Origin of the sequence: Novosphingobium lentum NBRC 107847 (genome assembly GCF_001590965.1) — a bacterium.
GTDB lineage: Bacteria > Pseudomonadota > Alphaproteobacteria > Sphingomonadales > Sphingomonadaceae > Novosphingobium > Novosphingobium lentum.
In genome coordinates this window covers 113,782-169,946 of record NZ_BCTW01000003.1, presented here as the reverse complement: position 1 = coordinate 169,946, position 56,165 = coordinate 113,782, and the positions used below count along the sequence as shown (strand labels likewise).

The 56,165-nt window shown below is 65.6% G+C and carries 58 protein-coding genes (2 of these 58 only partly in view); 39 read left to right on the top strand and 19 right to left on the bottom strand.

Annotation, left to right across the window (positions count from 1 at the left end; all coding sequences use genetic code 11):
- The 5 genes in view from NL2_RS03620 to NL2_RS03600 are tightly spaced (at most 39 nt apart) and all read right to left on the bottom strand, a layout consistent with a single transcriptional unit that may run on beyond the window.
- Window positions 1-689 carry the 5' portion of a hypothetical protein gene (locus NL2_RS03620; RefSeq protein WP_068071780.1) on the bottom strand. 541 nt of this gene lie to the left of the window's left edge, so the window shows 689 of its 1,230 coding nt (coding positions 1-689); its start codon is at window positions 687-689; the stop codon falls past the left edge of the window.
- Window positions 686-1,951, bottom strand: a complete 1,266-nt coding sequence (locus NL2_RS03615) for a sulfotransferase family protein (protein WP_068071779.1) — start codon at window positions 1,949-1,951, stop codon at window positions 686-688. The genes NL2_RS03620 and NL2_RS03615 overlap by 4 nt, the downstream gene beginning before the upstream one ends.
- Before the next feature lie 10 nt (window positions 1,952-1,961).
- On the bottom strand, window positions 1,962-2,744 hold the full coding sequence (locus NL2_RS03610; protein ID WP_068071778.1) for an SDR family NAD(P)-dependent oxidoreductase: 783 nt from the start codon (window positions 2,742-2,744) through the stop codon (window positions 1,962-1,964).
- Window positions 2,745-2,783: 39 nt separating this feature from the next.
- Window positions 2,784-3,545 (bottom strand): SDR family NAD(P)-dependent oxidoreductase, encoded by a 762-nt coding sequence (locus tag NL2_RS03605; RefSeq protein ID WP_245647555.1) that lies wholly within the window; start codon window positions 3,543-3,545, stop codon window positions 2,784-2,786.
- A complete protein-coding gene (locus NL2_RS03600) occupies window positions 3,542-4,117 on the bottom strand; it encodes a VOC family protein (RefSeq protein WP_068071775.1) in 576 nt (191 codons plus the stop codon). The genes NL2_RS03605 and NL2_RS03600 overlap by 4 nt, the downstream gene beginning before the upstream one ends.
- A gap of 173 nt (window positions 4,118-4,290) precedes the next feature.
- Between NL2_RS03600 and NL2_RS03595 the strand changes: the two genes are divergently transcribed.
- From NL2_RS03595 to NL2_RS03570, 6 genes are all read left to right on the top strand, one after another.
- Window positions 4,291-4,992, top strand: coding sequence for a hypothetical protein (locus tag NL2_RS03595; protein ID WP_068071773.1), 702 nt, complete (start codon window positions 4,291-4,293; stop codon window positions 4,990-4,992).
- Complete coding sequence (locus NL2_RS03590; RefSeq protein WP_068071771.1) at window positions 4,979-5,554, top strand: cytochrome c oxidase subunit 3; 576 nt, start codon at window positions 4,979-4,981, stop codon at window positions 5,552-5,554. Before NL2_RS03595 ends, NL2_RS03590 begins: the two co-directional genes overlap by 14 nt.
- Before the next feature lie 5 nt (window positions 5,555-5,559).
- Window positions 5,560-5,820: a cytochrome C oxidase subunit IV family protein gene (locus NL2_RS03585; protein ID WP_068071769.1), complete on the top strand. Its 261-nt coding sequence runs from the start codon at window positions 5,560-5,562 to the stop codon at window positions 5,818-5,820.
- Between the two features lie 124 nt (window positions 5,821-5,944).
- Window positions 5,945-7,342 (top strand): aromatic ring-hydroxylating oxygenase subunit alpha, encoded by a 1,398-nt coding sequence (locus NL2_RS03580; protein WP_068071768.1) that lies wholly within the window; start codon window positions 5,945-5,947, stop codon window positions 7,340-7,342.
- Window positions 7,343-7,348: 6 nt separating this feature from the next.
- Complete coding sequence (locus NL2_RS03575; protein WP_068071766.1) at window positions 7,349-8,932, top strand: AMP-binding protein; 1,584 nt, start codon at window positions 7,349-7,351, stop codon at window positions 8,930-8,932.
- Window positions 8,926-10,323, top strand: a complete 1,398-nt coding sequence (locus tag NL2_RS03570) for an aromatic ring-hydroxylating oxygenase subunit alpha (protein ID WP_068071765.1) — start codon at window positions 8,926-8,928, stop codon at window positions 10,321-10,323. The genes NL2_RS03575 and NL2_RS03570 overlap by 7 nt, the downstream gene beginning before the upstream one ends.
- Here the strand turns inward: NL2_RS03570 and NL2_RS03565 are convergent, their stop codons facing one another.
- From NL2_RS03565 to NL2_RS03545, 5 genes are all read right to left on the bottom strand, one after another.
- The gene (locus NL2_RS03565; protein ID WP_068071763.1) at window positions 10,324-10,674 is read right to left on the bottom strand and encodes a Rieske (2Fe-2S) protein; all 351 of its coding nucleotides are present in this window, start codon (window positions 10,672-10,674) and stop codon (window positions 10,324-10,326) included.
- Window positions 10,675-10,706: 32 nt separating this feature from the next.
- Window positions 10,707-11,309 carry a TetR/AcrR family transcriptional regulator gene (locus NL2_RS03560; protein ID WP_068071761.1) on the bottom strand — a complete coding sequence of 201 codons (603 nt, stop codon included), beginning with the start codon at window positions 11,307-11,309 and terminating at the stop codon, window positions 10,707-10,709.
- Entirely contained in the window at window positions 11,306-11,473 is a 168-nt protein-coding gene (locus NL2_RS21585) for a rubredoxin (protein WP_068071759.1), read from the bottom strand. The genes NL2_RS03560 and NL2_RS21585 overlap by 4 nt, the downstream gene beginning before the upstream one ends.
- Window positions 11,470-12,684: a cytochrome P450 gene (locus NL2_RS03550; RefSeq protein WP_068071757.1), complete on the bottom strand. Its 1,215-nt coding sequence runs from the start codon at window positions 12,682-12,684 to the stop codon at window positions 11,470-11,472. Before NL2_RS03550 ends, NL2_RS21585 begins: the two co-directional genes overlap by 4 nt.
- Window positions 12,685-12,757: 73 nt before the next feature.
- The gene (locus tag NL2_RS03545) at window positions 12,758-13,600 is read right to left on the bottom strand and encodes an enoyl-CoA hydratase-related protein (protein WP_218006090.1); all 843 of its coding nucleotides are present in this window, start codon (window positions 13,598-13,600) and stop codon (window positions 12,758-12,760) included.
- Window positions 13,601-13,722: 122 nt separating this feature from the next.
- On the opposite strand from NL2_RS03545, the gene NL2_RS03540 reads away from it, so the two are divergent.
- The gene (locus NL2_RS03540; protein WP_157083012.1) at window positions 13,723-15,042 is read left to right on the top strand and encodes a hypothetical protein; all 1,320 of its coding nucleotides are present in this window, start codon (window positions 13,723-13,725) and stop codon (window positions 15,040-15,042) included.
- A gap of 9 nt (window positions 15,043-15,051) precedes the next feature.
- Window positions 15,052-16,086 carry an NADP-dependent oxidoreductase gene (locus NL2_RS03535; protein WP_068071753.1) on the top strand — a complete coding sequence of 345 codons (1,035 nt, stop codon included), beginning with the start codon at window positions 15,052-15,054 and terminating at the stop codon, window positions 16,084-16,086.
- Between the two features lie 7 nt (window positions 16,087-16,093).
- Here NL2_RS03535 and NL2_RS03530 read toward each other — a convergent pair whose 3' ends face one another.
- Entirely contained in the window at window positions 16,094-16,684 is a 591-nt protein-coding gene (locus tag NL2_RS03530; protein ID WP_068071751.1) for a nuclear transport factor 2 family protein, read from the bottom strand.
- A gap of 110 nt (window positions 16,685-16,794) precedes the next feature.
- On the opposite strand from NL2_RS03530, the gene NL2_RS03525 reads away from it, so the two are divergent.
- The 5 genes from NL2_RS03525 to NL2_RS03505 are packed head-to-tail and all read left to right on the top strand — an operon-like array spanning window position 16,795 to window position 22,136.
- Window positions 16,795-18,024 (top strand): DUF1214 domain-containing protein, encoded by a 1,230-nt coding sequence (locus tag NL2_RS03525; protein WP_068071749.1) that lies wholly within the window; start codon window positions 16,795-16,797, stop codon window positions 18,022-18,024.
- A 2-nt stretch (window positions 18,025-18,026) separates the two neighbouring features.
- Window positions 18,027-19,304 carry a sulfotransferase family protein gene (locus tag NL2_RS03520; protein WP_169799458.1) on the top strand — a complete coding sequence of 426 codons (1,278 nt, stop codon included), beginning with the start codon at window positions 18,027-18,029 and terminating at the stop codon, window positions 19,302-19,304.
- A complete protein-coding gene (locus NL2_RS21530; RefSeq protein WP_068071746.1) occupies window positions 19,301-20,428 on the top strand; it encodes a DUF7064 domain-containing protein in 1,128 nt (375 codons plus the stop codon). Before NL2_RS03520 ends, NL2_RS21530 begins: the two co-directional genes overlap by 4 nt.
- Window positions 20,425-21,201, top strand: a complete 777-nt coding sequence (locus NL2_RS03510; RefSeq protein WP_068071744.1) for an SDR family oxidoreductase — start codon at window positions 20,425-20,427, stop codon at window positions 21,199-21,201. The genes NL2_RS21530 and NL2_RS03510 overlap by 4 nt, the downstream gene beginning before the upstream one ends.
- 11 nt (window positions 21,202-21,212) lie before the next feature.
- Entirely contained in the window at window positions 21,213-22,136 is a 924-nt protein-coding gene (locus NL2_RS03505; RefSeq protein ID WP_084355832.1) for an NAD-dependent epimerase/dehydratase family protein, read from the top strand.
- On the opposite strand, the gene NL2_RS03500 is transcribed toward NL2_RS03505, so the two are convergent.
- Window positions 22,106-22,963, bottom strand: a complete 858-nt coding sequence (locus tag NL2_RS03500; RefSeq protein ID WP_068071742.1) for a metal-dependent hydrolase — start codon at window positions 22,961-22,963, stop codon at window positions 22,106-22,108. The genes NL2_RS03505 and NL2_RS03500 overlap by 31 nt on opposite strands.
- A 17-nt stretch (window positions 22,964-22,980) precedes the next feature.
- Window positions 22,981-23,766: an SDR family oxidoreductase gene (locus tag NL2_RS03495; RefSeq protein WP_068071740.1), complete on the bottom strand. Its 786-nt coding sequence runs from the start codon at window positions 23,764-23,766 to the stop codon at window positions 22,981-22,983.
- Between the two features lie 191 nt (window positions 23,767-23,957).
- Here NL2_RS03495 and NL2_RS03490 point away from each other — a divergent pair, with 191 nt between their 5' ends.
- Together NL2_RS03490 and NL2_RS03485 are read left to right on the top strand one after the other, a co-directional pair.
- Window positions 23,958-25,385, top strand: a complete 1,428-nt coding sequence (locus NL2_RS03490) for an FAD-dependent oxidoreductase (protein WP_068071738.1) — start codon at window positions 23,958-23,960, stop codon at window positions 25,383-25,385.
- The gene (locus NL2_RS03485) at window positions 25,382-26,536 is read left to right on the top strand and encodes a phosphotransferase (RefSeq protein WP_068071736.1); all 1,155 of its coding nucleotides are present in this window, start codon (window positions 25,382-25,384) and stop codon (window positions 26,534-26,536) included. Before NL2_RS03490 ends, NL2_RS03485 begins: the two co-directional genes overlap by 4 nt.
- Window positions 26,537-26,678: 142 nt before the next feature.
- On the opposite strand, the gene NL2_RS03480 is transcribed toward NL2_RS03485, so the two are convergent.
- Window positions 26,679-27,473: a hypothetical protein gene (locus tag NL2_RS03480; protein ID WP_068071734.1), complete on the bottom strand. Its 795-nt coding sequence runs from the start codon at window positions 27,471-27,473 to the stop codon at window positions 26,679-26,681.
- Complete coding sequence (locus tag NL2_RS03475) at window positions 27,473-28,267, bottom strand: enoyl-CoA hydratase/isomerase family protein (protein ID WP_218006089.1); 795 nt, start codon at window positions 28,265-28,267, stop codon at window positions 27,473-27,475. The genes NL2_RS03480 and NL2_RS03475 overlap by 1 nt, the downstream gene beginning before the upstream one ends.
- Window positions 28,268-28,442: 175 nt before the next feature.
- Between NL2_RS03475 and NL2_RS03470 the strand changes: the two genes are divergently transcribed.
- The 9 genes from NL2_RS03470 to NL2_RS20630 all read left to right on the top strand — a co-directional run bounded on the left by NL2_RS03470 (window position 28,443) and on the right by NL2_RS20630 (window position 39,510).
- Entirely contained in the window at window positions 28,443-29,189 is a 747-nt protein-coding gene (locus NL2_RS03470) for a hypothetical protein (RefSeq protein ID WP_068071732.1), read from the top strand.
- Between the two features lie 38 nt (window positions 29,190-29,227).
- Window positions 29,228-31,699 carry a TonB-dependent receptor gene (locus NL2_RS03465; protein WP_068071730.1) on the top strand — a complete coding sequence of 824 codons (2,472 nt, stop codon included), beginning with the start codon at window positions 29,228-29,230 and terminating at the stop codon, window positions 31,697-31,699.
- A 73-nt stretch (window positions 31,700-31,772) separates the two neighbouring features.
- Window positions 31,773-32,537, top strand: a complete 765-nt coding sequence (locus NL2_RS03460; protein ID WP_068071728.1) for an SDR family NAD(P)-dependent oxidoreductase — start codon at window positions 31,773-31,775, stop codon at window positions 32,535-32,537.
- The gene (locus NL2_RS03455; RefSeq protein WP_068071726.1) at window positions 32,534-33,775 is read left to right on the top strand and encodes a cytochrome P450; all 1,242 of its coding nucleotides are present in this window, start codon (window positions 32,534-32,536) and stop codon (window positions 33,773-33,775) included. The genes NL2_RS03460 and NL2_RS03455 overlap by 4 nt, the downstream gene beginning before the upstream one ends.
- A gap of 214 nt (window positions 33,776-33,989) precedes the next feature.
- Window positions 33,990-34,904, top strand: a complete 915-nt coding sequence (locus NL2_RS03450; protein ID WP_218006088.1) for an SDR family NAD(P)-dependent oxidoreductase — start codon at window positions 33,990-33,992, stop codon at window positions 34,902-34,904.
- Between the two features lie 158 nt (window positions 34,905-35,062).
- Window positions 35,063-36,046 (top strand): thiamine pyrophosphate-dependent dehydrogenase E1 component subunit alpha, encoded by a 984-nt coding sequence (locus NL2_RS03445; RefSeq protein ID WP_068071724.1) that lies wholly within the window; start codon window positions 35,063-35,065, stop codon window positions 36,044-36,046.
- Window positions 36,047-36,072: 26 nt separating this feature from the next.
- Entirely contained in the window at window positions 36,073-37,053 is a 981-nt protein-coding gene (locus NL2_RS03440) for an alpha-ketoacid dehydrogenase subunit beta (RefSeq protein ID WP_068071957.1), read from the top strand.
- Between the two features lie 3 nt (window positions 37,054-37,056).
- The gene (locus NL2_RS03435) at window positions 37,057-37,287 is read left to right on the top strand and encodes a biotin/lipoyl-containing protein (RefSeq protein WP_068071723.1); all 231 of its coding nucleotides are present in this window, start codon (window positions 37,057-37,059) and stop codon (window positions 37,285-37,287) included.
- 12 nt (window positions 37,288-37,299) lie between these two features.
- Entirely contained in the window at window positions 37,300-39,510 is a 2,211-nt protein-coding gene (locus NL2_RS20630; RefSeq protein WP_084355829.1) for an acyl-CoA dehydrogenase family protein, read from the top strand.
- Here NL2_RS20630 and NL2_RS03425 read toward each other — a convergent pair.
- A complete protein-coding gene (locus NL2_RS03425; RefSeq protein WP_068071721.1) occupies window positions 39,507-40,982 on the bottom strand; it encodes a phosphotransferase family protein in 1,476 nt (491 codons plus the stop codon). The genes NL2_RS20630 and NL2_RS03425 overlap by 4 nt on opposite strands.
- A gap of 127 nt (window positions 40,983-41,109) precedes the next feature.
- Between NL2_RS03425 and NL2_RS03420 the strand changes: the two genes are divergently transcribed.
- From NL2_RS03420 to NL2_RS03405, 4 genes are read left to right on the top strand one after another with little or no spacing between them, the layout of a single operon-like run.
- Entirely contained in the window at window positions 41,110-42,111 is a 1,002-nt protein-coding gene (locus NL2_RS03420; protein WP_157083010.1) for a DUF7064 domain-containing protein, read from the top strand.
- 2 nt (window positions 42,112-42,113) lie between these two features.
- On the top strand, window positions 42,114-43,214 hold the full coding sequence (locus tag NL2_RS03415; RefSeq protein ID WP_084355826.1) for a Gfo/Idh/MocA family protein: 1,101 nt from the start codon (window positions 42,114-42,116) through the stop codon (window positions 43,212-43,214).
- Window positions 43,211-44,059 carry an SDR family NAD(P)-dependent oxidoreductase gene (locus tag NL2_RS03410; protein ID WP_068071717.1) on the top strand — a complete coding sequence of 283 codons (849 nt, stop codon included), beginning with the start codon at window positions 43,211-43,213 and terminating at the stop codon, window positions 44,057-44,059. Before NL2_RS03415 ends, NL2_RS03410 begins: the two co-directional genes overlap by 4 nt.
- 23 nt (window positions 44,060-44,082) lie before the next feature.
- Complete coding sequence (locus tag NL2_RS03405; protein WP_157083009.1) at window positions 44,083-44,772, top strand: hypothetical protein; 690 nt, start codon at window positions 44,083-44,085, stop codon at window positions 44,770-44,772.
- A 3-nt stretch (window positions 44,773-44,775) separates the two neighbouring features.
- On the opposite strand, the gene NL2_RS03400 is transcribed toward NL2_RS03405, so the two are convergent.
- Window positions 44,776-45,168: a putative quinol monooxygenase gene (locus tag NL2_RS03400; RefSeq protein ID WP_068071713.1), complete on the bottom strand. Its 393-nt coding sequence runs from the start codon at window positions 45,166-45,168 to the stop codon at window positions 44,776-44,778.
- Between the two features lie 14 nt (window positions 45,169-45,182).
- Window positions 45,183-46,454 (bottom strand): cytochrome P450, encoded by a 1,272-nt coding sequence (locus NL2_RS03395; RefSeq protein WP_068071711.1) that lies wholly within the window; start codon window positions 46,452-46,454, stop codon window positions 45,183-45,185.
- A 92-nt stretch (window positions 46,455-46,546) separates the two neighbouring features.
- On the opposite strand from NL2_RS03395, the gene NL2_RS03390 reads away from it, so the two are divergent.
- From NL2_RS03390 to NL2_RS03350, 9 genes are all read left to right on the top strand, one after another.
- The gene (locus NL2_RS03390) at window positions 46,547-47,755 is read left to right on the top strand and encodes an Rv3169 family protein (RefSeq protein ID WP_068071709.1); all 1,209 of its coding nucleotides are present in this window, start codon (window positions 46,547-46,549) and stop codon (window positions 47,753-47,755) included.
- Window positions 47,755-48,810 (top strand): phosphotransferase family protein, encoded by a 1,056-nt coding sequence (locus tag NL2_RS03385; RefSeq protein ID WP_068071707.1) that lies wholly within the window; start codon window positions 47,755-47,757, stop codon window positions 48,808-48,810. Before NL2_RS03390 ends, NL2_RS03385 begins: the two co-directional genes overlap by 1 nt.
- A 4-nt stretch (window positions 48,811-48,814) precedes the next feature.
- Entirely contained in the window at window positions 48,815-49,312 is a 498-nt protein-coding gene (locus NL2_RS03380; RefSeq protein ID WP_068071706.1) for a hypothetical protein, read from the top strand.
- 3 nt (window positions 49,313-49,315) lie between these two features.
- Entirely contained in the window at window positions 49,316-50,158 is an 843-nt protein-coding gene (locus tag NL2_RS03375) for an SDR family NAD(P)-dependent oxidoreductase (RefSeq protein ID WP_084355825.1), read from the top strand.
- Entirely contained in the window at window positions 50,155-50,898 is a 744-nt protein-coding gene (locus NL2_RS03370) for an SDR family NAD(P)-dependent oxidoreductase (RefSeq protein WP_068071704.1), read from the top strand. The genes NL2_RS03375 and NL2_RS03370 overlap by 4 nt, the downstream gene beginning before the upstream one ends.
- Window positions 50,895-51,188: a DUF1330 domain-containing protein gene (locus tag NL2_RS03365; RefSeq protein WP_157083008.1), complete on the top strand. Its 294-nt coding sequence runs from the start codon at window positions 50,895-50,897 to the stop codon at window positions 51,186-51,188. The genes NL2_RS03370 and NL2_RS03365 overlap by 4 nt, the downstream gene beginning before the upstream one ends.
- A gap of 120 nt (window positions 51,189-51,308) precedes the next feature.
- Complete coding sequence (locus NL2_RS03360) at window positions 51,309-51,812, top strand: MarR family winged helix-turn-helix transcriptional regulator (RefSeq protein WP_084355824.1); 504 nt, start codon at window positions 51,309-51,311, stop codon at window positions 51,810-51,812.
- Window positions 51,813-51,952: 140 nt separating this feature from the next.
- Window positions 51,953-53,518 (top strand): phytoene desaturase family protein, encoded by a 1,566-nt coding sequence (locus NL2_RS03355; protein ID WP_068071700.1) that lies wholly within the window; start codon window positions 51,953-51,955, stop codon window positions 53,516-53,518.
- Window positions 53,519-53,530: 12 nt separating this feature from the next.
- The gene (locus NL2_RS03350; protein WP_068071698.1) at window positions 53,531-53,743 is read left to right on the top strand and encodes a hypothetical protein; all 213 of its coding nucleotides are present in this window, start codon (window positions 53,531-53,533) and stop codon (window positions 53,741-53,743) included.
- A 21-nt stretch (window positions 53,744-53,764) separates the two neighbouring features.
- Here NL2_RS03350 and NL2_RS03345 read toward each other — a convergent pair whose 3' ends face one another.
- A complete protein-coding gene (locus NL2_RS03345) occupies window positions 53,765-54,454 on the bottom strand; it encodes a GntR family transcriptional regulator (RefSeq protein WP_245647554.1) in 690 nt (229 codons plus the stop codon).
- A 56-nt stretch (window positions 54,455-54,510) separates the two neighbouring features.
- Here NL2_RS03345 and NL2_RS03340 point away from each other — a divergent pair, with 56 nt between their 5' ends.
- Together NL2_RS03340 and NL2_RS03335 are read left to right on the top strand one after the other, a co-directional pair.
- The gene (locus NL2_RS03340) at window positions 54,511-55,677 is read left to right on the top strand and encodes an acyl-CoA dehydrogenase family protein (protein ID WP_068071696.1); all 1,167 of its coding nucleotides are present in this window, start codon (window positions 54,511-54,513) and stop codon (window positions 55,675-55,677) included.
- On the top strand, window positions 55,677-56,165 hold the 5' portion of the coding sequence (locus tag NL2_RS03335) for a phosphotransferase (RefSeq protein WP_068071694.1). It continues 582 nt past the right edge of the window; the window shows 489 of its 1,071 coding nt (coding positions 1-489); its start codon is at window positions 55,677-55,679; the stop codon falls past the right edge of the window. The genes NL2_RS03340 and NL2_RS03335 overlap by 1 nt, the downstream gene beginning before the upstream one ends.

Genomic DNA, 56,165 nt, shown 5'->3' with positions numbered 1-56,165 from the left:
GCCAGCGCGCCCGAGAGGAACGCGGCATCGATCGGCATGTGCGGCGCGTTGTCGGCCCGCGCGATGGTCATCGTCGCGGGCGTCACGCCCTCGCGGTGTTCATAGACCGCGCGGCACAGCAGCATCGTCGTGTCGGGCGTGGTGCGCAGCCAGTCCGATCCGTCGGCGGGTTTTGCGTTGCTGACCACCACGCGGAAATTGCCCTCGGCATCGAAGCTGATCGACCCGCTCTCGATCGCGCCCTGCGTCTTGAGCAGCGCGGTGTTGAACAGCTTCAGCCCTTCCACGCCCTGCGGCGCCCAGTCCTGTTCGGCAAAGTCGGCGGGGCCATCGAAGGCGAGGCTGGCGATCACGAAATAGGGCATCGTGCCTTTGTTGCCCGTGATCACGTAGTCCGCGCCGCCATGCTCGAAATCGGCAAAGAAATGGTCCTGCAGCGGCGAGGTGAAGTTGATCGACTGCCGCCAGGTCATTGCGTGGAAGCGCGGCCGCGTCGGCTCGCTGCATTCGACATAGTGCTCGAACCCCATGCGCACGTAGCGGCTGAGGAAGCGATACCATTCGGTGCGATCGAGATCGGTGACGCCGTCGCCGAACTGTTCGATCATGTGCCCGGTCTGGCGCAGGGTCTCGCACCAATCGTCCCAGGCGCGGCCCGAGAGCAGGCGTTGTGCGGCCTTTTCGGTCATGCGGCTTCTCCGGAGACGCGTTCCTGCTGCACGGGAAAGCGATCATAATAGAACTGGAAGCGCCGGCGCAGCGCGGCGATATCGACGCCGAACTGGCCCGCCAGATCATAGGCGACGCGGCCGTGCCTGTGCCTGCGGTTATCATCAAGAAAACCGCCGATCGCTGCGCTGGCAGCCGCATCCACCGGCAGGTCTGCGCGCGCGCAGATCGCATCCACGGTGCCGCGCTGGTCGGCGAGAAACTCGTGGAACATCACGTCGATCACCTTGTCCTGCGGGATCCTGGCGCGATCAGCGATGCACTTGCGCAGCAGCCGTTCGATGCGGTTGATCCAGTATTGCGCCAGCCCCGGCAGATCGGCGTCCTTGCGCCGCAGCCGGTCGAGATACGCCATCATCGTGATCGCCGATTGCAGCACCGCCACCGGATCGCGGTGGGTGATCGCCACGGTCGCATCGGGATAGGCGGCGAACACCGCGGGCAGATTTTCCATGTTGGGCGGGCTCTTCATCACCCAGCGGTTGGGCCCTTTGTACCAGGTCATGATCTGCACGACCTTCCTGGCGTAAAGGTAGTGCGGCGTCTGGTCGTGATCGCAATAATACTGCTGCCAGCGCGGCACGCGCGCGAACCAGTCGAGCATGTACGAGGAAAAATCGAAGCTCTGCAATTCGCACTCCTCATGCACATGGCCCGGCGCCCATTCGTGCATCGCCGACCAGTGCTGCAGCACGTTGTTCATCACGTGCCACACGTCGTTGGAACGGACAAAGCGCGGGTTGCTGTCGTCCGACGCCCAGTTGCGCTCATCATCGCGCGGGACCGGCTCGTTGGTTTCCCACAGCTCCATCGAGCGCAGGCCGGGGTGGCGCGCGATGGTGTTGACCAGATGCGTCGTGCCCGATCGCGGCAAGCCCGCGATGATGATCGGGCGGTCGATCGGCGTGTCGAGGATCTGCGGCTCGCGCGCCAGCACATCCTCGATCTTCAGGCGGTTGGCGGCGAAGCGGATCAGCGACTGCACCGAACTGGCGCGACCGAAGTCGTTCTGCCCGCGATCCTCATCGAGCGCCTGCAGCCACACCCCCAGCCGTTCGCGGAAATCGTCCGCGCCGAAGTTTGACAGGCCGGTCTCGGCCATCGCCGCGCCCAGCACCAGATCGGGCGTCAGATCCATTGGCGGGGCGGAAGCGACCGTTGCGCGTTCGATCTCGCTGAGGACCGGGGCGGCAAGATCGTCGATGCGGATATCGTCGCTCATCTGGCGGCCCTCAGGTGCGCGTCATGCCGCCATCGACCACCATCACCGCACCAGTCATGTGCGACGAGGCGCGGCTGGCAAGGAACAGCGCGGCGTTGGCTACATCCTCGGGCTCGCCCGGATGGCCGACCGGCGTGCGCGAGGCGATCAGCTGCGCGATGTCCGGCGCGGCGAGGATCGGCGCGATGTTGGGTGTGTTGATCGGCCCCGGCGCGATCGCGTTGACCAGAATGCCGAGCGGCGCAAACTCGTTCGACAGCGATTGCGTCAGCGAGATCACCGCCGCTTTCGACGCGTTGTAGCCCGCCAGCATCGGATCGGGCCGCAACCCGGCGATCGACGCGATGTTGATGATCCGTCCGCCCTTGCCGGCCGCGACCATCTGCTTCGCCGCGCGTTTCGACAGCGCGAAATTGCTGCGCAGATTGCGCGCCATGGTGGCGTCGAACACCTCCTCCGACAGTTCGAGCGCCGGGGTGAACGGATGCATCCCGCCGACCGCATTGACGAGGATGTCGACCCCGCCGAACGCGGATACCGCCTCGGCCACGATCGCATCGAGATCGGTATCGATGCACACGTCGGCGCCGATCGTAACACACCGTCCCCCGGCAGAGGCGATTTGCCCGGCGGTCCCGCCCAGACCCGATGCGTTGTGCCCGGCAATCACCACCGCCGCGCCCGCTTCGGCAAGCCGCAGCGCGATGGCCTGGCCAATGCCCTGCGCCGCGCCGGTGACGATGGCGACTTTGCCCGACAGATCGAACAGCTGGGGAATCGTAAATTGCGGCATGGTGATGCGTGTCCTGTGTTGGGTGGCGTTCGGGTGCGGTCAGCCCGCGATGGAAAACCCGCCGTCGACGGCCAGCACCTGGCCCGTGATCCAGGATGCTGCAGAACTGGACAGGAATAGCGCGGCACCGGCCACGTCCTCCCCTTCGCCATGCCGCCCCATCGGCACGCGGGCGAGCATCGCATCGTTGACATCGGGCATATCGAAGACCGGCCCGGTCATCTTGCTGCGGGCCAGGCCGACCGCGAGCGCATTGACCCGGATCGCCGCCTTGCCCCAGTGGACCGCCAGCACGCGGGTCATCCCGACAAGGCCCGACTTGCCTGCGCCGTAGCCGGGCACGATGTCGATGCCGAAGAAGCTGCTCATCGACGCCATGCTGACCACCGACGCGCCGCCCGGGCGTTTGCTCGCCAGCAGCAGCGGTTCGCAGCGCATGGTCAGGCGGTACACGCCGGTCAGGTGCATCGCCACCGCGCGCTCGAACACGTCGGGATCGTACTCGTCCAGGCCCAGCGCATACAGCGCGATGCCGGCCGAATTGACCAGCACATCGAGCCGGTCGAGCGTGCCCGCGAACCGGTCGATCGCGGCGCGGTCCTCGACGTCCAGCTGCTTGTAGTCAAAACCGGACAGGTCTTCGTCGTAATCGTCCGGCCCGCCGCGCGTGCCGGTGATCGTGACCTGCGCCCCGGCGTCGCGGAATGCGGCGGCGACCGCTCCGCCCAGGCCGCCGGTGCCCCCGGTGACCACCACCGCCGCGCTGTTGAAGTCATAGGCGACGTCGGGCCAGCCCATCATGCCGGCTCCGTCGGCGGGACCATCCCGGGCGGGATCATCTTCAGCGCATCGCGCTCGGGCTCGCTGCCGTCCCACGACGCGGCAATGCGCTCCATCTCCTTGAAGAACGGCTCCATCGGCCCTGCGATCATCAGCTGCGCGAGCAGCGGATCGGCCGAACCGGTCGGCTCGACATAGATTTCATAGGCGGTGCCGGTCGGGTCGATGAATTCCTGCACGATGGTGAATTCGGTGCCCTGCGCCTTGGCATCGGCCAGCGCGGCGTCGAACCCCTGCGGCGCGAAATAGGCGGTGTGGTGCATCCCGCCCTCGGGCTTGCGCTCAAGGAATTCCTTGTAGCCGGATGGCGTATCATCATGCTGCGCGATGAATTCGTACTGCATCGCACCGGTGTAGACGAACGCGGCCGAGAACAGCGGATCGTGGCGTTCGCCCCGGAAACGCGCGGGAACACGGATGCGGCGCATGGTGAACACCGGGCCGATTCCCGCCTCGATCAGCCGGTTTACCGTGGCATCGAAATCCGGCACGACGAACGCGGCGTGCTCGGCAGCTCCGAAAAAGCGGCTCATCGTGTCTCTCCCGCAAAGCCGGTGTCACGCAGTCGACCGCTGGCGGGCCGGAACTTTGGCGTGACAACGCCGATGGCACGATGGTAGTAAGCTAGCGACCGATACGCAAGGGGCCGATCAGCCCGATCGCGACGGCGCGAAACGCGGCCAGACCGCATGGGGGAGACGGCGCGATGACGATCCGGGCACAACGCATCATGATCTGGTGGACGCTGGCGTTCATGCTGATCTTCGGCTTGAGCTATTACTTCCTGATCGGCCTGCTGCCCTTGCCGCCCGCCACCTGGACGCCCGAGCAAGTCGCTGCGTTCTATACCGAAAACGCCACCCGCGTGCGGCTGGGCGCGATGATCCTGTCGTGGGCCAGCGCGTTTCCGGTGCCGATCGCGGTGGTCATCGCGGTGCAGATGGCACGGCTGGAAAAGGGCGTGCCGATCCTGGCGATCCTACAGTTGTGCGGCGGGTTGATGATGTCGATCTTTCTGGTGCTGCCGCCGATATTCTGGGGCATCGCCGCGTTCAATCCAAGCCGCCCGCCCGAGATCACCACCGCAATCCATGAAATCGCCAACCTGATCCTGGTGACGACCGACCAGTATTTCATCTTCCAGAACGTTGCGATCGCATGGCTGTGCCTGGGCCGGGTGCAGGACGCCAAATCGCCCTTCCCCCGCTGGATCGGCTACCTCACGATCTGGGCGGCGCTGATGTTCGAACTCGGCGCGATCGCGTTTCTGCCCAAGACCGGGCCGTTCGCGTGGAATGGCCTGTTCGTGTTCTGGTTTCCGTTCGTGATCTTCGGGACGTGGATCTCGGTCATGTCATGGTCGCTGCTCGCCGCCCTCACCCGTCAGGAAGCCGATGCCGCAAGCTGAGGGGCTGCCAACCAAGGGGCACGTTCCGGGTGAGCCGGGCGTCTGGGTGCTGATCCTGGGCGACCTGATGGTGTTCTCCACGTTCTTCGTGATGTTCGCGTACTATCGCGGTCTGGACCCGGCGACGTTTGCGGCGGGCCGCCAGCTTCTCGACGTGCGGCTGGGGCTGGTCAACACTCTGGTGCTGCTGACGAGCAGCCTGCTGGTGGCGATGGCGGTTCACCGCGTGCGCGCAGAGCGGCCGGGCGCACCGGCGCTGCTGCTCGGCGCGATGGGCTGCGGGCTGCTGTTCGGCGCGATCAAGGCGCTGGAATACAGTGCAAAAATCCAAGCGGGCATCGGCTTCGGCTCGAGCACGTTCTTCATGCTCTACTTCGCATTCACCGCGATCCACTTGCTCCACGTGCTGCTGGGCGTAGGGGTGCTCGCGTTCATGCGCGGGGTCGCGGCCCGTCCCGGCGCGGCGCAGCGGATGGTCGCAATCGAAAGCGGCGCCACGTTCTGGCACTTGGTCGATCTGCTGTGGATCGTGCTGTTCGCGCTGATCTACCTGGTGGGATAGGCGCGTTGGACACCCACGAAAGACGCCTTGCCAGTTGGTGGCTGCTGCTGGTCGCGCTGACGCTGCTGTCGTTCCGGGGCGCCGCCGCGCTGGCCTCGCCCACGGTGGTCGCCGCCGCCGTGCTGGCGATCGCGTTCATCAAGGTGCGCATCGTTGTGCGCCAGTTCATGGACGTGGCCCGCGCGCCGCTGCCATTGCGCCTGTTGCTCGACGGCTGGATCGTGGTGATTCTCGGCACGTTGATCACGATGATCGCTATCGCCTGACCGACCGGCCAATCCGCCGTTGCCAGAGATCGTTCGGTATATTACGATCTCCCCAAGCCGTCACAAGCAGGTCCGCCCGAGTCCCGCTCGGCCCGGACACATGGCCGGACACGTGGAGAGACACATGAAAATCGACATCGGCACCATCCAGCAGGGTACAAGCACCCCGGTCAGCCCCACCTACCAGGAGTTGCTCAAGGCCGATGCGCGCGCCGTGCCAGCGTGGGCGACCGCGCGTGGCGAGGATTTCGTCGATGTCGGCCCGGTGCCGCGCAGCCGCTACTACGATCCCGCGTTCGCCCAACTCGAAATGGACAACGTGTGGAAGAAGTGCTGGCAGATCGCCGCGCGCGCAGAGGAAATCCCCGAAGTGGGTGACCGGGTGGAATACGCCGTCGGCACCATGTCGTTCATCATCGTGCGCAGCGGGCCGGACAGCTTCAAGGCGCTGTGGAATTCGTGCCTTCATCGCGGCACCAAGCTGTGCACCGATTATGGCGCGGGCGAACAGATCCGCTGCCCGTTCCACGCCTGGACCTGGAACGTCGACGGCAGCCCCAAGCACCTGCCCGGCCTGTGGGACTTCCCCGGCATCAAGCAGGAGAAGATGGCACTGCCGGAAGTGCCGTGCGACACTTGGGGCGGCAATATCTTCATCAATCCCGATGCCGGTTGCGGCCCGCTGAAGGATGCGCTGGGGGTGCTGCCCGAACACTTCAAGGATTACGATTACGCCAACCGCTGGACGGCGGTGCATGTGCGCAAGAAAGTGCGTGCCAACTGGAAGACCACCGCCGAGGCGTTCCTCGAAGGCTGGCACTTGTCCGAAACGCATCCGCAGGCGCAGGCGTGGAACGGTGACAGTTCCACCCAGTACGATGTGTGGGAGGACGAACATGCGCAAGTCAGCCGCTCGACCACGCCCAGCGCGGTGCCCAGCCCCGAGCTTGGCCATCAGGCCGACGCGCGCCGCGCGGTGATCGAGACGATAACGTCGGTGACCCCGCCGGGCATGGAGTTGCCCGACTTCGACACCATCGAAAACCTTGACCGCGCGTTCGCCGCAGAGTGGCGGCGCAAGGTACTCACCGCGATGACCGGGGTCGATTGTGCGGACAAGTCCGACACCGAAATGCTCGACGCGGCGCAGTATTTCATGTTCCCCAACTTCTTCCCGTGGCACGGCGAAGGGGCGCCGCTGTGGTATCAGTTCATGCCGCTGGGCGATGATCCCAACGCCTGCATCATGGACGTGCGGTTCCTGCTGCCGATGCCCGCCGGTGGCCAGCGCCCGCCGGCTGCGCGCCGCATCGATCTCGATTTCGACGAGACCTACCAGGCGCACAACGTCGGCTTCGGGCTGTTCGACGAAGTGTTCGATCAGGACCAGAGCAACGTTCCCCGCGTGCAGCAGGGCTGCCAGTCCGGATCGCCCGAAACCAAGTTCGTCAACTTCGGATTGTATCAGGAAAGCCGCCTCCACGCGTTCCACGCGCGGCTGGCCCGGCTGTGCGGGGTCTGATCGCGCATGGCGCTTGCCCACATCGAAGGGCCACCGCTTTCGCGCCATGATGTCCCGCGCGAAACGGCGCTGATCGCCGGGTTCGGAGATAGCCGCGCAGACCACCCGGCGCTGGTGCTGGGTCATCGCCGCGTCTCGTTTGCCGAACTCGACCGGCGGACACGCGCCGCGATCCGGCTGTTCGCGGCGCGCGGACTGGCACCCGGTGATCGCATTGCATGGATCGGGATCAACAACCCCGATTTCATCGCGGTGATGCTCGCGGCGATGCGGTCGGGCCTTGTGCTCGTGCCGCTCAACTGGCGGCTCAAACCGCGCGAGCTGGCGTTCCTGCTGGCCGACAGCGGGGCGCGGGCGGTGTTTGCCGACACGGCGTTCACGCCCGCGATCGCAGAGGCCAACACCGGGCACATTCCGGTTATCGTTACGGACGGGCCCGCACCCGACGATCTTCCAGCACTGTTGGTCACAACCGATGCCGACCCTGCCGATCCTCTCATGGGCGGCACCTTCGGCGGCGTTGCGCTGATGCTTTATACCAGCGGCACCACCGGCCAGCCCAAGGGTGTCCAGATCGCAGAACAGGCGCTGGCGCTGGCGCGGCAGATGGAGGCCGACCAGGGCGGGTTCGACGACTGGGGCGATGACGAAGTGCTGCTGTCGCCGCTGCCGCTGTTCCACATCGGCGGGATCAGCTGGGCTCTGTGCGGGCTGCATCGCGGCTGCACCGTGGTGCTGACCAACGACCTGACGCCCGCCGCGCTGCTCGACTTGTGCCTGGCGGAAGATGTCACCCGCACGTTCATGGTGCCGCAACTGGTGCGCGGGCTGATCGGAGAGATGCTGGCGCGCAACGTCCGCGCGACGCACCTCAAGGGCATCCATTATGGCGCCGCGCCGATGGACCCGCCGCTGCTCGCGCGCGGGATTGCGGAAATCGGCTGCCGGTTCCTCCAGTATTTCGGGATGACCGAGATGTCGGGCACGATCTCAATCCTGCCGCCCGGGGACCACGATCCGGCCCGCCCGCACCTGCTGCGCTCGGTCGGGCGCGTGCTGCCGGGTTCGGCGATCCAGATCCGTGATGCCGACGGCCATGTGGTCGAGCGCGGGGTGGCGGGTGAAATCTGGACGCGCGGGCCAACGATGATGCTCGGCTACGCCAACCGCCCCGAACAGACCGCCGCCGCGATCGTCGATGGCTGGTATCGCACCGGCGATGGCGGCAAGATCGACGCCGAGGGCTTCCTGACGCTGACCGACCGGATCAAGGACATGATCGTGACCGGCGGTGAAAACGTATACCCCGCCGAAGTCGAGGCGGTGCTGCGCGAACATCCTGCCGTGGCGGATTGCGCGGTGTTCGGCCTGCCCGATGCGGTGTGGGGCGAGCGCGTGTGCGCCGCGATCGAATCGCGCGCAGGCGCCAGCGTTGATGCCGAGGCGATCGCCGCGTTCCTCAAGCCGCTGATCGCCGGGTTCAAGTTGCCGCGTCAGCTCTTCGCGAGCGACGGCTTGCCGCGCACCGCATCGGGCAAAGTCCAGCGCGGCAAGCTGCGCGAACAAATGCTGGAGCAGGTTTCGTGCTGACCGCCGATGCGCCGTCTTCTGCCCGCGTCGCGCCGCACCGTGCGGCTCAGGCGCCGACCTATCAGCAGGTAATCGCGCGCGATGCCGTGCCGCCACTGCCGATTTTCACCGAAGTCGCACCCAGCGAAGTCGCGGTCGACGCGGTCGATCGCACGCGCTACCTCGATCCGGCATTCGCACAAGCCGAGCGCGAGGCGATGTGGTCGCGCGTGTGGTATCTTGCCGCACGCGTCGAACAGGTGCCCGAAGCGGGCGATTTCATCACGTACGAAGGCCCGCTTGGCTCGCTGATCGTGGTGCGCGACGACGCGGGCACGATCCGCGCGTTTCGCAATTCCTGCCCGCATCGCGGCATGAAGCTGTGTGTGGGCGATGGCGCCGTGGCCAGGATCACCTGCCCGTTCCACAGCTTTTCGTGGCACCTCGACGGCTCGCTGGCGCATATTCCCTCGCGCTGGGATTTTGCCGAGGCCGAAAGCCGCGACTTGTCCTTGCCGGCGGTGCGCGCCGAGGAATGGCAGGGGTTCGTGTTCGTCAACCACGATCCCGCCGCGCCGCCGCTCGATCAGTATCTCGGCCGGATGCTGACCGACTTTGCCGCATGGGACCACGGCAAGCGTTATGCCGCCAAAATCCTGCGCAAGACGATGCATGCCAACTGGAAGGCCTGCATCGAGACGTTCATCGAGGCATTCCACCTTGTCGGCATCCACCCGCAGGCACTGCCGTTCGGCGGCGATACCAGCGCGCAATACGATGTCTGGCCCGATCAGCCGCACATGTCGCGGATGCTCCAGCCGCTGGGGATCAAGAGCGACCAGTACCCGCGCGACATTTCCGAACAGGACATCCTCGCCGCCGCGATGCAGACGATCATGGGGCCGGAGGCGGACGTGCCGGTGTTGTCCGAAGACGCAACCGCGCGCGCGTTTCTGGCGCAAATGCTGCGCAGCAATCCTGCCACCCCGGCGATTTCGGATACCGAGCTGCTCGACGCGATGCAGTATTCGATCTTTCCCAACGTGGTGCTGTTCCGCTCCACGTTCTACCCCTACCTCTACCGTTTCACCCCCGATGCTGCCGATCCGAACAGGACGACCTACGACTTCTACCTGTTCGAACCGCTGCCCGAGGGCGAGGAAGTCCCCCCGCCGGTCGAAATCATCGAACTGGCGGACGACACCGCCTATTCCCAGTCCGGCGTGTTTCCGCCGTGGCTGGGGCAGATCTACGATCAGGACACCGAAGGTCTCGCGCGGCTGCAGGCGGGCCTGCGCGCGGGCGGGCATGATCAGATCGTGTACGCACGCTATCAGGAAGTGCGTCTGCGCCAGCTGCATCAGGTGCTCGACAGCTATCTGGCGCGGGGGCCGGTGGTGCAGGCCACATGATCAACCCCCGATCGGCAGGTCCGCCATGCTCGGCTTTTCCTCGGGCACGGCCACTTCGATCTGCCCGTCCACGACGCGGACCGGGAACATGCGCAAATCGCGATAGGCGCCGCCGATGCACTTGCCGCTGGCCAGCTCGAACCGCGCGCCATGCAGCGGGCACATCACCGTGCCCCGCCGCATCCGCCCGGTCGACAGCAGCGAGGCCGCGTGCGTGCAGCGATCGTTGAGCGCGTTGTAGCCCTTGTCGTCCTTGGTCGCGAGCACGTACCAGCCCCCGACCACGGCGGCGTACGATTCGCTCTCGGGAAAATCGGCCTCGGCGATCAGCGACAGGTATCGTTCGGACAAGGCAGGACTCCGCGAGCAAGGGTAACGTGCGGTTAGCCAAACACCGGACTGTCCAGTCCTGTAAAGACCAGACTTGTCACCAGCCGCGCAATTTCCTGCGGCGAGCGCAGCCGGGTGTGCAAACCCGGCAACAGCCGCCGCAGCCCCTGCATGTTGGCAAAGCCGAACGTCAGCGAGATGATCGCGGCTTCGACCAGCTCGACATCGGCCAGCGGCGCCAGTTCGGCCATCAGCGCGCGGAACCGCTGCAGCGGGGCAACGAACAGCTCGAAATCGGACAAGGGCCGATCGAGATGCGGTTCGAGCAGCTCGCGCCTGAGCAGCGCGGCGGCAGGCGAATCGCCAGCGATCAGCGCGCTGAACCACGCGACTAGCTCCGTCAGCTGCGTGTCGGGCTGCCCACTCGGCGCGAGCAGGTCCGCAGGCACCACCGGCAACCGCGACAGGGCATGGCGCAACGTCTCCTGGTACAACACCAGCTTGGAGGCGAAGTGATGATACAGCGCGCCGATGGTCAGGCCCGCGGTTTGCGCCAGCAGCTTGGTCGAGACCGCTTCATAGCCCTGTTCAGCGAACAGGCGCCCGGCGGTGTCCAGCAGCCGCTCGCGCCCGGCAGCGGCAGACGGGGCCTTCATGCTTCGTCCTCCGCCACGAACTGGTCCTTCGCCGCGCCGCAGAACGGGCATTCCCAGTCTGGCGGGAGCGCGGCAAACGGCGTGCCGGGTGCGATACCGCTGGCGGGATCGCCCTCCGCCTCGTCATAGACATGGCCGCACGACAGGCAGATCCAGCGCCTCACCGGGCGATATCCCACACCAGCGGCAGCGAATGGACCGCGTTCGCGCGTCCCGGCACGGTGACCGGCCGCTGTCCCGGCGCGATCCGGAATTCGGGAATGCGCCCGAGCCATTCGGCAAGGAACACGCGCAACTCGGTGCGCGCGAGGAACGCGCCGATGCACTGGTGCGCGCCCTTGCCGAACACCAGGCTGCGCTTGTCGGCGCGTGCGAAATCGACCGTCATCGAATCGGGATAACGTTCGGGATCGATCCCGGCCATCGAAGTGGGGGTCAGCACCATGTCGCCCGCCTTCATGGCGACGCCGCCCAGTTCGGTGTCGCGCACCACCAGCCGCGCGACATTGGCGATCTGGAAACGGCGCATCAGCTCCTCCACCGCCATCGGGATCAGTTCCTGCTGCGCGGCCAGCTGGCGGCGCTGGTCGTCGTGTTCGGCCAGATGGATCATGATGAAACCCATCATCCCCGCCACTGTATCGAGCCCGCCCGCCAGCAGCAGCGCGCCCATCCCGAGCAGCTCCATTTCGGTCAGCGGGCGTCCATCCTCGACCGTGCCCTGCATGATCGAACTGAGGATGTCGTCGCCGGGGTTCTCGCGCCGGGCAGCAAACACCCGGCCCAAATACGCATAAGCCTGCATGAAGCCCTCGGTCTGCTCCTCGGGCGTGTGGCCGCGCACCATCTTTTCGGCGCAACCCAGCAGTTCGAGCCGGTCCGTGTCGGGCAAGTCGACCAGGCTGAGGAAAATGCCGATCGGCATGGCGAGCGCGAATTGCGAGACGAACTCGCATTCCCCGGTGGCGGCAAACCCCTCGATCAGCGCGACCGACAGCGCGCGCGCTTTCAGTTCAAGGTTGCCGATCGACTTGGGCGTGAAGAACGGCGCGAGCAGTTTGCGGAAATCGGTGTGCAGCGGCGGGTCGTACATGATCGGCGGCGAGGGAAAGCTGTGCGTGCCGCGCGGTACGGTCATCTGCTGCGACGAGAACGTGTCGTAGGTTTCGAGCACATGCGCGATATCGGCGTGGCGGGTGGTGACCCAGTGCCCGCCGTGGCGCTGCGTCCAGAAGATCGGCGGCGCTTCGTGCACCCGGTCCCACCACTGGTACAGATCGCCGGGCACGCTGGGCGCCAGAAAATCGAAGTCATGCACCAGTCCGGGCGGCACATGCGCCGGGACCGGAGCCAGGGTTTCTGCCGTGGTCGCCATCGTTCAATCTCCATTTGGACGTGACATACCGATCGCTCGGTTTGTTGGCAAGAGCGGGCGTGACGCGAACGGTTCAGGCGTTGCGCCATTGCGGCGGGCGGCGCGCAACGAACGCGTCCACGCCCTCGCGGAAATCCGCACTGCCCATCAGCGGCTGAAGAAGTTCGAGGCTGTTGGCCATCGATTCCTCCAGCGATCCGGTGCGATCATATTCGTTGAGCGCCGCCTTCGACGCCGCGATCGACTTGGGCGAATTGGCCGCGAGCGTGTCCGCCAGTTCGCGCGCCGCGCCCAGCGTCTCGCCGTCCGCGACCACGCGGTTGACCAGCCCCAGCGCCAGCGCCTCGTCCGCCGTGATCGTCCGCCCGGTCAGCACGATCTCGAGCGCGCGCTTGCGCCCCAGATGCTGCACCAGCCGCTCGACCCCGCCAGCGGCGGCAAACAGGCCAACCTTGACCTCGGGCAGCCCGAACACCGCACTGTCTTGGGCAATGGCGAGGTCGCAGGCGAGCATTGTCTCGAACCCGCCGCCCATCGCCGCGCCGTTGACCGCCGCGATCACCGGCTTGGTCCGCGCAAAACGGTTGGTGAACCCGGCAAACCCCGAAGCCGGAGCGGACGGCAGGATGCCCGATGCCGCCGCCTTCAGATCGCTGCCCACGCAGAACGCGCGCGTCCCCGCCCCGGTCAGGATCGCCACCCACAGATCGTCGTCCGCTTCGAACCCGGACCACACCGCGTCGAGCGCGTGATGATGTTCGGTGCGCAGCGAATTCATCGCGTCGGGCCGGTCGATGGTTACTTCAAGGCAGCGCCCGCGCCGTTCGACGCGGATGTCGGCCATGCCCTTCACGACCAGGTCGGGGGCATTGCCGGTTTGGATCGGGGCGTCAGGTTGCATTGCGGCGTCGGTCATCTATTCCCTCTCTCACCCAAGAAAATCGCTGGCGACACTTTCTCAGCCGTGCTTATCGTACCAAAGCATACCACTTGCCCAACCCCACCGCGAGCGCAAGGATCGAAATGGAAACGGATAACATGGCGCCAGAAGTGGCTGCAGGCCCCAACCATGTCACGGGCCGCCATACCGGCGTGGATTTCCCCACCACGATCGAACCGCTGCTGGTCGATGGTCCGGCCTTCCTGACCCGCGCCTTGCGCGCCACCGGCGTGCTGTCTAGCGACAACGCGGTCACGGCCATCGTCTCCTCGCGCGAATTCTTCGGCGGCGGCATGGGCCGCAAGCTGTTGATCGAGATCGACTATGCCCGCCCCGATCAGGGCCTGCACCGCCACTTGTTCGCCAAATTCCCGCGCATGTTCGGCGATCCGTTGCGCGATCTGTTCGGCCCGCTGATGGAGCCCGAAGTGCGCTTCGCGCTGCTCTCGCTGCGTCCCGGCTTTCCGATCGCCGTGCCGCGCTGCTATTTTGCCGATTACGATCCCGCCACCGTCACCGGCCTGCTGATTACCGAACGCATCGCCTACGGCGCCGGATCGATCGAACCCTGTCCCGAAAAATGCATGGACTACCTGCTCGACGATCCGCTGCCGCACTACCGCGCGCTGACCACGGCGATGGCCAGGCTGGCCGGGGCGCAGAAGGCGGGCAAGCTGGGCAACGACCTGGCCGCGCAATTCCCGTTCGATCCAGACGCGATCGATCCCGGCAGCCGCATTCCCTATGACCGCGCAACGCTCGCCGCACAGCTGGAAAAGCTGCGCACTTTTGCCACCCGCGCGCCGCAACTGTTTCCCGATGACATCGCCGACTATATCGACACGTTCATTGCCGAAGTGCCGCTGGTGCTCGACCTCGAACTGGCGATCCGCCGCGCGCTGAACCAGCGCGGCGACATGGTCGCGCTGTGCCACTGGAACATGAATCTCGACAACGCGTGGTTCTGGCGGGGCGACGACGGCGTGCTGCAGGCGGGCTTGCTCGACTGGGGCAGCGTGGGGCAGATGAACGTCGCGCAGGGCTTCTTCGGCATGACCTGCGCGGCCGAACCGGCGTTCCTGCGGGCGCACAAGGCCGACCTGATTGCGCAGTTCGTGCGCGAATACGCCGAGCAGGGCGGACCCGCGCTCACCGCCGCCGACATGGACCTTCTGGTCAAGCTGTCGATCGCCGTGCTGGGCACCGCGTGGATGCTCGATGCGCCGAGCCTGGTAGAGCAACAGGTGCCGGACTTTGCCGAGGTTACCGACCGCACCGATCCGCAGCTCGCCGGCAACTTCCTCGCCCGCGCGCAGGCGCACCTGCTGCTGGTGTTCATCAGCGAATGGCGCGATGGCCGCATCGGCGATGCGCTGCGGCGGTTCGCAGCCGATCACGCCATCCCCCTTCCCGCCTGAGGTTTTTGCATGTCCGGCTTCCTTCCCGAATACTCGACCCCCGCCACCAACCGCCGCGTGCTGCTGACCAGCCGGCCAGAGGGCATTCCGCAGGCGTCGCACTTCGCGCTCGACGAAGCGCCGCTCGATCCGGTGGGCGACGGCCAGTTCCGCGTGCGCAACGTCTACCTCTCGGTCGATCCGGCGCAGCGCGGCTGGGTCAACGCCATCGCCAACTATTCGGACCCGGTGGCGATCGGATCGGTGATGCGCGCGCTGGCGGTGGGCGTGGTGGTCGAAAGCCGCAACGCCGATGTGCCTGTGGGGCTGCACCTTTACGGCTGGTTCGGCTGGCAGGATTATGCCGTGGTCGGGCCAGAGGCGATCATGACCCGGATCGATACCGTCGCGGCACCGCTGTCCGCCTATGCCGGGATGCTGGGCATGAACGGGCTGACCGCGTGGCTGGCGTTCACGCGCATTGGCCGCGCCGAGCCGGGCGAGACCGTACTGGTCACCACCGCCGCAGGAGCAGTGGGCAGCACGGTGGGCCAGTTGGCGCGAGAGGCTGGCTGCCGCGTGGTGGGCCTGACCGGCGACGATGGCAAAGTCGCCCGGTGCACGCAGCGGTTCGGCTATGACGCTGCGGCAAACTACAAGGCGGGCGATGTCGCGGACCTGATCAAAGGCATGGCGCCCGACGGGATCGATGTGTTCTTCGACAATGTCGGCGGCCCGATGATGGACACCGCGATCCGCCAGATGCGCGTCAACGGGCGGATCGTGCAGTGCGGCACCGCCTCGATCGCCAACTGGTCGCCCCCGCCGCACGGCCCGCGCAACGAACGCGAAGTGCTGATGCGCCGACTGCAATGGGGCGGGTTCGTGATCTTCGACCACACCGCGCGCTACGCACAGGCGATGGCGGCGCTCGAAGCCTTGCTGGCATCGGGAAAGCTGGTCCACGACGAAGACATCGCCACCGGCTTCGACGCCGCACCCGGCGCCATCGCGCGGCTTTATGCGGGCGAGAACGAAGGCAAGGCGCTGATCTTCGTGGGGTGAGCCCTGCTCACCCCTTGCCCGGCACCCTGTTTGCATAAACCCAGTCATCCGGCCCGCGCATTCCCGGCAGGTTGTAGTGCGCAATTGCGCCCTGGTCGGTGATGCGATCGGTCGGGCGCACGGTGTTCCATTCGTTGGTGATCTTGCGGCGCAAGACCTTCCATTCGCCGTCGCGCTGTTCGAACAGGTCGATGTAGCGGCCGCCGCAAAAGAAATCGTGGGGGCCGTCGATGCGGTCGGCATGCTGCGCAGCATAGCGTGCCCCGAAAAACTCGGTGACCGCCTCCACGCCGCCGGGGCACAGTTGATAGGCCCAGTAATAGCTTTCTGCCGTGGCGAATTGCCCTTGCACGTCGATCACCGAATGCATGATCGCGTGCATCCCGTCGATCACCCGCTTGCGCAAATCGACCATGATGAAATCGGCGAACTCGTGCGCGTTGCCCACGAACGATCCGTGGTCGTCGGTACCCTCGGGCCAGTAGATCGAGCGCAGCAATTCGACATCGAGGCGGTCGATCGCCCGGCAGTACAGCTTGAGCTTGTCCTCGATCTGCTGCCGATCGAGCAGGCCCTGCACCGCACTGTCATGTTCCATCGTCACTCTCCCGATTATCGCCTTGCCGCCAATTTTCGCCGGCGCCGCCGAAAGGCCTTGCAAAGACCGTATGCTAGCATACCGTGTGCTGCAAAACCGAGAGGATGTCGATGACCGATTCCACCAACGCCGATGGCGAAACCGTGCTGGCAAAGGCCTGGCAGCGTTTCCATGCCGCGCAGACCGAAGTGCTCGGCTGGATGACCACTTCGCCGCGCTATGCCGAATGGCCGCAGCACCGCGCCAAGGCCTATCACACGATGATGGAAGCGCTGGCGATGGCCTATAACTTCGCCGTCGCGCCGCGCATGGCCAACCCGCGCGTGCAGGTGAACACCGGCTGGTTCTCCGATTTCTACACACTGGGCCAGAACGGGCCGGACCTGTTCTATGCGGTGATGTTCCTTGATGGTGCGCAAGAATACCGGCTGACCGGCAACATGGGCGAAAGCCCGCTGGTGCTGTTCCAACTGCTCAACCACTTGTCCGGCCACCCCGATTCACGCGCCATTTCCAACCACGACTTTGCCGATTTCAAGATCGGCGCGGACGGATCGTACGACATCGCGCTGTCGGCGCGCGAGCAGCCGGGGAACTGGATTGCGCTCGATCCCGCCTGTGACCGCCATTTCGTGCTGGTTCGCCGGTTCATGGGCCACCCGGGGGACCGCCCTGCGACGATGCACCTCGCCCGAACCAGCGAAATCGCGCCCGATCATTACGCCGCCGACGAATTCGATCCGGTCGCCGTCGCCCGCCGGATCGACACTGCGACCGACTTCCTCAAGTACCTGATCAAGGACTTCAACATGGGGTTGTTCGACTTTTATTCGGGCGTCGGCGGCGGGTACAACAACATGGCGTTCCTGCCCGGCACGATCACCAGCCAGGTCGGCAGCCCGACCTCGAACTATGCCATGGCGGTGTTCAATCTGGCCGAGGACGAGGCGCTGGTGATCACGCTCGATCCACTGCCCGACGGGGTCTACTGGTCGTTCCAGCTTGGCGACGTGTGGTCGCGCTCGCTCGATTTCGGCGCGCGGCAGACCTCGCTGGCGATGTCGCAGATCAAGGTCGATGCCGATGGCGCATGCCGCGTGGTGGTGGCCCACCGTGATCCGGGGATCGCCAACTGGCTCGACACTTGCCGGCGGCATCAGGGCACGGTGGTGTTCCGCAATTACAAGGCGACCGGACAGCCGGTGCCCGATACCCGGCTGGTCAAGCTGGCCGATCTTGCCGCCGCGCTGCCCGCCGATACCGCGCTCGTCACGACGGAAGAGCGCGCCGCCACGCTCGACAAACGCCGGCGGGCCTACATCCAGCTTCACGGAGAATGATCATGGCGACAACGCTCGATCCCGCCACCGAACCCACTGCTCCGCTCAGCCGGCGCCAAGCGTGGAAAGCCCCAGCCCGCCCCGAATGGGTGCAGCGCCTGAACGACGAGGGCGCGGGGCTGGACTTGTATGGGGTGGTGCCGCTTGATCCGGCGTCGCTGATCGCCAGCGCCACGCGCAACACCGGCCTCAGCAACTTCGGCTCGCCCGACTGGCGCGAACCGTTCGAACGGCTGGTCGCCTCGCTCGACGGCGAAGCGCAGCTGAACCTTGTCGGGCGGCTGATGACTCGGTCGGACCTGCTGATGATGCTGGAAGCGCGGCTGCGCGTGGAAGAGCTCTATCGCCAGCATCCCGAGATCGAGAGCGAAAAGATCGAGGCGCCGATCTGGGTGCTGGGCCAGGGCCGCACCGGCACCACGCTGCTCCAGACACTGCTGTCGCTCGACCCGGAAAACCGCACGCTGAGCATCTGCGAGGCGATGTTCCCGGTGGACAGCGCGGCCCACTTCGCCGCCGCCGACCACCGCATCCGCATGTGGAACCGCGTCACCCCGCAAGTCGAAAGCGTCCACGAATTCGCCGGGCATGAGGCGATCGAGACGATCATGATCGAATCCTGCGCGTTCCAGCAGCCCGCATGGCTCAACCTGCTGGGTCTTTCGCCCAGCTACACCGCAGCGATGGGGCCGGAAAACCTGTCGAACGCGCTCGAATACGGCAAGCGCATCCTCAAGGCGATCCAGTGGCAGAATCCCGGCAAAAGATGGGTGCTGAAGTCGCCCGACTCGGTGCGCTATGTGCCGCTGGTGCTGCAATGCTATCCGGACGCGCGGCTGGTGTGGGCGCACCGCGATCCGGTCAAGGCGATGGCTTCTGCGGTCAACATGATCGGCACGCTGACCTACGTGCGCAGCGATCAGAAGGTCAGCGAGGGCATGTTCGACGCGATCACCGATCCGGCAATGACTGCCGCCTCGCTCGAGCAGCCGATCGGCTGGATCGAGCAGGGCGTGATCCCGAAAGCGCACCTGTTCAACCTGCAGTACGACACGCTGATGCGCGATCCGGTGGCGGCGATTGCCGAGGCTTATGCGTATTTCGGGCTGAAGCTGGGCGAACCCGCACGCGCCGCGATCACCGCGCATCTGGCGGCCAACCCGCGCGAGAGCCGGCCCGAGCATCGCTACGATCAGGGCGAGGCGGGCCGCATCGCGCAGGAGCGCACGCTGTTCGACCGCTATGAGCGCTATTTTGGCGTGCCTCGGGAAATCGCGTGAGCGCAGTTCCTATCCGCGCGGGCCGTCCGATCGAACACATCGTGGACGGCCAGTGGCGCGATTGCGTGGTGGCCGGCAGTGCGGTGCCGTTCGCCCCGGTGCTGCGCGAGGACGATCACCTGCACCCGGCGGCGTCCGACGCGCATTACAGCGCGATCGAGACCAACCTGTACGGCTTCAACATCCCCGCCGCCGACATCAACTGCAACATCTATGCGCTGTGGCACCCGGTGCTGCGCACGCTGTCGGTGCAGATGTGGGTGCTCAAAGGCGCGCGCGTGCTGCCGCACCAGCTGGCGGCGGACTATTTCATCGAATACCTGTTCCTGCCTGCGGTGGATGACATTGCCGACTGGTCGGTCGAGGTCGGTGGGTTTGCGCTGCGCATCGCGGTGGACGAACCGCTGGAGCGGATCACGATCCAGGCGAGCGAACCGGCGCGCGGGTTTGCGCTGGACCTGACCTGCACCGCCGCACTGCCCCCGGTGGGGCGGCCTGGCGGGCACCACTTCACGCAGTTGCTCAAGACTGCTGGCACGCTGACGCTGGACGGCGAGGTGCACGCGATCGACGGGCACTACATGCGCGACCGCTCGTGGGGCTACAACCGGCCCGAGGCGCCCGAACGCACCCCGCCCTACCGCTGGATGACCGGGTGGATCGGCGATGACTGCGCATTCGTGGTCGCCTGGCTCGACACCGCGCTGCTCGAAGGCGCGGCGTTCGGCACGGGCTGGGACGCGCATGTCGGCGGGCCGGACGCCAGCGGCGCGAACAAATGGGAATCGGGCGGCCCCACGCCCAGCCTCAACTTGCGCAGCGGCTGGATCGCGAAAGCGGGCCGCGTCCTGCCGGTAACGCGGCTGCGTTTCCGCACGCTGACCGGCGGGGACAGCCGCCTGCTGGTCAAGGCGGTCGAACTCGAACTGACCGACAGCGAGGGCGGCCTGCACCACATCACCGGAAAGACGCGATCGATGATCCCGAAAATGTACTGGGGCAACCTGCTGACGTACATGCACGCGATGGCGCTGGAGATGGACGCCGATGGCGCCACGCTGACCGGTGCGGGCGACCTGATGGACACGTATTCCACCTGGCACATCGCCGAGGTCGGACTGTGAGCGGGGCCTCGCTCAAGGGCCGCGTCGCCATCGTATCGGGCGGTGCGCGCGGGATCGGTGCCGGGTGCGCCGCAGCGCTGGCGGCGGCGGGCGCGCATGTGATCGTTGGCGATCTGCTGGAGGCAGAGGGCCGCGCCACCGCCGCGCGGATCGGCGGCACGTTCGCGCGGCTCGACGTGACCGACGCGGCATCGTGGGCGGCGATCGTGGCGCTGGCGGTCAACGCGCACGGGCGGCTCGACGTGCTGGTCAACAACGCCGGCATCGACATCGGCGCGACAATCGAGGACGCAGCGATCGAGGACTTTCGCCGGATCATCGAAATCAACCTGTTCGGCCAGTTCCACGGGATGCAGGCCGCGATCCCGGCGATGAAGCTGACGGGCGGCGGCAAGGCGAAGTCCGGCGGCTCCATCGTCAACATCGCCTCGCTCGCCACGGCCAAAGTCGCGCCGAGCACCACGATCTACGGCGCGTCGAAAGCGGCGGTCGCCAACCTGACCAGGTCGTCGGCGCTGCACTGTGCGCGGACCGGAACGGGCATCCGCATCAATTCGGTCCACCCCGGCCCGATCGCGACCGAGATGGTGCTGGGCGCGGGCAACGCGCGCGCGGGCGATCCCGACATGAAGCCGCTGTTCGATGCGATCCCGCTCGGCCATCTGGGCGAGCCGGGCGATGTCGGCGCGATGGTCGCCTACCTCGCCAGCGACGCCGCCGCGTTCATCACCGGGGCCGAATTCACCATCGATGGCGGGCTGGCGCTGGCGTGACGAAAACTGGCATGAACACGTTCGTTATCGGCGCCAATGGCTACCTCGGCTCGCACGTGGCGGCGGAACTGAAGGCGCACGGCCACGCCGTATCCGGCCTTGCCCGAAGCGGTGAACTGGCCGCGCAACTGGCGACACGCGGGGTCACGCCCTTCCCCGGCCTGCTGACCGAACCTGCCACGCTGGAGCGCATCGCCCGCGAATTCGATGGCATCGTGTTCGCGCCGGTGGTTCCGTTCGAGGAGGAAGGCCCGGCGCTGGCCACGCTGCTGGGAACGCTGAAGGGCAGCGGCAAGCCGTTCCTGTTCACCTCGGGCACCGGCGTGCTGTCGATCCCCGCGCAGGACGGCGCGTGGCATCAGGAAAGCTTTGCCGAGGACGATCCCTACGTTGCGCGCCACTGGCTGTCGTTGCGGGTCGAGACCGAGAACCTCGTGCGTGCCGCCCACACCGATGGCGTGCGCGCCATCGTGATGCGCCCGCCGCAGATCTGGGGCAACGGCGGCAGCAAGCAGGTGCCCGCGATCTTCGAGAGCGTCGAGAAGACCGGTGCCGCCTGCTACATCGGTGCGGGTCTGAACCTCTACACCCACGTCCATGTCGAGGATCTGGCGCGGCAATATCGCCTCGCCATCGAGACGGGCACCGCTGGCGCGTTGTACCACGCGGTCGCGGGCGAGGTGAACTGGCGCACGCTGGCCGAAGCCGTCGCGCAGGTCATGGACTGTGCAACCCGCAGCGTGACGTATGCCGAGGCCTGCGATATCTGGGGCGAGATGTACGCCGACTTGTTCTTCGCCGTCAGCAGCCGCTCACGCTGCGTGCGCGGGCGGGCGGACCTGGGCTGGGCGCCGACGAAGTTCGATCTGGTCGAGGATATCCGCACCGGATCGTACCGCGCGGCTTATGCCCCCAAAAGCGACCGGCTTGCATAGGCGTCGGTAAAGCTCTCTTGCGGTACCTCTGCCCGCGCGAAGAACGCTAGAGCGGCCTCGATCTTGGGCGTCGGGCGGATGCTGGCCGGATCGAACCACGGATTGAGCAACGACAGCACGCGCGGGAACGTGTGCCACGCCTGCCGCCGCTTGATCGCCGCCACGACCTTTCGCGATGCCTTGCGCTCGGCTTCGGTCATGCCCGCGCGGCGCACGTCGAGGATGGTCTTCGCCGCGCGATCGAAGCTGTGGTTGATGTGCCAGAACGCATAGGCGACCCCGGCGATGCGCGTGAAATAGCGGCCCGACACCGCGTTGAACGCCTCGTGACAGACCGATCGGTGCTCGAATTCCTCGGCCACGTGCCACAGGAACAGGTTCGATCCCGCCGGGTCGGCGCCCGCGAAATCGGCGTCGCATTGCTCGATCAGGTAACGCGAGGTGAACGTCGCGGCGTTCTCGAAGCCCGCGCAATAGGCGACGTTGAACGCCAGCGAGCGCTTGTCGCGCAGCACTTTCAATTCAGCCGTGATCGTCTCGATCAGCCCCTTCAGCGCGCCGAAGCCGGCGTCATACAGCCGCTTGTTGTAGGCGACGTGGTAATGCGCGTGGTTGCGTTCCTGCGCGATGAAGATGGCCAGTTCGGCGTCCAGCGCGGGATCGCCAGCGCCCTTGGCCTTGCGCACTTCGCTCATCACGTTGTTGAGGTAAAATTCGACGTAGGGGATCACCGCCGAGGCGCCGTTCCAGTACAACGCGAACTCGGGCACGCGCGACCAGACCACCGTAGCTTGCGCAAGATCGAAATCGGGCTTGCGGATGATCATGGCACGCGCACCGTTCTTCAGGCTTTAGTGCTGACCGGCGGACGCACCACCATCTCCTGGATGTTGATGCCGATCGGCTGCGACAGGATGTAGCGGACCGCATCGGCGATGTGCCGCGGATCGCCGACGATCCGGGCCATGTCGTCGCCGTTTTCGGGGTTCAGGTTCAGCCGCGTAAGATTGCCGCTCAGGTTGGCGAGAGATTCGGGGGTGAACCCGCGCGCCAGCTGCGTGGCGAAACCGCCGGGGATCACCGTTGCCACGCGGATCGGATCGCCTTCGACTTCGGCGCGCAAGGTGTTGCCGATCATCTCGGCGGCTTTCTTGCTGATGCCATAGACGCCCGGTTCCTCGAAACGCGCCTGCACCGAACCGAGGTTGATCACGTGGCCCTCCTGCCCGTGCTTGCGCATGGTCAGCACCGCCGCCTTGCTGCCTTCGAGCATCGCCATCACGTTGATGTCGAGCATCTCCTGCCAGCGCTCGATCGTGCCCGACAGGATCGGTTCGGGGTACATCACGCCGGCGTTGTTGATCACCGCGAACAAGTGCGGATGCGTCGCGCCGACCACCTCGATCAGCTTCGCCAGCGGGCCGCGAATGCGCAAGTCCATCGGCTCGCTCTGTGCCACCGGACCACCCGCAGCGGAGATCAGCCCGGCGGTTTCGGCCAGCGCCTCGCCCGATCGGCCGACCAGCCACAAATCCGCACCTTGCCGCGCCAGATCGACCGCGATGGCCCGGCCCAGCCCGCTCGACGCGCCCGTGACGATGATCGCCTTGCCGGCAAATGGCCCTGTCACGCATCGTCTCCCGGATTGTTTCGTCGTTGGGTCGGCATAACATGGTATGCAAGAGTACCAATAGCGAAAACGCCTGCGGGAAATCGCCCGGAAATCGTTCGCAAGCGCTACGGAACGTGTCACGGGGGCTTGCCAACCCCCCTTTGCCCCGCAATAAGGTATGCAAGCAAACTATAATCTGGAGAGGCATTTTGGCGACGGATTTCGACGTGATCATCGTCGGCGGCGGCGGTGCGGGGCTCGCGGCAGCGATCGAGGCGACCAAGCTGGGCGCATCGTGCATCGTGCTGGAAGCCGACACCAAGCTGGGCGGCGCCACTGCGCTCTCCGCCGGGGTGTTCTATGCTGCGGACACCAGCGTGCAGCGTGAGGCCGGGGTCGAGGGCGACACCGCTGACGCGATGTTCACATATGTCATGGCGGTCAACCAGTGGGCGCTGAAGCCCGACGTGATCCGCCTGATCTGCGACGAAAGCGGCCCCACGGTCGAATGGCTGCGCAGCCTGGGCACGCGCTTCATCAAGGAATTCCTCGTCGTGTCGGGCGTCGATGACATGCCGCGCGGCCATTCGAGCGAGGGCGCGGGCGGCGGCATCGCCGATGCGCTGATCAATGCGGCGGGCGCGCTGGGCGTGCAGACCGCGCTGGGCACGCGCGTTGAACGGCTGCTGTTCGAGGACGGGCGCGTTACCGGTGTCCACGCGGGCGGCATGGACTTGCACGGCGCGGTCACGATCATCACCACCGGCGGCTTCGGCAACAGCCCCGAGATGATCGCGAAACATTTCCCCACCGCCGCGCAGCATGGTTCGTGGACTTGGGCGGTGCACGACCCTGCCCCGTTCATCCTCGGCGACGGGATCACACTGGGCGAACAGGTCGGCGCCGGGATCGCCGGGCACGACACCGGCTTGCTGCTGCCAACATCGGGCGTGGGCAAGTTCGTCGAGGCATTCCTGCCGCCGTGGATCATGATGGTGAACGAGGACGGGCGCCGCTTCGCGCCCGAAACATCGTCGTACACCGTGTGCGGCTACCTCATCAACGAGCAGACCAACGCGCACGCGTTTGCGATCTTCGACGATCCGACGATGCTGGAGGCGAGCAACGATTCGTCGTACCTCGATCCCTACAATTCGGGCCTTGCGACGCCGACCTGGGAAGAAGCCACGCTGCGCAAGCGCATCGCTTCGGGTGACGTCAAGGTGGCCGACACGCTGGTCGAACTCGCCGCCAAATGCGGGATCGACGGGGCGGCGCTGGTGGAAACGGCAAGGCGTTATAACGCCGACATCGCCGATGGCGTCGATCGCCAGTTCTTCAAGAAAGCCAAGAAGCTGTTCACGGTGGAAACCGGCCCGTTCTACGCGGTCGAGGTCAAGGCCGCGATCATCGGCGTGACCGGCGCGGGCCTCGATGCCGATCGCCAGTGTCGCGTGCTCGATACGCACGGCGTGGCGATCCCCGGGCTTTACGGCGCGGGCGAAGTGCTCGGCGTGCTGCAGGGCAAGCGATACGCGGGCGGCGGTTTCAGCATCGGCCCCGCAGTGATCCTGGGCCGCGAGGCTGGACGGCAAGCTGCGGTCGAAGCGCTTTCGCACAGGGAAGCAGTAGCATGAACACCCGTGTCACGCAGATCCAGGCCGCTTATGCCGCTGAGGAAGGCCACCGCACCGATCCCGTGCACAAGGCGCGCGACCTGCCGCTGTCGTACGATGCGATCACCGCCGAATGGCTCGCCGATGCGCTGGGCGGCGGGGTGCCGGGCGCCAAAGTGGTCCAGTTCGCGCTCGGCCCGGTCGACACCGGCAGTTCCAACCGCCGCAAGATCGCGCTGACGTGGAACGCGACCGGACAAGCCGCGGGGCTGCCCACACGGCTGTTCTGCAAGGCCACGCACGATCTGGCCAACCGCGTAGTGCTGGGCATCAGCGGCGGCGCGATGGGCGAGGTCGATTTCTTCAACCACGTGCGTCCGCTGCTCGATTTCGAGGCGCCGCAATCGTACTTTGCCGGATACAACCCTGCCAACATCAACTCGATCGTGGTGCTGCGCGACATTTCGGACGAGGTCACCAGTTTCTGCGATCACAACACCGAAATGACGCTGGACCGCGCCAAAAGCCAGATGCGCCTGCTCGCCCGCGCGCACGGCCAAGGCTATAGCAATCCGGCGGTGCAGCAGGCGCTGAAGGCCATCGTCACCTGGCCCGAATTCTTCATGAAGACGCTCGATTTCGGGATGGAAGCCGGTTCGACCAAGGGATTCATGGACGGCAAGGACGTGATCCCGGCGCGCACCTGGAACCGCCACGCTGAGGTGTGGGAAAAGTCGCTGGCCTCGGTCAATCGGCACAAGCACCTGCCGCTCACGCTGATGCACGGCGATGTCCACCTCAAGAACTGGTACATCGCGGGCAACGGCGAGATGGGCCTGGGCGACTGGCAGTGCGTCAGCCGCGGGCACTGGTCGCGCGACGTTTGCTACGCGATTTCCTCGGCGCTGACGGTGGAGCATCGCCGCGCATGGGAGCGCGAGCTGCTCGCCTTTTACCTCGATGAACTCGCCGCTTCGGGCGGGCCGAAGGTGGCGCTGGACGATGCGCTGCTCGACTATCGCCAGCAGCTGATGACCGCGCTCACCTGGTGGACGATCACGCTCGCGCCAACCGACGACATTCCCGACATGCAGCCGCGCGACATCACGCTGGAAATGGTCCGCCGCATCGGAACGGCCTGCGACGACTGGGATTCGCTGGATTCGTTTTAAGGCAAAACTTCGCCAGGTCCGCTCATCCTGAGCTTGTCGAAGGATGCTCGCACTCGTTAGCGGGTTGGGAGCGTGTGGATCGGCTATCGTGCGGCATCCTTCGACAGGCTCAGGATGAGCGGGGTTGGCGTTAGGGCAGGCGTTACCTACCCCCGACTGCGAACCGGTAGCGCAAGCCCACCGTCGGCCCGCCCGCATGGAGATCGAGCGCCAGCCCCGTCACGCTGGCGTAGCGGCCCTTGGCCCAGCGATAGCCCGCGTCGATCGCGACGCGGCGGGCGACATCCCATTCGAGCGCGATTTGCGCGTTGCGATAGTCGGTATCGAACGCGCCGAACCCCGCCGCGCTGGCCTCGGTATCGAGGCGCAGGTTGTGGCGCAGCGGCACGCTGGCCGAAACGCCGGCGAGCGGACTGGTCCAGTCGCCATCGCCGGTCGCGGTGATGAGGTTGCCGGTGACGAGCGACCCGATGCGCAAATGCTGGACGCCGACGTAGGGACTGATCTCGACCGCCCGGCCGCCGACCGACACAGACTTGTGCACGCCCACGCCAAATTGCCCGAAGCGCACTTTCGAGGTCAGCGCCTGGCCGAAGAACGGACGAAAGTTCCCGTTGCGATAATCGACCACCACCGCATCGGCGAACGCGAACCTGCTTCCGTCATCGACCGCGAGGCATCCCATGCCGCCGATGCGGAAGCCGGCCGCGAAATCGCCCGGCGTGACTCGCACCGGCACGGTCAACGGTCCCAACGCGGTCGTGCCGCTGACCACGGGCACCCACAGGTAAGGGTTGAGCGTGATGTGCACGCTGTGGTCTTCGCGAGCGGCTAGGTGGCGCTCGGGTATGTTTAGGTGTCGTTCGGGTATATCCTGCGCATACGTCGGAACGGGTGCGGCCAGCAGCAACGGAACCGCAGTGATGCTGCGCAGCATCACTTGGGGTCCTTGCGAAACCGTGCGACATATTCCTCATAGACCGCGTGATATTCGGCCCCCGTCGCCAGCCCGCTGACCGCGAGCCGCTCAATGCTGCGCGCATCGCCGCGCCCCACTTCGGCCATCAGCTCCAGCGCCAGCTTGCCTGCAGCATAAGCCTCGCGCGGGATGGCGGCGAGATGGTCACAAAAGCGGTCGACTTCGGCGGAAAACTGCGCCGCCGGGGTCACCGAATGAACCAGCCCGATCGCCAGCGCGCGCTCGGCGTCGAAGTCCAGCCCGGCCAGCACCAGCCAGCGCGCCCAGTGCGATCCTACCGTGCGTACCAGCCGGCTCATGCCGCCAGAGCCGGGCAATCCGCCCATTGCGATCTCGGGCAGGCGGTAACGCGCGGTGTCGCTCGCCAGCCGGAAATCCGCGCACAGCGACAGTTCCAGCGCACCGCCGATGCAGGGTCCGTGGTGCGCCACCACGATCGGTTTTTCGGTCGCTTCCCACAAGTCGCCCAGCGGGTGCAGGCAGCCCTTACCCGCGCGATACCAGCGGCGGAACGCGGTGGGGCTGGCGATCGCCGGATCGGGCGCGAGTTCGCTGTTGAGGTCGATCCCGGCGGAAAACACCTCGCCTTCGGACCGCACCAGCAGCACTTGCAGATGATCGCCCCCAGCCAGTCTCGCGGTGGCTTCGAACAGTCCCTCGAGCATTTCGAGGTTGAGCGCATTGCGCTTTTCCGGGCGCGTCAGCGTCGCCTCGATCATGCTGCCCCGTTCGACGATCCTGATCCCGCTCACGGCTGTGTTCTCCCTGCCTGCGTTCCGCCATGTGCCCCGCAGTGTGCCCCACACGACACGGCTGACGGAATATTAGTCTCTAGCGAATGATAGGCTTGCAAACTATTTTTCCCTAGGTAAAGTTTTGGTCCAACGGATGGCAAAAAATCCATAGCATCGAGGAGAGGCGATCGTCATGGGGTACGAGCCCACGCAAGCGCTGCAAGCAATCGACGGCCATGTTCCGCTGGTGTTGCTGTGCCTGGCCGTGGCGCTGGGCTTCAGCTTCGTCTATTTCGTGATCGCGCTGCGCATGGCACGCCGGCAGGGCGTGTACGTGGAACCGTTTATCGGCGCAGCGGTGTTCTTCTGGCACGACCTTTCCTTCGTCCTTCACTGGCCGACGTGGCAGGCCGTCTATGGCGGGCACTGGTGGCTGAAGTTCTGGTCGATCGGGCTGTGCGGTACCGTGGCGCTCGAGGCGTACCTCATCTGGCAGTTCATCCACTACGGCCATCGCGAGATCCTGCCGCAGGTCTCCCGGCCCGCGTTCACGGTGATGACGCTGGCGGCGGTGCTGGGTACAGGCGCGATGTGGTGGCTGGTGAAGGCCTCGCTCAACGATCCGCTCTATTTCGTCACGTTTGCGATCACCGCGATCTGGTCCACCCCGTTCCACACCGGGATCATGCTGCGGCGGGGCAACACCGCCGGGCAATCGGTGGCGATGAACGTGTGCGTGATGCTGCTGTTCAGCGGCGTGTCCGGCGCCATCGCGATCGCCGCGCCGGCGTTCCGCAGCCCGGTTTATGCCGCGTTCTATGCCACGTTCATGATCTGGCCGCTGGTCAACATCTGGCTGATCCGACGCTTGCCGCAACCGGCCTCGGGTAGAGCCGCGTCCAGCTTCACCCGCAGCGGACACGCACTTTCAACCACTTGAATCAATAGCAATAACTTAATGAATTTGGGAGGGACCATATGAAAAAACGTAACCTGATCGCCAGCCTGCTGGCCGGTGCCAGCGCCTTTGCCGGCATCCAGCCCGCCTTTGCCCAGCAGGTCCCGCAGGCCGATGCCGCCTCCAATCCGTCCGACGCCGACGCGATCGTCGTCACCGCTCGCCGCCGCGAGGAAACGCTGATCTCGGTTCCGGTGGTCGTCACCGCCGTTTCGGGCGCGAACCTGCAGCAGCGCGGGGTCACCAACCTCGATGGCCTGGCGCGCATCGTGCCCCAGCTGCTGATCGCGCCACAGGGCGGTTCGGTCCAGGGCGGCAACATCTCGATCCGTGGCATCGCCGGCCCCGACTCCAACCCGTTCGGCGATCAGGCCGTGTCGTTCACGATCGACGGCGTGCAGATCGCCAAGGCCACCGTGCGCCGCATGAGCGACTTCGACGTCGCGCAGATCGAAGTGCTGAAAGGCCCGCAGGCGCTGTACTTCGGCAAGAATTCCATGGCCGGCATCATCAACATCACCACCGCCGATCCGGGCGATCATTTCGAGATGGGCGCCAAGCTCGGCTATGAATTCAACGCCCGCGAAATGCGCGGCGAAGGCTATGTCTCCACCCCGCTCGGCGGTGGACTGGGCGTGCGCATCGCCGGCCAGTATTCCACCATGCAGGGCTACCTGACCGACCAGACGCCGCTCAATTCGGGGTACTTCAACTCATCCCATGCCCCGAAAAACACCAACTTCGGCATTCGCGGCACGTTGAAGTATGACGATGGCGGTCCGTTCGACGCCAAGCTGAAAGTCAGCTACGGCCGCGTCGACCAAAACGGTCCTGCCGCCGCGACCGAATTCGTCAACTGCCCGTTCGGCGCCCGCCAGTTCTCGTTCATAGGCCCCGCTCCGATCGGCGACAACAGCCAGTGCACCGCCGGCGACAAGGTGGTCAACGCCGGATACGGCAAGGTCGTGTCGACGATCCCCGGCACGCTCAACTTCTTCCGTCCCGACGGGCGCAACTTCTCGCCGCAGAAGCAGGTTCTTGGCGGGCTGGTGATGCACTTCCATCCGTCGGACAAACTGACGTTCACCTCGGCGACCGGCTACTACAAGGTCGATCTCGACCAGTGCCAGAACTACGAGAACAGCTTTGCGGTGCTGCTGCCCAGCTGCAACACCTACCACAACCGCGAGTTCAGCCAGGAGCTGAACTTCAACACCGATCTGGGCGGCCCGGTCGATTTCACCGGCGGCCTCTATTTCGCCGATACCAAGGCCGTGACCGGATCGCTGACGTATCTGTTCGGCGGCCAGTTCGATCTACTGGCACCCGGCTTTGGTGGTCCGACCTCGCCGGCGATCGTCAACAACTACCTGTTCACCCAAAAGGGTCAGGCCTATTCGGCGTTCATCTCGGGCTCGTTCAAGCCGATCCCGACGCTCGAAATCGCGGGCGGCGTGCGCTATTCCTACGAGAAGAAGCGCCTGACCGACGTGCGTGACGGTGGCGGCATCACCGAACCGGGTGGCCCCTACACCACCATCCTCGATGCCAGCACCGTGCTGACCACCACGCCCAACGCGATGGGCAACTTCCTGCTCAAGACCAAGGACCACTGGGACGATTTCTCGCCGGAAGCGACGATCACCTACCGGCCCACCGGCGATTTCACCGCGTTCGCATCCTACAAGCACGGTTTTCTCTCGGGCGGGTTCAACGGCAGCTCGGTCAACCTGGCGCTGAAGAACCTCGATCTCAGCTACAAGCCACAGACGATCCAGGGCTTCGAAGCGGGCATCAAGACCCGTCTGATGGACGGCGCGGTGCTGTTCAACGCTGCAGCGTACAGCTACAAGATCAAGGACTTGCAGGTCGTCAACTTCGTCAACGCGACATCGACCATCCGCAACGCGGCATCGAGCAAGATCTACGGCGCGGAAGCCGACATCAGCTGGCACACGCCATTGCGCGGGCTGACGCTGAACGCGGCGACCGCCTACAACCACGCGCAGTACGAAAGCTTCCCGGCGGCCCCGTGCTACAACGGCCAGTCCCCGGCGATGGGTTGCACCATCGTGGGAGGCAACCCGATCCAGAACCTGGCAAGTCGCGCGGTTCCGCGTTCGCCGCGCTGGAACACCTCGGGCGGCTTCAACTACGAATCCGCACTGGGTAACGACCTCAAGATCGGTCTGACCGGCGATGCGCAATATTCGGGCAGCTACCTCACCGACGCGCAAGATGCACCCACCGGTCGCCAGCCCAGCTACACGCTGCTCAACGCTTCGGCGCGGATCGGCGCGGAGAACGATCGCTGGACGGTTTCGGTAATCGGCCGCAACCTGAGCAACAAGTACTACTATGTCGCCTCCACCGACGTGCCGTTCACCGGCGGCGGACAGGGCGTGGCCGGGCAGCTGCCGGGCGATCGCTTTGCCTCGGTGGCACGCGGTCGCGAAGTGCTGGTGCAAGTGGGCTTCAAGTTCGGCAACTGATCGCCGCGCTGGGACACCAACCGGGGGGCGGCGCGACATTCGCGCTGCCCCCTTTTTCTTGGGAGAATGAACAATGGCGCGTCTGGATGGAAAAGTCGCCCTAATCAGTGGCGGCGCGCGCGGGCTTGGCGCTGCGATCACCGCCGCGCTGGTGCGCGACGGCGCGCGGGTGGTGATCGGCGACGTACTCGATGATGCGGGCAAGGCGCTCGCGGCGAGCCACGACGGCAAAGTCGCATTCTGCCATCTCGACGTGCGCGAGGAAGCGCAATGGGCCGACGCGGTGGCACTGGCCAAGGCCAGGTTCGGCGGGCTCGACATTCTCGTCAACAACGCCGGGGTTACGCTCGCCGTGCCGCTGGAAGAGGCGACGATGGCGCAGTACCGCTGGGTGATGGACATCAATTACTGGGGCACCGTGCTGGGCACCCGCGCCGCGCTGCCGGCAATGCGTGCGCGCGGCGGCGGGGCGATCGTGAACCTGTCGTCCAATTCGACCCGCAAGATTTTCCCGCTGGCGGTGACCTACAGCCCGACCAAGGCAGCGGTCGCCAATTTCACCAAGATCACCGCCGCGCAATATGCGCATGAAAACATCCGCGCCAACTCGATCCACCCGGGCCCCACCGAAACCCCGATGCTGCTGGGCGATGGGCTGCCCCAGGGCCTGCAGGCGGCCGACATCCCCGCCATCCGCGAAGTGATCGACCGTATCCCGATGGGGCGCATGGCGCAGCCGTCCGAACAGGCCGATGTCGTCGCGTTCCTGGTGTCGGACGAGGCGCGCTATGTTACCGGGGCCGAACTGTTCGTTGATGGCGCGGGAACCGACGCATGACCGAAGTTGAAGCCGCGCCGATCAGTTTCGCCGACCCGAGCGTGCAGCGCTGTCCGTTTCCCGCATACGATGCCTTGCGCGCCGATCAGCCGGTCTATCGCGATCCGCTGACGGGCAATTTCGTGCTGACCCGCTATGCCGACGTGCGCCGCTCGCTGCTCAACCCCAAGGTCTTCAGCAACCGCACCGGGCTGATCGTGGAACGCGCGAGCAGCGTGCAGGACGAGGTCGACCGGATTTATCGCGACGGCGGCTGGATGCCGCTCGACACGCTGGTCAGCAACGATCCGCCCGAGCACCGGCTGTACCGCGTGCTGGTCGACAAAGTGTTCACCACCCCGCGCGTCACCGGCCTCGAACCGCGGATCGAAGCGATCATCGACGCGCTGCTCGATGACCTGCCCGCCGGCACCGAGTTCGATTTTCTCGATGCGTTCGCGGTGCGCCTGCCGATGTATGTGATCGCCGAGCAACTCGGCGTGGCGCGCGCCGACATGGACCGGTTCAAGCTGTGGTCCGATGTGTCGGTCGAGGCGGTCAGCCCGATGATCCCGCCCGCGCGCGAGATCGAGATCGCGCAGACCATCGTCGATCTGCAGAACTACCTCGCCCGCGTGATCGAGCGCGTGCGCGCCGCGCCCGAGGACACGCTGATCAGCCACCTCGCCTCGACCGAGACCGAAGGGCGGCTGCTGACGATGCGCGAGCTGCTCGGCGTGATCCAGCAGCTGCTGGTGGCGGGCAACGAGACGACGACCACCACGCTGGCCTCGGGCATGAAGCTGCTGATCGACCACCCCGACCTGGCCGAGCGGATGGCCGTCGATCCCGCGCTGGTACCGCGCTTCGTCGAGGAAGCACTGCGCACCTGCGCGCCGATCCAGACGCTGTTCCGCAAGGCGCTGGAGGATGTCGAGGTTGACGGCGTCACGATCCCCGCCGGGGCAATGGTGGAAGTCCGCTATGGCGCGGCCAACCGCGATCCGGCGCAGTTCGCCTGCCCCGCCGATGTCGACCTGTCGCGCGCCAACGCCGCCGGGCACCTCGCGTTCGGCGCGGGCATCCACATGTGTATCGGCAACCAGCTCGCACGCGGAGAGCTGCGGCTGGCATTTGCGGCACTGACCCGTCGGTTCAAGAATTTCCGCGCGACTCGGGGCGATGGCGGTGTGGAGTGGGCGACCAGCTACATCGCCTATGGCCCGACGCGGCTGTGGATGGCCTGCGAGACGCGGTAGGACCTTTGCGGAAGGACTGCAGCATTCCTGCGTCCCCGCGAAGGCGGGGACCTCAGGCCGTCATGCGTGCGATATCGCGCGCCCCCCCCTGAGGCCCCCGCCTTCGCGGGGGATCAGCTCCAATATCAGGCCAATCCCTTCCCCGCTTGACGCACTGCGCCACGAATGTAGTACTTATGCAAACCATATTGAAGATTACGAGAGGCGGCAGGGAATGAGCGGCGCAGTGCTGGACGGCAAAGTGGTGATCGTAACGGGCGCGGGCGGCGGCGTCGGCGCCGAAATCGCCAAGCTGGCGGCGCGCGAGGGCGCGAGCGTGCTCGTCAACGACCTGGGCGGATCGTCATGGGGAGAAGGCGCCGATGCCAGCCCCGCCGATTCGACCGTCGAAGCGATCCGTGCGGCGGGCGGCAAGGCGGCACCCAGCTATCGCTCGATCGCCGAATGGGACAGCGCGCACGCCGTCGTGCAGGATGCGCTCGACGCGTTCGGACGGGTCGATGCCGTGGTCAACAACGCGGGCATCCTGCGCGACGTGATCTTCCACAAGATGACGCGCGAGGACTGGGACACCGTTCTCAAAGTCAACCTCGACGGCTATTTCTACGTCTCGCGCGCGGCGGCGGATCACTTCAAGGCGCAAGGATCGGGCGCGTTCGTGCACATGACCTCGACCAGCGGGCTGATCGGCAACCTCGCGCAGGCGAACTATTCGGCGGCCAAGCTGGGCGTTGCGGGCCTGTCGAAATCGATCGCGCTCGACATGAAGCGGTTCGGCGTGCGGTCCAACTGCATCGCGCCGTTCGCGTTCACCCGCATGGTCGCGACGATCCCCGACACCGAGGCGAACAAGGACCGGCTCGAGGTGGCGCGCCGCCTGACGCCGGACAAGGTCGCGCCGCTCGCGGTGGCGCTGCTCAGCGACGCGGCGGGCGATGTCTCGGGCCAGATCTTCGGCGCGCGGATGAACGAGATGATCCTGTTCAACCAGCATCGCCCGGTGCGCAGCACGCAGACATCGGACGGGTGGACCCCGCAATCGGTCATCGACAAGGCGCTACCGGCCATGAGGGCCGCATTCGCGCCACTCGACATTTCGAGCAGCGTGTTCACCTGGGATCCGTACTGAACGGATGGACCGGAGAACTGGCGAAAGCGCCGATTGACTTTGCCTCTGCCGACCTGTCGGTTCACCCCTTGCTTCTCGCCTGAAGCAAGGTAATACGCTTTATAACGATATGCCAACGTAGCGCACTGCAGCGCAAAAGGATGGCAGGAGAGGAGACCATGTCGAACACTCCGAAACCGGATGCGGCAACGCTGCTGGCAATCTGGAAGAAGGCCACGCTGATCAAGCTCAATGACGAGCGCATCATCAAGCAGATGATGGCCGGCAAGCTGGTGATGCCGTACTATTCCCCGCGCGGGCAGGAGATCATCCCGTCGGCGCTGTCGATGCACCTGACCGATGACGATTACATCTGCACGATCTATCGCGGCATTCACGACATGCTCGCCAAGGGCTTTCCGCTGGGCGAACTGTGGGCCGAACTGGCGGGCCGCGCCACCGGCACCTGCAAGGGCAAGGGCGGGCCGATGCACCTTACCCACCCGGCCAAGGGCATGATGGTCACCACCGGGATCGTCGGATCGTCGATGCCGATCGCCACCGGGCTTGGCTGGGCGGCCAAGCTTGACGGGAAAAACCGCGTCTCGGTCGCCAACTTCGGCGATGGGGCGGCCAACATCGGCGCGTTCCACGAATCGATGAACATGGCGGCGCTGTGGAAACTGCCGGTCATCTTCATGTGCCAGAACAACCTTTATGCCGAACACACCAGCGCCGCCGACAGCCGCGTGGTCGATCGCATTTCGGCGCGCGCCGATGCCTATGGCATGCCCGGCGTGACCGTGGACGGCAACGATCCCGACGAAGTCTATGGCGCCACCAAGATCGCGATCGAGCGCGCCCGCGCGGGCGAAGGCCCCACGCTGATCGAGGCGGTAACCTTCCGCTTCAACGGGCACCTCTTGGGCGAAGCCGGCACTTACATGGACAAGCAACTGTACGCAGAGTGCCAGGCGAAAGACCCGATGCCGATCCTGCGCGCGCGACTGCTGACTGAAGGCATCGCCACCGAGGATGATCTCGTTGCGGTCGAGGCCGACATCAACGGCCAGATCGACGTGGCGCTGGCAGCGGCGATGGCCGCGCCCTTCCCCGATCCTTCCGAACTCAAGCGCGACGTCTTCGCGCAAGATCTGGCGTGAGGCCCGACATGACCGAACCCAAAACAATGACGCCAAAAACCATGACGATGGTCGAGGCCATCAACAAGGCGCTCCACGATGCGATGGAGGCCGACCCCAAGGTGCTCGTGCTCGGCGAGGAAGTGGGCGACAAGGAAGGCGGCGGCGTCATGGGCGTCACTGCGGGGCTGTCGACCAAGTTCGGCACCGACCGCGTCAAGTCGACCCCGATCACCGAACAGGCGATCATCGGTGCGGCGATCGGCGCATCGATCGGTGGCTATCGTCCGGTGGCCGAGATCATGCTGATGAACTTCATCGCGGTGCCGATGGACATGATCGTCAACCACGCCGCCAAGTTGCGCTTCATGTCGGGCGGGCAGACCAGCGTGCCGATCGTGATCCGCACGATGACCGGCACCGGCTTCCAGACCGGGGGCCAGCACAGCGACTATCTCGAGGCGTGGTTCGCCCACACCGCCGGGATCAAGGTGGTGGCGCCTTCGTGCCCCGACGATGGCTATGGCCTGATGCGCTCGGCGATCGAGGACAACGATCCGGTGCTGTTCATCGAAAACCTGCCGACGTACTGGAACCCCGGTCCGGTCAGCGGCCAGCATGTGCCCATCGGCAAGGCGCGGATCGCACGCGAGGGCACCGACGTGACCATCGTGGCACACTCGCTGATGGTCCACCGCGCCGCCGCAGCGGCCGAGGAACTGGCGAAGGAAGGCATTTCGGTCGAGATCATCGACTTGCGCACGATTTCTCCGTGGGACAAGGAAGGCGTGCTCGCGTCCTGCGCCAAGACCGGCCGCGCGCTGGTGGTGCATGAAGCCGTCAGGCAGTTCGGTATCGGCGCCGAAATCGCCTCGACCATCGGCGACGAGCTGTGGGGAACGATGAAGGCCCCGGTCAAGCGGCTGGGCGGCGCATTCAGCGCAGTGCCTTTCTCCAAGCCGCTCGAAGACGCGTTTGCACCGCAACCAGCGGACATTGCCGCCACCGTCAAACTGCTCATGGGCTGAACAATGGCAACCGAAATCCTCCTTCCCAAACTTGGCTTTTCCATGAACGAGGGCGAACTGGCCGAATGGCTGGTCGCCGATGGCGGCGCGGTCACCGAAGGCCAGCCGCTTTATTCGCTCGAAAGCGAGAAATCGACGCAGGAAGTCGATGCGCCAGCGTCAGGCACGCTGCGTATCCTCAAGCCAACCGGTGAAACCTATCCGGTCGGGACGGTCCTCGCCGTCATCGAATAGGCGGCCCCGCCGATGCTCTTCGCCCGAACCGAAACGCAGGCCATGCTGGGCGACATGCTCGCGCGGCTGCTCGACGCCGAAAACGCGTTCGAGGCGCGGCGGCTCAGGCTGGCAGGCCCTGCGCCCGACCGGCTGGCGCTGTGGCCGCTGCTGGCTGAACAGGGCATTCTCGGCGCGGCCTTCAGCGAGGACGCGGGCGGCTTTGGCGGCACGATGCGCGATCTGGCGGTGGTCATGGCGCAAGTCGGCCGCAGCCTTGCGGTCGAGCCGGTGCTGGCCACGGCGCTATGCGGGTTGGCCGCACCCGATGAAATTCCGGCGATCATCGCAGGGACGCGCGTACTTGCGATCGCACACGCAGAGAGCGCCGACCCGTTCGATCCTGTAACCACCACGGCCGGGGGCGGCACGGTCAGCGGCCACAAGCCGGTGGTGCGCGATGGCGACATCGCGCACGCCTTCATCGTCTCGACAGCCACTGGCTGGCACAGTGTCGAAGCGGGCGGCATTGAGCGTACAGCCTTCCGCCTGATTGATGGTTCGTCGGCGGCTTCGCTGACGTTTGACGGCGCGGCGGCCACGGCCCTGCCCGATGCGCCATCCATCGACGACCTGCTGGCGCGCTACGCCGTCGGTCTGGCGGCGGAAACCGTCGGTATCCTTGAAGCACTCAACGCCGCGACCTTCGCCTATTTGCGCACGCGCAGGCAGTTCGGCGTGGCGCTGTCCACGTTCCAGGCGCTGCAGCATCGCGCGGCCAATATGTTCGCCGCCGCCGAGGAAGCGCGCACACTGACCGACCGCGCGATCGACGCGATTGACAGCAGCGCACCCGATGCCGCCGCGCTCGCCTCCGCCGCCAAGGCCACGGCCGACACCGCCGGCCGCCTGATCGGCCACGATGCAGTGCAACTTCACGGCGGCATGGGCGTGTCCGACGAACTCGACGTCAGCCATTATATGCGCCGCCTCGCCGCGATCCGCGCCGAACTGGGCAGCGCCGATGCCCACCGCGCGCGTTTTGCGAAGCTGGGCGGCGCGCGCCTGCCCGACAGCGTCGACATGGCCGCATGGCGCGCCGAGGTGCGCGCGTTCGTGCAAGCCAACCTGCCTACCGACATTGCCGATAAGGGGCGCAAAGGGCTGGAGATCGCCAAGGACGACTATGTCCGCTGGCAGAAGATCCTGCGCGATCACGGCTGGTTCGCCGCCGCTTGGTCCCTCGAACACGGCGGCGCGGGCTGGGATCTGGAGCGCCAGCTGGTGTTCCTGCAGGAAGCCTCACTCAACGCCGCGCCGATGGTCATTCCTTACGGCGTCAACATGGTCGGCCCGGTGTTGCAGGCGTTCGGCACGCCCGAACAGCAGGCGCGCCACTTGCCCGGAATCCTGTCGAGCGACGTGTGGTGGTGCCAGGGCTATTCCGAACCCAACGCCGGGTCCGACCTCGCCTCGCTCAAGACCACGGCGGTGCGTGATGGCGACCACTACGTCGTCAACGGCACCAAGATGTGGACGACCGAGGCGCACTGGGCGGACTGGATGCATTGCCTCGTCCGCACCGACAGCACGGTCAAGGCACAGCAGGGCATCTCGTTCCTGCTGATCGACATGACCACGCCGGGCATCACCGTGCGCCCGATCGTGACGATCGACGGCCAGCACCACACCAACCAGATATTCTTCGACGACGTGCGCGTTCCGGCAGAGAACCTCGTCGCCGCAGAGGGTCAGGGCTGGACCATCGCCAAGTTCCTGCTCTCGAACGAGCGCGTCGCGATTGCCGATACCGGCCCCAAGCTGCGCCTGCTAGGGCAGGTCAAGGCGCTGCTCTATGCGCAGCCCGCGTCGCCCCACCGCGAGCGGATGACCCTGAAGCTGGCCGATGCGGAAATCCAGCTGCTGACGCTGTGTGCGCTGGAACAGGACTACGTGTCGGCGTGGGCGGGCGGCGGATCGAAGGAAGGCCCGCAGGCCTCGGTGCTGAAAATCCGCGGGACCGAGATCCTGCAACTGATCAGCGAGATCGCGCTGGAAATCGAGGGACCGCTGGGCGCGGCGCACGATCCGGCCGACCTGCACCTGCCCCCCGCCACCGCGCTGTCCGTGCAGCAGTCGGCCAGCGCGATGGCGCACCAGTACCTTTACGGCCGCTGCTGGTCGATCTTCGGCGGCACCAACGAGATCCAGCGCGGGCTGATTGCACGGGCTGTGCTGGGCTAAACGCCGCCGCCCGCAATCAACGCCTGCGCCGCGCTGATGAACATCGGGAAGTGGACGTGCGCGAGATAGGCGAGCTTGAGGTCGTCGGCGAGCCCGGCGATGAAGTTGGCCGAGATGAGGTTGGAGGCGCTGGCGTTGCGCACATGCGCCCACACCCGGAAATAGCGCAAGGTCGGCTCGTCCACCGGATCGCCGCCCGCTGCCTCGTACAGCGCGGTCAACTGCTGCCAGTCGATCGCATCGCCGATGGTTTCGCGGACGTAGCCCAGCTCTTCCGCCGGATCGCCGATATGCGCGAATTCCCAGTCGAGCACGGCGGTCAGCTTGCCATCGTCGAACAGGAAGTTGTGAAAACCGAAATCGCCGTGGAGCAGCGAGGGGCGCCCCCGCCGATCGGGCACGTTGTCGAGCAGCCAGCCATACAGCGCCATCAGTGAGGGCGACGGCATGTGGTTGTTCGCCAGGAAATATTCGCGCCACCCCGCGATATAGTCGCGCGCCGCCTCGCTGCGGGTCTTGGTCCACAGTTCGGCGCGGATCGCCGGGTTGTGGTTCCCCAGTTCGGTCAGAGGCTCCAGCCTGTGCAGCCGCGCCATGATCTGCGCCATGCTGTCCACCAGATCGGCGGGAATCGCGGTCTGCGCGCCGAAGAAGTTGCCGCCGATCTTGCCCGGCGACTTGCGCATCACGAAGAAATCGCCGCCCGGCAGCGCCGCATGTTCGGTATCGAGAAACACCGCGTCGGGCGCCGGGAAACCACGCGCATGGGCCGCCAGGATCACCGGGTATTCCATCGCGTTGCGGTGGCAGTCATTGGTCAGCGAGGCGCCGCCCGCCAGATCGCGCCGCATCACGAACGAACCCGACAGCGCCTGTCCCGCCACGTCGAACAGGATCGTCTCCTTGCCGAACCCGCCCGCCAGCGGAGTGAGCGCGGTGACCTCCAGCCCCGGCTCGGCAAAGCGATCGCGCAAGTAGGCGGTCAGGTTCTCGCGGGTGATCTGGACTTCGCCGCTGTCCGCCACCGCATCGGCCGGGGCGGCTTGCGCCAGCCGGTCCTGCGCTTCCCACGCGACGAACGCGGCGCACAACCGCGCGCGATCCGCCGGCGACAACGCCGGGTCACCCGCCATCGCACCGGCAAAGTCTTGCGTGCGCGCCAGCAGATCGCGCCACGCCGCTTCCTTTTCCGCCAGCGATCCGGCGGCCCGCACTGCGTCCGCCTCTTCGCGCAACATCGCCGCGTTGCCGTGCGGCGCGATATACTCGGCCACCGCCAGCACGGCGCACAGCGCATCGACTTGCGCATCGACGAACGCCGACCCCGCCGTCTCGCGGTTGGACAGCAGCAGCAGCGCGTTGGCGATGCCCTGCCCGGCGGAGCCATCCGTTCCCGCATCGTCGAGCTTGGGCAGCAGGCGGCCGAACTCGGTCGAGAGCGCGGCCAGCAGCCGGCCGGCAGGTATCAGCATGTTTCTCTCCCAGAATCGGACGCTTGCGGATAGTGTGCTAACAAACTGGATGGCGCAACGCCATGCAAATGCTATCACCCGGCAACTGCGGCGCATGCAAGCGTCGCGACAGGACGAGGATGACACGGTGAGCGAAACCGATTGGAATGCCAATCTGGGCGGGGGTTTCGGCCTGGCCGAACCGCGCCACGAATTTTTCCAGACCGGCTGGACCAACCAGGCCGATTCGGTGTCCCAGACCTGGTACTGGGGCTTCAACGTGCCCGAGGCGAAGATCAACGCCTTCGCCTATTGCTGGACGCATCCCAATCTCGATGTCGTGACCGGCGGTCTCATGATCTACCAGGGCATGAAGCTGCAGACGCTGGCGTGCGAGCTGTTCGACATCCGCGCGTTCAACAAGCTGGGCACGATCGTGGGCGACGGCAGCGATATCCGCTTCCCCAACTCGATGCGCGTCGAGGTAATCGAGCCGATCAGCAAGATGCGCCTGACCTTCGACGATCCGGCACGCGAAACCTCGGTCGACGTCACGTTCGAAGGCACCGCCGCACCGCTGATGCGATCGAACAACCAGCATTTCGAGCAGGTGATGCGCGGACGTGGCAAGCTGGTGCTGCGCGGCACGGCCTACAATGTCGATTGCTACAACGTGCGCGACCGGTCGTGGGGCGAGCCGCGCCCCGAAGATGCCGCACCGCTGCCGCCCTATACCTGGGTGACCGGTGTGTTCGGCGAGGATTTCGCCTTCAACCTGGGCGCGCACGATGATCCCGCGCGCGGGCCCGAATGGGTCGGCCACTATGACATCACTGCCGAAACCGCGTTCCGCGACGGTTGGGTGCAAGTGGGCAAGGAACAGCGCCGCCTGAAACGCGCGTCCAAGATCACCCGCCGGGAATTCCCGATGTGCCGCCCGATCAGCCACGAGATCACGATGGAAGACACCGAGGGCGACATCTACACGCTGACCGGAACCGTCATCGCGCAATCGAACTGGTCGGGCTGGCCCAATGCCAACGTCCACCTCGGGCTGGTTGAATGGCATTGGAACGGACGCACCGGCCACGGTGAGACACAGGAAGTGCAGTGGAACGATTACATCTGGCGTTACGGGCAGGAGAAATAAGCGTGGCAGGCAAGAAAATCGGCGTTGGCATCATCGGCATGCAGCCGGGGCGCAGCTGGGGCGCGGTGGCGCATGTGCCCGCGCTCAAGGCGCTCGACGAATACGACATCGTTGCGCTCAGCACCACGCGGATGGAATCGGCGAGCGCCGCTGCCGCCGAACTCGGCGTGCCCAAAGCCTATGACAACTATAGCGACCTAGTGAACGACCCGGCGGTCGATCTGGTGGCGGTAACGGTCAAAGTGCCCGCGCACCGCGAGCTGGTTGCCGCCGCGCTGGCGGCGGGCAAGCATGTCTATTGCGAATGGCCGCTGGGCAATGGCTTGGCCGAAGCCGAGGCGATGGCGGCGGACGCCCGCAACCGGGCGATCGCTTGCGCGGTCGGGATGCAGGCGCGCTCGGCGCCCGCGATCGACTATATCCGCAAACTGATCGCCGATGGCTATGTCGGGGAAGTGCTGTCAACCACGCTGGTCGGATCGGGGCTGGTCTGGGGGCCGGTCATCGACATCCCCAATGCCTATACGATGGACAAGGCCAACGGTGCGACGATGCTGACCATCCCGATGGGCCACACGCTTGATGCGCTGTGCCATTGCCTGGGTGAAATCACCGAGCTTTCGGCAACGATGGCGGTTCTGCAGCCGCAGTTCCTCAATGCCGAAACCGGCGAAACCGGCACCAAGACCAGCCCCGACCAAGTCGCCTTCACCGGGCGGCTGGCCAACGGCGCGGTCGCGGCGGTCCATTACCGGTCCGGCATGACGCGCGGGTCCGGGCTGCTGTGGGATATCCACGGCACCGAGGGCGATTTGCAGGTTACCTCGTTCGGTGGCCACGCGCAGATGCTCGATCTGGCGGTCATGGGCGGGCGCGGCGAGGAGCAGGGCCTCTCGCCGCTGGCGATCCCGGCGGAACACCGCTGGGTGCCCGAAAGCCTTGCCGGACCGGCCCTCAACGTCGCGCAGGCCTATCGCCGGTTCGCCAACGACATGCGTGACGGCACGCGGACCTGTCCCGATTTTGACGACGCGGTGCAGCGCCATCGCATGATCGCGGCGATCGAACTGTCCGCCGCTCACGGGAAGAAGGAAACGGTATGAGCAACACGGTACTCGTCGTCGGTGCGGCCGGCGGCATCGGCATGGAAGTGACCCGCCAGCTTGTGGCGCGCGGTGACAAGGTGATCGCCACCGTTCTCGACGAGGCGCAGGCCGCGCAGCTGGCCGGCGATGTCCCCGGCGTTGCGCAGACAGTCCTTTTGCGCCTCGACGATGCCGATGCAGCGCTCGAGCAGGTCCGTGCGCTGGTCGCCGGGCTCGAACGGCTTGATCAGGTGGTCGTCTGCGCCGCGATCGGTACGATCGGCCCGGCCGAACTGACAACGCTCGCCAGCTATCGCCGCACGCTGGAGATCAACACGCTGTCGGGCATCGCGGTGTTCCAGGCGACGCTCGATGCCTTGCGGGCCAGCAAGGGACGCCTGCTGTTCATCACATCGATGTCGGGCAAGATCGCCATGCCGTTCCTCGCCGCCTACACCGCGTCGAAATACGCGCTGGAAGGCGCGGCCGACGTGATGCGGCAGGAAATCGCGGGCACCGGGGTCAAGGTGATCATGGTCGAGCCGGGCGGCGTGCGCACGCCGATGGTGAGCGACCAGATCGCGTTGACGAAGAAGATGGAAAGCGGCCTCATGCCGGATCAGGCGGCGCGCTATGGCACTGTGTACAAGGGCTTCGCCGCAGCGGCGCAAGCCGGGTACGACGGCCAGGGCGGCGGATCGACCCCCGATCAGGTCGCCGCCGTGATCCTTGGCGCGCTCGACGCCGACGATCCTGACACGCGCTACATCGCCGGGCAGGACGCGCAACAACTGCTCGGCGCGCGCGCGGCGATGGGCGACAAGGAAGTCGATGCAATGCTGGCAGGCTTCTTCGGCGGCTGAGCGGCGCAATCGGGGGGACCGGGATGAGTACGATAGACCAGAGGATTTGCGCGTGGGGCGGCGTGTTCTGCGCCGGCGCGTTCGGCATCGGCCTGCTGATGGCCGGGTTCATCCCCCCGCCCGCCCCTTCGCTGTCCGCGCAGGAGGTCGCCACCCTCTATGCAGCGAACGCCGGGATGATCCGCAGCGGCATGATCATCGGGCTGTTCGGCATGGCAGGCTATGCCGCGTTCGTCGGGGTGATTTCGGCGCAGATGTGGCGGATGAAGACCGCCAGCCGCCTGCCCGCACTGCTTCAGCTGGGCGCCGGATCGATCGGCGTGCTGACCGTGATGTTCCCGATCATGATCTTCGCCACCACCGCGTTCCGCCCCGAACGCGATCCCGCGCTGACCCAACTGCTCAACGATCTCGGCTGGCTGATCATCATCCCGGCCTTCCCCACCTTCATCGCCCAGTTCGGCGCAATCGCGCTGGGCACGCTGCTCGATCAGAGCGCAACGCCGGTGTTCCCGCGCTGGGTGGCCTATTTCAACGTTTGGGCGGTGCTGCTCTTCCTGCCCGGCGGGCTCGGCTACATCTTCCGCAGCGGACCGTTCGCGTGGAACGGGTTCTTCGATTTCTGGCTGGCGGCCGGTGCGTTCTTCGCGTGGCTCGTGGTCATGACGCCGCTGGTGCTCAAGGCGATCCGGGAAGCGCCGGCCGGAGCGTGATCGCTAGATAAACGCCGCGCCCACGCCCACGTCGGGATGGACTGTGGATTTGCCCACCGGGTTCAGCGTGAACACGCTGCCGTCCGAATTCATCGCGTTGAACACTTCCATCTGCATCGGCTTCGCGCAGCAATCGAGCAGCTTGCCGATCAGATCGACGAACGCCGGATCGGCGCGCACCGCCGCGACGATCTCCGGGCTTTTCCAGCTTTCGATCGCGACATATTCGCCCGCGCGGCTCCAGCCATAGAACACGAAGTGGGTGGTCTCGCCCATCGCATCGCGGAAATTGTCGACCAGTCCGGTGAACATCGCGAGGAATTCGTCGCGCCGTTCGGGCTTCAGGGTAAAGCGCGAAATGAAGCAATCGCCTTCGGTGATGATCGGTGCCGGCATGGTGATTGCTCCTCTCAGGCTTTGGGAAAGACGCGCGCGCCCGGATCGAACGCGATGGTCAGGCTGGTGATGCCGCGATGGAGCAGCCCGGGCCAGTAATCCGTATCGCTGCCCTCCACGATCCGCAGGTTGTGAAGACGTGCCAGCAACGTGTTGAAACCGATCGCCAGTTCCTTGCGCGCCAGCATCTGGCCCAAACAGCGGTGCACCCCGAACCCGCCGAACGCGACCTGCTGGTGCGCGTTCTTGCGGCGGATGTCGAACCTCTCGGGGTTCTCGAATTTCGCCGGATCGCGGTTGGCGGCGTCATAGCGCAACAGCAGCGCGGCGCCTTGCGGGATGTCCACTCCGCCCAGTTGCGTGTCGCGCGTGGCGATCCGCCACATCGATGTTGCGGGCGTTTCATAGCGCAGCAGTTCCTCCACCGCGCCGGGCATCAGCGAAGGATCGGCGCCAAGCGCCTGCATCTGCGCCGGATCGCGGATCAGCCGCGCCAGCCCGCTCATCAGGGTGTTGCGCGTGGTCTCGTTGCCCGCCACCGCGATCTCGAACGCCGATGGCGCGATTTCGTCATCGGTCAGCGGGTCCATGCCTTCCACGCGCGCCGCGATCAGCAGAGAAATCAGGTCATCCTCGGGCTTCACCCGCCGCGCGGCGATGGTCGCCTTGATGAACCGCCGCATCTCCAGCACCATTTTCGCCCCCTCCAGCTCCTCGGCCGGCGTGCCCATGCGGCTGACGATGCGGATCACGCCGTCGGACCACTGCCGCACTTTGGCATACTGATCGCGCGGCAGGCCCAGGATGTCGGCGATGATGTAGGTCGGCAGCAGCACCGCGAACCGGTTGACGAAATCGCAGGTGCCCGCCTCGATAAAATCGTCGATCAGTTCATCGGCGATGCGCTGCACGGTCGGCGCCATGTTGGCGATGCGTCCTTGCGCGAAGACCGAATTGACGATGGCACGATAGCGTTTATGGTCGGGGTCGTCCGAAATCAGCAGCCGCGCCGGGTCGATCCAGTCCTGCGCCAGAATCGCCGCGACTTCGGGCGAGGCATCGCCTCCGGCCATGAGCAAGTGGCCCATCTGGCTGGAAAAGTCTGCCGCGCGCTTCGACACTTCCTCGACCATGGCGTAGCTGATGACGAGAAAAAATCGTTGCCCGCCCGGTCCTTCGGCCGAGGCGACGGGTGCGTTGCCGCGCTGGGCGGCGTAGAACGCGAACGGATCGGCAAGCAGCGACGGTTCGTGGAATGCCACGTCCGGCATCAGTTGTGTGGCCATTTTTCGCGCTTCCCTTCCCGGAACTTGTATGCAAGCATACTATTGCCAAGCGTAAGGATGTCAAAAGCCAAACGCTGCCGAGAGGATGAAAAATGCTGACGCCTTACGACGAATTTCCCGTCCACCAGTCGCCGCACGCGTTCAGCCATATTCCATCGACCGACTACAGCTGGGACGATGGCTATTATTTCGGGGTGATGAGCCCCGACGACGGGGTGTTCCTCGCCACCGGGATGCGGGTGAACCCCAACACCGACATGGTCGGCGGCTATGCCCTGCTCAACGTGCGCGGGCAACAGCTCACGGTGCGGTTCAACCGCGCGTGGCGACCGGATTTTTCCCTGAAAGTGGGGTCTTACGAGATTATTTTCGTTGAACCGCTGAAGAAGATTCGCCTGCAGCTTTTGCCCAACGACAGCGGACTGGAATTCGACGTGCTGTGGGAAGGTACCAGCGCGCCCTACCTTGAAGGGCACCATTACTCCGAAAATCGGGGCCGGCGCACCACCGAGCAATCGCGCTATTCGCAGCCCGGCGTATGCAGCGGCCACATCCGCCTGCGCGACAGCGAATGGAAAGTCAGCCCCGATCGCTGGACCGGCACGCGCGACCACAGCTGGGGGCTGTACGCCGCCCGCGCGCCGCTTGCGCCCGATCCGGTGCTGCTGCCGCCGCGCAACGCCCCGGGGCCAGCGCGCGCGCTACGCTTCTGGACCGTGTTCCGCACCGGAGAGATCAGCGGGTTCTACCACTTTCACGAAACCGCGGATGGCGAGCAGGTCAAGATGAACGACGTGTTCGGCACCCCGTTCGAGGGCCGGTTGTTCCGCGGCTGGGCGGACGAGGAGATCGAACTCGCTTCGGGCCACCACGAACTGCGCTTCCAGCCGGGCACGCGCATCCTTGCCGGAGCAACCATCCACCTCACCGATACCCAAGGGCGGCCATGGCGGCAGGAGATTACCGCCGCCGCGCCGCCATGGGTGGTGCAGACGATGGGCTACACTGCCGGGAGCTGGACCGATGGCGGCACCTTCCACACCTACCACGGCTCGGAAACGCTCGCGCTCGAATGGGACGAATTCGACTTTTCGGTGCAGCCGTTCAAGTTCACGCCTTATGCCATCGGCGACAAGGCGCGCGACGATTTCAACACCGGGCTCGACACGAACCAGAAGATCCACGGGCTCGAATACTTGGGTGACATCACCACGATCGCGCCCGATGGCACGACCACGCGCGGTGCGGGCCAGGTCGAGTTGATGATCAATGGCCGCTATGCGCCGTATGGGTTTGAATAATGGACCTTCTGAAGCAACCCATCGATCGTTACCTTGCGCACCGACTGGGCGTGCCGGTCATGGTGGAGGAAGCCGCCAAGTTCGCGCGCGGATCATCGCGGGAGACGTGGTTCGTCTCGTTCCGGCGGCAGGATGGCCCGCTGGAAAAGCTGGTCTTCCGCGCCGATCATCCGAGCGGTTCGACCATCCCGACCTCGCTCGAGCAGGAATACGGCATGTACGTGCGGCTGGGTCGCACCGCCGTGCCGATCGCCCGCGCGCTGTGGTGGGACGACGATCCGGCCCATGCCGCGCGCCCATTCTTCGTGCGCGAACAGATCGAAGGCAGCTGGGAACTGCCCGATTTCATCAATCCCGACCCGAGGTTCGATGACTATCGCATTGCAATATCGAAAGAACATTTGCGAAATCTCGCCGTCGTCCACACCGCCGACTGGCGCGCGGCAGGTTTCGAAGAACTGCTCGGCGCTCCGCGCGACGAGGCCGATTGTGGCGCGCATTGCCTGCGCGTGATCCGCGAACAGCTCGCCACGTTCCAGTGCGAGGCGATCCCGGTGATGGAGGAAGCGTTCGCATGGCTGGCCCACCATGCCCCGCCCGCACCGCGCATCAGCTTGTGCAAGGGCACCAACGGGTTGGGCGAGGAAGTTTTCCGCGATGGCAAGATCGTGGCGATGAGCGACTGGGAAGAAGCGTTGATCGGCGATCCCGCCAACGATTTCGCCCATCTGCAGAACTTCCTGCCGGTGGTCCTGCGCGATGGCGAAACGATCTGGAGTCTGCCGCAAGCGCTCGATTACTATCACAAAATCAGTGGTATCCGGGTCACTCCTGAGTCCGTGAGTTATTATGGGGTGATGCGCGCGCTGCGCATGGTGGTGTTCGGCCACCGCACCGCAGCGATCGCTGCCGCCAACCCCGACGCGCATATCCGCCAGACCTGGACCGGGACCGAAGTGATGCACGTGGGCAAGCAGGTGCTCGGCGCCGCGATCGGCCTGTGCTCGCCGCCCAGCGCCGAACTGTTCGCCGAACTCAACGAAACGGTGGAATAACCCCATGATCGTTCCCACCGCCGCGCAGATGCTCAAGACCGTCGAACGCACGATCGCCAGCGTGCTGCAGCCCGAACTGACCACGCAGAACGCGCGCAGCGCCGCCGCGACGGTCGGCCACATGTTGCGGATCGCCACGCTGCGGGTGGAGGTCGAAGGACAACTGCTGCACGACGAGCGCGCCGCGCTTAACGAACTGCTGCCGCGTGTGGCGCAATGGCTCGTCGCGCACGGACGCAGCGTCGATCCGGCGATCGCCGCACGGCCGCCGTTCGATCCGACGGTCTATCCGTCACTGGGGATGATGGCGGCCGACGTCGGCGCGCTGCGGCAGGGCGTCTGCGCCGGGCTGGCCGCGTTGCGCGCCGCAACCGCCGAATCCGGGTGCGATGCGTCCGGCAGCACCTTGCTCGAAGACTTGCGCGGAACCATCGCGCGCCAACTGGAACAGGAAGGCCGCTTCATCGATCCGGCCACGCAGGGCTTTGGCCCAAGGAGATAACGAATGACGACGACACCCGATTTCGAAGGCTTCAGCGTGAACCTGGCCGGAAAGGTCGCGGTGGTGCTCGGCTGCTCGGCCGAAGGCGGCACCGGCTGGGCAATCGCCGAATCGCTGGCCAGAAACGGCGCGAAAGTGGTCGTCGGGTCGCGCTCGCTGCCCCCCCTCGAACGACTCGCAGACAAGATCGGCGGGCTGGCGGTAAAGTGCGACGCGGGCGATGAAAGTGACGTCAAGGCGCTCGCCGCCGCCGCGATCGACACGTATGGACGGCTTGATATCGCAGTGAATTCCGCCGGCCAGCCGGTGATCAGCCTGATCGCGGATATCGAGCAGGAACAACTCGACATGGCGGTGCGGGTCAACCTGTTCGGCAACTTCTATTTCGTGAAACACATGGCCGCCGCGATCGATCGGGGCGGGATCGGCGGGTCGATCGTGATCATCTCGTCGATCAGCGCGGAAAAGCCGATCCTGCCGCACGGCGCCTATGCCTGTGCCAAGGCGGCGACCGATTGCCTGGTGCGCTATGCCGCGCTCGAATACGGCCCGCGAGCGATCCGCGTGAATTCGATCATCCCCGCCGCGATCAAGTCCGACATGGCCAAGGAAGCGTTCGAAAACCCCGAATTCGAGGCGGTCAACGCGCGCGAGGTGCCGCTGGGCCGGATCGGCTACCCCGAGGATTTCGCCAACGGCGTGCTGTTCCTGGTCGGGCCGTCGTACATGACCGGATCGCAGTTGCAGCTCAACGGCGGCAACCAGCTGACGCGGATGCCGTACCTGTCGGAAATGCCCGGCGGGCGCGAAGCTTATGGTTCGGGCAAAGTGCTGGGGGATCGATGACGCGCATCACGCTTGTAGCCGGGGGATCGGGCGGCATCGGCAGCGCAATCTGCCGTGAGTTCGCCGCACAAGGTGATCGCGTGGTGTTCACCTACCACAGCAACGCGGCGAAGGCCGCCGCGCTGGTCGCTGAGCTGGGCGGCGGCGCGCGGGCGATCGGGGTCGATCTGGCCGATGCCGACGCGGTGCGCGCCGCGATCGATGCCATCGAGCATGACGAAGGCCCCATCGCCAACGCGGTCTATGCCGCCGGCCCGGCGTTCGAGATGCGCTATGCCGCGCAGATCAGCCCCGCCGAATGGGCGCGGGTGATGGCGGTGGACGGTAATGGCTGCTTCAACCTGTTCCACGCGGCGCTGGCGCACATGAAACCGCGCAAGGCTGGCAATCTGCTGGCGCTGTCGACATGCGCGCTCAAGCAGCCGCCCAAGGCCGATCTGCTGTCCGCCGCGCCCAAGGCCGCGATCGACATGCTGGTCAAGGTGATCGCCAAGGAGGAAGGCCGCAACGGCATCCGCGCCAACACGGTGGAGCTGGGGTTCATCAACGCCGGGCTGGCCGCGCACCACATCGCTCACACCTGGGGGCCCGAACTGGTCGAGCAGATCGTGAAGAACACGCCCCTGCGCCGTCTGGGCGAGGCGCAGGAAGTGGCCAAAGCGGTGGCGTTCCTGTGTTCGGACAATGCCGCGTTCATTACCGGGCAGGCGCTGGCGGTGGATGGGGGAGCGCAGCTGTGACGGCTTATCTCGTGGTTCGCATGAAGTTTCATGACCTGGCGTGGGCAAGGGAATACCAGGCGAAAGTCCCCGAAATCCTGCGGCGCTACGGCGGCGAATACGTCGCGCGCGGCAATCGCGTGGAGCGGTTCGAGGGAGCGGACGACGGCACCCAGTACATGGCGATCCTGTCGTACCCGTCGCTCGCCAAGATCCGCGAATTCATGGATTGCGAAGACTACGCGCCGTTCCGCGATGCGCGCATCGCGCAGACTTATTCCGACATCATCGGGTTCGAGGCGGACGACTGACGCTGGGCACAGACAGCCGCACCGTGCAAACATCATTGCAACATGACCATATGCAAGTATATCATTCGTTTTTGAATGCAAATGCGCGCCGCCCGACTGGTACAGGGGAACAGGAACTTCATGGCAACCGCTGTTGACACGGGCAAGCAGGCACCGAAGCCCGCCCGCAAGATCGCCCCGCAACCCTATCTGAAGATTGGCTTCCTGGTCCACGATGTGTCGCGCATGCGGCGCACGCTGTTCGACCAGCGGCTGAAGGGCCTCGACATCACCCGCGCCCAGTGGTCCGCGCTGTCGGCGCTGTCGCGGCACGAGACCGAAGGCGCGATCCAGGCCGATCTGGCGCGCGAGCTTGAAGTCGGCAAAGTCACCGTGGGCGGGCTGATCGACCGGCTCGAGGCCAGCGGCGTGGTCGAACGGCGCCCCGACAAGGAAGACCGCCGCATCCGCCGCGTGTTCATCACCGAAAAAGGCTACGATATCATCGAACAGATGCAGTCGATCGGCCGTGCGCTCAATTCGGTGATCATGAAGGACATCACGCTCGACCAGATCCACCTCGCCGAGGATGTGCTGCACACGATGAAGGGCAACTTGCGCGAGGCGCTCAAGAACGACGACTGAACACCGCCGCTCGTTTAGTCGCAAGCATACGATTTGCTTGCATACCGATTGCTGAAGCCATATTCGTGTGCCCATAAGAGGGTGAGGCGCAGCACGCGGCGGATTGCATCCGCACGCGGCACGCCAGCGAAGGTGGATCCATGAGCCATGACATCGTCGTCGTCGGGGCGGGCAGCAATTCGCTGACCACCGCGTGCTATCTGGCCAAAGCCGGCCTTTCGGTGCTGGTGCTGGAACGCGAGGAACAGTGCGGCGGCGGCGTGGTCTCGGTCCACACCGATCCGCGCTTCACCCACGATCCGCACGCGATGGGCTACCTGATGCTGCTGGCCAATCCGGCGCTGAAGGACAACGAGCTGGAACTGGAGACGCGCTTCGGGCTGCGCTTCGCTTATGCCCCCGCCCCGTTCGCCTCGCTCTATCCCGATGGTGCGGGCCTGATCAGCTACACCGATTTCGGCCGCGCGGTGAAGGAGATCGCCGCGATCTCGGAACGCGATGCGCGCGCCTATACCCAGCTGGTCGAGGAAGCGAACGAGCTGCTGCCGCTGCTGTCGCGCGGGTTCTTCATGCCACCGATGCCGCACGACGGGTTCATGCGGCTGCTCGATTCGAGCGAAAAGGGCCGCAAGATCCGCGCCGAGCTGGAAGGCAACGTGATCGACTTCCTCAACGCGCGGTTCGAAAGCCCGCACGTGAAAGTCCACCTTGCCAAGTGGGCGTCCGAAGTGATGAGCGCGCCCGACTACCCTGGCACCGGCCTGACGATGTACCTGATCCTAGGATTGGGTCACAAATACGAGATGGCGACCGTGGTCGGGGGCGCCAAAAGCGTCACCAATGCGCTGATCGCCTGCCTGCAGCACCACGGCGGCGAACTGCGCACCGGGGTGACGGTGGATGGCCTGATCGGCGGCGGCGGCAAGATCGACGGCGTGAGAACCTCGGACGGCGAGGAAATCTTCGCGAAGAAAGCGGTCGTCGCCAACCTGCACCCGTGGGACATGGGTAGGATGGTGCCCGGCATCGACAAAGGCATCGCGGACCGCGCGGCAGCGGTGAAGCTGAGCGAATACGGCGCGATCAACCAGCAGATCGCGTTGTCCGAACAGATCGAATGGATCGGCGGCAAGGCTTATGACGAGGCGATTCTGGTCGAGTGCATGGAGCCCGACTGGGACAACTTCATGCGACCGTTCGAGGCCTATCGCCGCGGCGAATTTCCCTATGACACGCTGCAACCGCTGGGCGGACCGCAAAGCAATTTCGATCCGAGCCGCGCGCCCGAGGGCATGACCGCGCTCTACCTTTACTGCTTCGCGCCGTACCAGACCAAGGACGGCTGGGCGGTGGACAAGCAAAAGGCGGCCGACGCGCTGTTCGACTGGTTCTGCAAGTTCACCAGGAACATCGACCGCTCGAAAATTCTCGGCCGGCTGATCGAATGCCCGCCCGATCACGATGCGCACAGCCGGATCATGCGCAAGGGCGACATCATGGGCATCGCCATGACATCGGACCAGTTGCTCGGCGCGCGACCCACGCCCGAACTGTCGCAATACCAGATCCCGGGGATCGAGGGCCTCTTCCTCACCGGCTGCACCACGCATCCCGGCGGCCTGGCCACGCTGGGCGGCCGCGCTTCGGCGATGAAAATCTATCAAAGGCTCGGCATCGCGCTCGATGCCGGCTTCACCAGCTACTAGGGAACGCGCGCCATGGAACTGCTGACCAAGGACAACGACAGCCTGATGACGGTCGAAAAGCTGGTGCCCGAGGGCAACGACCTCATCATTCACGGCCAGATCATGGGCACCCTGCCGGTGCGCGCGGTGCTTACGCCGGACCAGGCGCGCGCCGCGCTGAAGCTGATGAACTTCAGGACGGTGCTGTTCCTGCTGACCATCCTGTTCCGGCCGGGCCGGAAGTAACTCTCGCCTGGATCGAGCGCGCTATCCAGCCGGAGCGTCGTGCGGGATACTCGCACGAACATGGTCGACATGCGTCCGCCCGGCCTGCTCGGCACCGGCGGCATCGCCCAACGATACCGCATCGATGATCGCGCGGTAGTCGGCCAGGCGAATACCGCGCAGGCGACGCGTCTGGTACTGCGCGTAGATGATGTGCATGCCGATGGCGGGATACAGCCGCTGCAGTTCGCGGTTGCCGCCGATCTCCAGCAGCACCCGGTAGAAGTGCCGGCGCGCGCGGCTGAACGCGCCGATTTCGTCGATCCGGTCGGCCTCGAGCAGCAGTTCCATCGTCTTCTGCAGCGCGGCGCTGTCGCGTTCGCGATCATATCGCGATGCCGCCGAGCGCAGCGCCAGCGCGGTCATCGCTTCGGCGACGTCGAGAACTTCCAGCGTCTCGGCCCGATCCAGCCAGCGGATCGCGGGCGAGCGATTGCGCGCAAGATCGACCACACCGCGCGCCGCCAACCGCTGCATCGCCTCGCGCACGGCATTCCGGCCCACGGCATAGCGCGTGGCGAGATCGGTTTCGACCAGGCGCTGCCCCGGCACCATCCGGCCTTCCTCTAGGTCACGCAGGATGCCGCGATAAACGCGTTCGACGGTACCGGCCTGCGAAACTTCGATCATCTCGGACGTATCGGGCGGGCGGGCGACTGACGCAAGTTCCAATTGATTGTTCCACAATCTTGCAGCATGGACGGCCGATCAAAGTGGGAGAGCATCAGATGACGGAGCGGGCAAAAGACATCGCGGCGAAGGTCGAAGCGTTCGTGCGCGACGTCGTCATTCCTTACGAGAAGGATCCGCGCGTGAAGGGCCATGGGCATGGCCCGACCGACGAACTGGTCATGGAGATGCGCGACAAGGCGCGCGCGGCGGGCGTTTTGACCCCGCACATTCGGGCCGACGGCAGCCACCTGACCCAGCGCGAAACCGCGATCGTGCTGATCAAGTCGGGCCTGTCGCCGCTCGGTCCGCTGGCGGTCAACACGTTCGCCCCGGACGAGGGCAACATGTACCTTATCGGCCACGTCGGCAGCGCTGACCTCAAGGACCGCTTCCTCAAGAAACTGGTCTCGGGCGAGGCGCGCTCGGCGTTCCTGATGACCGAGCCCGCCAGCGAAGGCGGCGCGGGCTCCGACCCGTCGATGATGCTGACCACTGCCCGGCAGGACGGCAACCGCTGGGTCGTCAACGGGCGCAAGGCGTTCATCACCGGCTATCAGGGCGCGAGCGTGGGCATCGTCATGGCCAAGTCCGAAGACGGCGCCTGCATGTTCCTGGTCGATCTGCCGGACCCCGCAATCACGATCGATCGCGTGCCCGACACCATCGACAGCTCGATGCCCGGCGGCCATGCGACGCTGACGATCAAGGACTTGCGCATCCCCGCCGACCAGATGCTGGGCCAGAGCGGCGAAGGGTTCAAGTATGCGCAAGTCCGCCTTTCGCCCGCGCGCCTGTCGCACTGCATGCGCTGGCTGGGCTGCTGCATCCGCGCCCACGAAATCGCGACCGCATACGCCTGCAAGCGCATGGCGTTCGGCAAGCTGCTGATCGATCACGAAGGCGTCGGCTTCATGCTGGCGGAGAACATGATCCTGATCCAGCAGGCCGAACTGATGATCGACTGGTGCGCCGGCGTGCTCGATTCAGGGTCGCTCGGCACCGCCGAAAGCTCGATGGCCAAGGTTTCGGTCAGCGAGGCGCTGATGAAGATCGCTGACAACTGCGTGCAGGTGATGGGCGGATCGGGCGTAACCGGCGACACCATCGTCGAGCAGGTCTTCCGCGAAGTGCGCGCATTCCGTATCTATGACGGTCCGACCGAGGTGCACAAGTGGAGCCTCGCCAAGAAGATCAAGCGCGATTTCCTCAAGGGACAGCACTGATGGGCACGGCCGCCGACGCGAACCTTGGCACCACCACCGTCCGCGAGGGCTATGCGTTCGACGAGGCGGCGCTGGCTGGCTGGATGACGGCCAATGTCGATGGTTTCGCCGGACCCTTGCACGTCGAGCAGTTCAAGGGCGGGCAGTCCAACCCGACCTACAAGCTGGTCACGCCCACGCGATCCTATGTGCTGCGCCGCAAGCCGCCGGGCCAGACCCTGAAGGGCGCGCACGCGGTCGATCGCGAGGCCCGGGTGCTGACCGGGCTGGAACGCGCCAACTTCCCCGTCGCGCATGTCTATGGCCTGTGCACCGATGATACGGTGATCGGCACGTGGTTCTACGTCATGGATATGGTCGAGGGCCGGATCTTCTGGGATGCGACCGTTCCCGGCGTGTCCAACTCCGAACGCGCGGCCATCTTCGACGCCATGAACGCGACCATGGCGCAGCTGCATTCGGTCGATTACGCGGCGGTCGGGCTTGGC

Coding starts and splice junctions, on each gene's coding strand:
- NL2_RS03400 (WP_068071713.1), bottom strand. CDS start 45,168: ATGCCGGCACCGATCATCACCGAAGGCGATTGCTTCATTTCGCGCTTT.
- NL2_RS03385 (WP_068071707.1), top strand. CDS start 47,755: ATGGACCTTCTGAAGCAACCCATCGATCGTTACCTTGCGCACCGACTG.
- NL2_RS03455 (WP_068071726.1), top strand. CDS start 32,534: ATGACCGAAGTTGAAGCCGCGCCGATCAGTTTCGCCGACCCGAGCGTG.
- NL2_RS03460 (WP_068071728.1), top strand. CDS start 31,773: ATGGCGCGTCTGGATGGAAAAGTCGCCCTAATCAGTGGCGGCGCGCGC.
- NL2_RS20630 (WP_084355829.1), top strand. CDS start 37,300: ATGCTCTTCGCCCGAACCGAAACGCAGGCCATGCTGGGCGACATGCTC.
- NL2_RS03470 (WP_068071732.1), top strand. CDS start 28,443: ATGGGGTACGAGCCCACGCAAGCGCTGCAAGCAATCGACGGCCATGTT.
- NL2_RS03550 (WP_068071757.1), bottom strand. CDS start 12,684: ATGGCGACCACGGCAGAAACCCTGGCTCCGGTCCCGGCGCATGTGCCG.
- NL2_RS03390 (WP_068071709.1), top strand. CDS start 46,547: ATGCTGACGCCTTACGACGAATTTCCCGTCCACCAGTCGCCGCACGCG.
- NL2_RS03600 (WP_068071775.1), bottom strand. CDS start 4,117: ATGAGCCGCTTTTTCGGAGCTGCCGAGCACGCCGCGTTCGTCGTGCCG.
- NL2_RS03530 (WP_068071751.1), bottom strand. CDS start 16,684: ATGGAACATGACAGTGCGGTGCAGGGCCTGCTCGATCGGCAGCAGATC.
- NL2_RS03595 (WP_068071773.1), top strand. CDS start 4,291: ATGACGATCCGGGCACAACGCATCATGATCTGGTGGACGCTGGCGTTC.
- NL2_RS03480 (WP_068071734.1), bottom strand. CDS start 27,473: ATGCTGCGCAGCATCACTGCGGTTCCGTTGCTGCTGGCCGCACCCGTT.
- NL2_RS03410 (WP_068071717.1), top strand. CDS start 43,211: ATGAGCAACACGGTACTCGTCGTCGGTGCGGCCGGCGGCATCGGCATG.
- NL2_RS03560 (WP_068071761.1), bottom strand. CDS start 11,309: ATGAAGGCCCCGTCTGCCGCTGCCGGGCGCGAGCGGCTGCTGGACACC.
- NL2_RS03395 (WP_068071711.1), bottom strand. CDS start 46,454: ATGGCCACACAACTGATGCCGGACGTGGCATTCCACGAACCGTCGCTG.
- NL2_RS03380 (WP_068071706.1), top strand. CDS start 48,815: ATGATCGTTCCCACCGCCGCGCAGATGCTCAAGACCGTCGAACGCACG.
- NL2_RS03435 (WP_068071723.1), top strand. CDS start 37,057: ATGGCAACCGAAATCCTCCTTCCCAAACTTGGCTTTTCCATGAACGAG.
- NL2_RS03355 (WP_068071700.1), top strand. CDS start 51,953: ATGAGCCATGACATCGTCGTCGTCGGGGCGGGCAGCAATTCGCTGACC.
- NL2_RS03370 (WP_068071704.1), top strand. CDS start 50,155: ATGACGCGCATCACGCTTGTAGCCGGGGGATCGGGCGGCATCGGCAGC.
- NL2_RS03350 (WP_068071698.1), top strand. CDS start 53,531: ATGGAACTGCTGACCAAGGACAACGACAGCCTGATGACGGTCGAAAAG.
- NL2_RS03405 (WP_157083009.1), top strand. CDS start 44,083: ATGAGTACGATAGACCAGAGGATTTGCGCGTGGGGCGGCGTGTTCTGC.
- NL2_RS03440 (WP_068071957.1), top strand. CDS start 36,073: ATGACGCCAAAAACCATGACGATGGTCGAGGCCATCAACAAGGCGCTC.
- NL2_RS03575 (WP_068071766.1), top strand. CDS start 7,349: ATGGCGCTTGCCCACATCGAAGGGCCACCGCTTTCGCGCCATGATGTC.
- NL2_RS03545 (WP_218006090.1), bottom strand. CDS start 13,600: ATGACCGACGCCGCAATGCAACCTGACGCCCCGATCCAAACCGGCAAT.
- NL2_RS03445 (WP_068071724.1), top strand. CDS start 35,063: ATGTCGAACACTCCGAAACCGGATGCGGCAACGCTGCTGGCAATCTGG.
- NL2_RS03485 (WP_068071736.1), top strand. CDS start 25,382: ATGAACACCCGTGTCACGCAGATCCAGGCCGCTTATGCCGCTGAGGAA.
- NL2_RS03580 (WP_068071768.1), top strand. CDS start 5,945: ATGAAAATCGACATCGGCACCATCCAGCAGGGTACAAGCACCCCGGTC.
- NL2_RS03505 (WP_084355832.1), top strand. CDS start 21,213: ATGAACACGTTCGTTATCGGCGCCAATGGCTACCTCGGCTCGCACGTG.
- NL2_RS03605 (WP_245647555.1), bottom strand. CDS start 3,545: ATGATGGGCTGGCCCGACGTCGCCTATGACTTCAACAGCGCGGCGGTG.
- NL2_RS03465 (WP_068071730.1), top strand. CDS start 29,228: ATGAAAAAACGTAACCTGATCGCCAGCCTGCTGGCCGGTGCCAGCGCC.
- NL2_RS03590 (WP_068071771.1), top strand. CDS start 4,979: ATGCCGCAAGCTGAGGGGCTGCCAACCAAGGGGCACGTTCCGGGTGAG.
- NL2_RS03360 (WP_084355824.1), top strand. CDS start 51,309: ATGGCAACCGCTGTTGACACGGGCAAGCAGGCACCGAAGCCCGCCCGC.
- NL2_RS03540 (WP_157083012.1), top strand. CDS start 13,723: ATGGCGCCAGAAGTGGCTGCAGGCCCCAACCATGTCACGGGCCGCCAT.
- NL2_RS03525 (WP_068071749.1), top strand. CDS start 16,795: ATGACCGATTCCACCAACGCCGATGGCGAAACCGTGCTGGCAAAGGCC.
- NL2_RS03425 (WP_068071721.1), bottom strand. CDS start 40,982: ATGCTGATACCTGCCGGCCGGCTGCTGGCCGCGCTCTCGACCGAGTTC.
- NL2_RS03500 (WP_068071742.1), bottom strand. CDS start 22,963: ATGATCATCCGCAAGCCCGATTTCGATCTTGCGCAAGCTACGGTGGTC.
- NL2_RS03535 (WP_068071753.1), top strand. CDS start 15,052: ATGTCCGGCTTCCTTCCCGAATACTCGACCCCCGCCACCAACCGCCGC.
- NL2_RS03375 (WP_084355825.1), top strand. CDS start 49,316: ATGACGACGACACCCGATTTCGAAGGCTTCAGCGTGAACCTGGCCGGA.
- NL2_RS03520 (WP_169799458.1), top strand. CDS start 18,027: ATGGCGACAACGCTCGATCCCGCCACCGAACCCACTGCTCCGCTCAGC.
- NL2_RS03450 (WP_218006088.1), top strand. CDS start 33,990: ATGAGCGGCGCAGTGCTGGACGGCAAAGTGGTGATCGTAACGGGCGCG.
- NL2_RS03610 (WP_068071778.1), bottom strand. CDS start 2,744: ATGCCGCAATTTACGATTCCCCAGCTGTTCGATCTGTCGGGCAAAGTC.
- NL2_RS03615 (WP_068071779.1), bottom strand. CDS start 1,951: ATGAGCGACGATATCCGCATCGACGATCTTGCCGCCCCGGTCCTCAGC.
- NL2_RS03340 (WP_068071696.1), top strand. CDS start 54,511: ATGACGGAGCGGGCAAAAGACATCGCGGCGAAGGTCGAAGCGTTCGTG.